A 57,671-nucleotide genomic window follows, 5' to 3' on the forward strand; every position below is an offset into this window, starting at 1 on the left:
TATGTTAGTAAATATTGAATATGTAATCAATTCCGCAAAAATAATATTTTTAAGAAGAATTTAACGGCTTTAACAAAAGGTAAAATGTCATATGTGTTTAATTTGTAACTATTCTAAATAACTGCATTTGCTGGTTTTTTTTATTTATTATAAATTTGCTGAAACAAGTTTAAATGAGAAATTTCATCAAAATATTTTCGACATTATCTTTTTTTGGTTTTTATACAATTGAAGCACAGCAGGTTGTAAAGAAAGATACACTTTCCGGCACAGAACTTACGATTACCATGGATTCTCGTGTAAGTGATGCTTTGGACGCAGTTGAAGACCGGTGTGCAAAAGTTGCTTCCAACAAAATTTCTACAGGAACTGATGACGATGTTCCTTCAAAACCTACAAAAATTTATGTTCCGAGCAGAGAATTAACGAATGCCGAAATCTGTAGAAAAAACCCAAAGATTCTGGGTTATAAAATTCAGATTACGACTGTAAAAAGTAATGATGAAGCTAATGAAGTGAAGGCTTACTTCAGAAAAAGATTTCCAAATCTGAAGGTTGAAGTGGATGCTTCGTTGAGACCAAATTATAAAATATTAGCAGGAAGTTATTTCTCAAAACAAAGTGCTGCTGGAGATTTGGCGCGTGTAAAAGAATATTTTAAGTCCGCTTTGCCGGTTCAGTACAGAGTATTCTGTGTAGAGGCAAAATGATATTATTTAAATAAAAAATTAAAGGCTGAGAAAATTAATTCTCAGCCTTTTTTATCTGTAATATTGGTTAACAAAATCATAAAACTCCCACATTCTGACGTAATTGTTAAAGAGTAGAAAAATGAACATGATTCCCATCAAAACTGTCATAAATGACATCATCTTCGGCGAATTTCTGTACGAAAAAAACAGCCATCCCAACATAAGCGGAAATACAAAAACAAAGTGACCGCCGTAAATATATGAAGTGTGAAGTCCAAACCTGAAAACACAGTGGATTAAAACATCAACAAGCATAGAAAGCATTAAAACCTGAACAAGTTTATTTTTAAAATTTTTAAAATAACTCCAAAGTACTAAAGTCAGTAATAATCCAATAAAAATATACGGAGCTAGAGAAGTATAGACATCCATGAAGAGGGCTTTATAATAAAAACCTTTCATGTTGTGCTTTTCACGGATAAAAAAGCTTGGAAAAAGAATGCTTCCGCCAAAAAAATAGGAGTAGATCATATCCCATGTCGGAGTTGATTTTACATTAGAGAACTTTTCATATTGTTCTCCTGATTTAGACAGGATATTGGTGTATTTAAAATCAATCCGGTAAAGATATAGACCAATAAATGTTGCACACATAATTAAAACTCTGAAAACGGCATTTCCGAATTTTTTCCAGCTTTTAAAAAGACCTTTCTCAAATGCAATAGGGATGAAAACTTTTACAATATTGGTAACCGTTAATCCACCAATAGTGACTCCTGCTAAAACCAAAGCTGAGCCTGCAATTTTTTTATCTTTTTTCAATTTTATTGCAGTATAATAATTAAATAAAACCAGTAAAAATAGAGTGTAGGTGTAAGTTTCCGGAGTAAAAGAAAGCAAAATATTGGTTGAGAAAATACTGAAAAAAGCAACAATCAAAATATTTAAGCCAATAGGAAGCTGGATGATATTTTTTAAATATTTATAGATCTGAATTAAACTTAAACTGATTGTAATATTACTCAGCCACGCTAAGGTAAGTCTGAAATTACTTCCGGTTTTCCCACCAGAAATATAAAATGCCAGTTCGCGAATCCAATTAAAAAAATAATAAGAAAGTGGGTGTCTTTCAAAACTTCCGCCGCTCATGACGATGGCTTTGTTATCAAAACTGAAATATCCGTCCCAGGGAATTCTTGCATCAAAAATAATACGGTAATGCTGAGCCAAATAAGTTCCGAAAACTCCGTAAGCAATTAGAAAGAATATGAATATGCCTAATTCTGCCCATGAAGACGGAAAAATAATTTTAAAAAAGTTTAAAAATTTAGATTTGAATGACACGAATTATATTTTTTGCAAAAGTAAAATAAAAAACCCATCTGAAAAGATGGGTTTTTGACAATATTAAAAATGATTATTTAATCTTTTATGATTTTTTCGGTTTTTGTGCTACCGTCAGTAAATTCTATTTGTAATAAATAGGTTCCTTTTGTAACTGAATTTAAATTAACTTTTTCTGAATTTCCTCTTGAAATTACTTTTCCTGAAAGATCTAGAACTGATGTTGATTTTATTTTCTTATCGGTTTTGATGTTAATTTCTCCTTTTGTTGGATTAGGGAAAACACTTGTTTTTGATTTTGAAACTTCGCTTGTAGATAGATTAGCTGCTAAAACCTCAATATCATCAATTGAAATAGCATCTGCATCATCTGCTACATATGAAAATCTAATTTTTACATTTGACTGACCAATATATGTGCTTAAGCTTTTTTCAACAGATACTGTATTGTATAAATCTGTATCGGGGTTTCCATCACCATCGTCTGTAAAACCGGGTTCGGTATCTTCGTCCCAAAGAGTTACCCATGTAGAACCTCCGTCTGTAGAGATTTGTGCAAGTAAATCGCCATAATCATCATCTATCATGTAAGACCATCCGACTTTTACTTTGAATTTTAGTACGGGATTAGACGCTCCTACTAAAGTAAATGATGGGCTAACAAGATTAGCCGTATTTGATTGTGCAATGTAATCTACACCTGCTGATTTTGTACCTGAAATAAGAAAACCTGATGTGCTGGTTGGAAAACTATTAGTTAATTGCCAAGGTCTAGATGAAACTGTTGATGATATTGTCCACCCATTTGGTGGAAATGTTGCTCCTTCAAAATTTTCAGAGATTAAGGTTTGTGCATTTCCAAAAAAAGCTGATGTTAGTGCTAAAGAAAGTAGAATTTTTTTCATGTAATTTTTTTCTAAATATAGTGATTTTTTTTGATGTTTTGAATTTATTTTATAGAAATTGATTTATGAACTACAAGACAACATCGAGCATCCCGAAACATCATCATAACCAGAAGGTCTTTTCACTGAAAATTCAGGAAAGACTTCTTTATACGGATTTTCTAAAGCTTGGGTAAGTTTTTCGAGCATCTCGGTTTTTCCGTTGTTGATTTCTTCAATACATTCATAAAGAAGGTAATTTCTAAGAATAAACTTAGGGTTTGTCTCTCTCATTAAATTTAATGATTCTTCTTTCGAAACGGTATTTTCTTTTAATCTTAACTGATATGATAAAAGAAAGTGTTCAAGTTTTTTAACTTTTGAATCCTCTAAAAATCCGTACGAAACTGTTGAGAAAAGAGTTTTGAAATCTGAATTTTCATCGAGCTTCTCCAATTGATTAAAGAATAAAGTATAATCAAATTGTAATTCCTGCATTAAAGCCTGCCAATTGGTGAAAAATTCCTCATCATCCTTTTTAAAATCATCAAAACCAAATTTCCGACAAAGCATTTGATCATGTGTTTCCCAAAAATAATTTCCGTAATTATTTAACGTATCTTCAAGAAATTTTTCATCTTTTATTATCGGGAAAAGGGCATTGGCCAGTTGCCACAGATTCCATTGTGAGATTTGTCCCTGTTTACCAAAAGCATATCTTCTTCCGGGAAGATCGGTGGTATTTGGGGTAAAATTTAGATCATATTCATCCATCATTGAATATGGTCCGTAATCAATTGTTAAACCTAAAACCGACATATTATCGGTATTCATTACGCCGTGTACAAATCCGACTCTGAACCATTCCACCATTAAATCGGCTGTTCTTTTGCAAACTTCAGTGAAAAACTCTTTGTATTTTTGTTCGCCTTCAGATTTAATATCTTTAAAATAATTTTCAATAGTGAAATCAGCAAGATCAATCAGTGTGTTAATTTCTTTTTGGGCAGACATCAATTCAAAATGTCCAAAGCGGAGAAAACTTTCAGCCGTTCTGATAATCACTGCCCCTTTTTCCTCCTGAGGATTTCCGCTATACATCATATCACGAACTACATTTTCTCCTGTAAATGATAAGCTAAGAGCTCTGGTGGTAGGAATTCCTAAATGATGCATTGCTTCACTCATCAGATATTCCCGAACAGAGGATCTTAGAACGGCTCTTCCATCTGCATGACGGGAGTAAGGTGTTGCTCCTGCTCCTTTCCATTGAATTTCATTTTTTTCTCCGGCTTCATTAGTGATTTCCCCGGCAAGAATTGCTCGTCCGTCGCCTAACTGACCCGCCCAGTTACCGAACTGGTGTCCTGCGTAGGCTGTTGCGTAAGTTTTTATATTTTCCGGTAGATTGGTTGCCGTTAGAAAATTAATGTCAACTTCATTAAATTTTCCCAAACCTATTTCTTCTGAAAGTTTTTCATTAAAAACAATTAATTCAGGATTATTAAAACCGACCGGATTAACTGTTGAAAAAAGAACTTTGGGCGTATTTCTCTGCATTGGGTTTCCTGAGAAGTCTCCAGGAAAAACATCAATGAAAGGTTGAGTAATTTTATCAATATTCATATTTCAAAGATATTAAACTGAAAACAAAAAAAGACCTCTCAATAATTGAAAGGTCTTATAATTATCATAAAGAATTTTATTTGTTAAAGTCAATGTCTTCACCGGTATTAAGATGGTCATTAACGTTGTCTTCTTTTTTGCCTGGATTTTTCGGACCGCTTGGTTCTGCGGGACGAGGATTTTTTAAGTCATCAATAGTCTGAAGTCCACCATCGTCACCATATCCGCCTCCAAGCCCCTGAAGATTACTGCATCCGTCTTTCCAGTCAAGGGGTTTTACGAATTTATCGTCAGGTGATATTTTCAAACTTTTATCGGCCCAGACTTTTTTCATGAAAATTGCCCAGATCGGAAGCGCCATTTTCGCACCCTGACCTTCACCGGTTCCGTAGAAGTGAGTTGCTCTGTCTTCCCAACCAACCCATGCTCCGGTTGCTAATTTTGGAGTAATTCCCATAAACCAACCGTCTGAGTTGTTTTGAGTTGTTCCTGTTTTGCCGGCAATTTCTACCGCTTTTGAAATTCCTCTTCTTCCTAATTCCCCAGATGCGGTTCCAAATTCAGCAACACCTTTCATTAGTTCAATCATGGTGTAGGCGTAATTAGGATTCATTACTTCTTTAGGTTCAGAAATGACTTCTTTGATTACTCTTCCGTTCACATCTTCAATTCTCCAGATCATTTCAGGTTTGTTGTAATTTCCGTAATTGGCAAACGTACTGTAAGCTCCCAACATCTCATAAATTGTGATATCTGATGAACCAAGTGCCATTGGTAAACTGGTAGAAATTTCTTCAGTAACTCCTAGATCTCGTGCAGTTTGTATTACACTCTGAGTTCCTACCATTTCTGCTAATCTTACCGCAACAGGGTTTTTTGAATGAGCTAATGCATTTTTTAAAGTTAAAGATCCTCCAGATCCCACAACATTCCAACTTCCTTTTCGATAAGAAGCATTCGATATGGTAGAGCAAGGTGTTAAGCCTAATTTCATAATCGCAGTTGCATAAACGAAAGGTTTGAAGGTTGAACCAACCTGTCTTTTCCCTTGTTTGATGTGGTCGTACTGGAAATGTTGCCAATCGATTCCGCCAACCCAGGCTTTAATTTCACCTGTTCCCGGAACCATAGACATTAAACCAGCCTGTGCAATCTGTTTGTGATATCTGATCGAATCCCACGGACTCATTTCTACTTCTTCTTCTCCCGCCCAAGTAAACCTTGACATTTTAATAGGCTTTTTGAATTCCATCATGATAGAGTCTTCAGAAATTCCGGCTCTGCTCAACTGTTTGTAACGACCAGTTCTCTTTACAGCCTGCATCATCACATCATTGACCTGCTTATCGTTCAGATAGTAAAATGGTCTGTTTTTTCTGCCTCTTTGCTCGGCATCAAATCTTTTCTGAAGATCTGTTAAATGTTCTTTGATTGATTCTTCTGCATATTTCTGCATTTTAGAATCAAGAGTTACATAAATTTTTAAACCGTCTTTAAATAGATTTAAAGGTTTTCCTGTTTCTTTTTCGTAATCTTTAAGATATGTATCTATTTCTTTTTTTAAATAAAACTTATAATAAGCAGAATAATCATCAGTAATGTTTTTAATAGGATGATAATCTGTTGTTATTGGAGTTGCTACAGCTTTGTCATAAGTTGCCTGGTCAATATATCCTGTTTCAAGCATCTGAGATAATACAACATCTCTTCTTCTTTTTGCACGGTCAGGGTTTCTTAATGGATTATTTGCTATCGGCGCTTCCAGCATGGATACAAAAACCGCTGCTTCAGGAAGAGTTAACTGAGAAGTAGATTTATTAAAATAAATTTTAGACGCCATTTCAACTCCGTTGGCATTGTATGTGAAATCGAACTTGTTAAAATATAACGTAATGATTTCCTCTTTGGTGTATCTCTTTTCTAAGCTTACTGCCACAACCCATTCTTTAAGCTTTTGAATTGCTCTTTTTACCGGGTTTCTTGACGGTTCTTTTGTAAATAAAAGTTTTGCCAGCTGTTGGGTAATGGTAGAACCTCCACCACGATCACCTTGATATCGGATAGCTCTTAAAATTGATTTCAAATCAATACCGGAGTGTTCTTTAAAGCGTTCATCCTCTTTTGCCTGAAGAGCATAAATCAAATAAGGAGGCAGATCTTTATAGGTAACCGGTTGAGTTTTTTCTTTTTCAAACTTACCTAAAAGAACTCCGTCTGAAGAATAAATTTCAGAAGCAACATAAATGTCGGGGTTTTCAAGTTCTTTTACATCGGGCATTTCGCCAAGAAAACCCTGGGAAACGGCAAAGAAAAGTCCTGAAATTCCTAAAACCACTGCAATCAAACCAATCCAGATGAATTTCACCCACCTTTTCCAGGCTGTGTTTTTTTGGTTCTTTTTAGGAGGAAGCGGGAAGGTTTTTCCCTTGTTTCCTGTATTTTGCTTATTTTGTTCCATTTGTACTTACGGTTTTTGCCGTTTCTACTTTTATTCCTAAATCTTCTATTCCCGGAAGGTTGTCGTTTCTCATTGCCTGAGCAACAGCAATTTCATAATTACCTTTTTCCGGGAATTTGTAATTCAGTTTATACTGAAATAAAGTCTCTTTCACTTCTCCAAATCCTGTTCCCAGCCATTCTCCGTTTGGTTTTGCCAAAACATAATTCAGTGTGTCAGTTTGTCTGGCTTTGGTTTTAGGATCGGTAAGATTTACAATGAACCTTATATTGCTGTAAGGATATTCGTTGTTGTTTCTTACAACAAATATAAGATTTTTAGGATTTTGCGGATCCGAAATTTCAAGATTAAATTTTTGTTCGGTCTTCTTATCCCATTTATTATCAACATTGTTCATAATAACGTTTTCTTCGGAAGCATTGCAGCTTACCAAAAAAGTAAGGAGAAAAAATCCTGAGATTTTATGCATTATTATCTTTTTTTGGAGGGAATTTCTTTTTGAACTTCTTTTTGGGTGGTTGATTCTGAGGCCTTTTTTCAGCATCATTGTTTAAAGCCTCTACTTTTTCCAGTTGCGGTTTTGGCTGCTGGTTTTTTTGAGGTTTCTGATTGTTGTTCTGAACAGGCTTTTGTGATTTTTCAGATCTTACAGGCCTCTCTTGTCTTTCGCCTTTGTCTGTTCTCTCCGGTCTGTCATTTCTTTCCGGCCTGTTCTTTTTTTGTCCCTGATTTTGATTATTGTTAGGTCTGTTTTGATTCTGATTTCTATTCTTATTAAAACCTTTTTTCTTTTCAAATCGGTCAACACTGTTCTCCTGAATTAAATCTACGGTTGGCAGAGACAGTTCAGGCTGCTTCAGTTCTTCGAGAGGTAACGTTTTTTCACCTCTCTTATTTTTTGAAATCATTTTTTTAACCAAATCGACATCAAAATCATACCAGGCCATAGAGTTTTCAACGTATGCAAACCACATTTTCTTTTTGAAAACATCGATTTTTATGCAAAAAGCCCTGCCTTTTTCGGTATCAAGAACGGTAGAAGAAGAAGGGAAGTGGCTCAAAGCATCAAGGTAGCTGTCTAATTCATAGTTCAGACAGCATTTCAGTTTTCCGCACTGTCCTGCCAATTTTTGAGGATTGATGCTTAATTGCTGGTATCTTGCAACGTTGGTATTGACCGATCTGAAATCGGTAAGCCATGTTGAGCAGCAAAGTTCCCTTCCGCAAGAGCCGATACCGCCAACTTTTGCAGCTTCCTGCCTGAAACCGATCTGCTTCATATCGATTTTCGTGCGAAAAGCTCCGGCATATTCTTTAATCAACATTCTGAAATCCACGCGATTATCGGCTGTGTAATAGAATGTTACTTTAGAAGCGTCACCTTGATATTCCACATCGGTGATCTTCATTTCCAGACCCAGTCGGTGCGAAATTTTTCGGGCTTCTATTTTTACGTTTTCCTCTTTCTTTCTTGCTTCCTGCCAAACCTCAATATCTTTCTGGTTGGCCAATCTATATATTTTTAGGGCATTTTCTTCTGAAGATCTTTTTTTCTTCATCTGAATTTTTACCAATTCTCCTGTAAGGCTTACTACGCCCACATCATGTCCCGGACTCGATTCTACTGTTACTACGCTACCTATATGCAAAGGAATGTTATTCACATTCTTAAAAAACGATTTTCTGTCATTTTTAAATCTAACTTCTACAAAATCACACCTCGTTTGCGCAGGATTTTGTACGTTAGACAGCCAATCGAAAACACTTAATTTATAACTATTACCGCAGGTATTTACACTTTCACAGCCATTCGCAGATTTAGTTCCGCAAGAATGTGCAGAATCGCCGGATGTTTTACATCCACAACTCATATTATAATTTGTTTAATCTTGCAAATTTATTGATTTTTATCTTTATACAATTCCAAATGTACTAAATATTAATTTTTCAAATTGTTTAATATTAAACAGAATCATTAATGTGTGATTTTTAGATATTTAATTGTTTGTAATTCAAAAAGATATTGTATTTTATGTGTTAAATATTATTTTAAACATAGTTTTCTTTTAGCTGTCAGTTTAAAATATTAAGATTTATTAACAGGTGTATCTAAAATAATTTTATATTTGGGTATATAATAATAGTCTATGAAAAAAATATTAGTATCAACTGCTTTATTGGCTGGAGTTTTGTCTTACGCAGGAGGCTTTAGAGTTTCTTTGCAGGGGGTAAAGCAATTAGCAATGGCGCACACCAGTGCTCATGCTGAAGATGCGAGTGTTGCGTTCTTTAATCCGGCAGGTATGTCATTCATTCCTTCTAAACTAAGTGTTGTTGCAGGAGGTTTCGGAGCAAGTAATAAAGTTACTTTTCAGAATTTGAACACTTTAAACAGTACAGAAACAGATAACCCTCTTGGTACACCAATTTATGCGGCGATTGCTTATAAGCCAATTGATAAATTATCGATTGGTTTCAGTTTTTCTACGCCTTTCGGAAGTACAATTCAATATCCGTATGATTGGGAAGGGAGAGAAATGGTGCAGAAGCTTGAGCTGAAAAGTTTTTACTTCCAGCCGATGATTTCTGTGAAAATGGCAGATTGGGTGTCTTTCGGAGCAAGTTATATCTATGCAAGAGGAAAAGTAGACTGGGATAAAGCGGTAACTCAGTTTGGCGGAACCGTTAATATTAATGACGATAAAGCAACTGGACATGGCTACGGATTTGGTTTCTATTTCAGACCTGATCCTAAATTTGATCTGAGTATTGCATATCGTTCGCCGGTTGATATGAAGGCTAAAAAAGGAACAGCAACTTTCAGGGTTCCTGCCCAGAATACGGTAAACGGACTTTTAGGGTTAAATGCAAACGGACAGGACGCTTTCACGGCAACATTACCTTTGGTGGAAGAATACACAATTGGTATGACCTACAAGGTAACTCCGAAATGGTTGATTTCTGCAGATTTCAACTATCATGGTTGGGAAAGATACAGTCAGCTGACTTTGGATTTTGCTAATGCTCCTATCGGAAATCAGGCAGATACTACAATTTTAGTTGCACCGAAGAATTTCAAAAATTCAAAAACAGTAAGATTGGGAACTCAGTATGCTTTCAGTAATATGATTTTTGGTCGTTTGGGAGCTTATTATGATGAATCTCCATATTCTGACGAAAACTTTATTCCTGAAACACCTTCTTTCGATTCTTTTGTTTTAACGGGAGGTTTAGGCTTTAAGTTTAATAAATTCGGAGTGGATGTTGCAGGTGGTTATGTAATGCCGCAAAGCAGAGATGTAAAGAACGACTATTTAGGTTTCTACGGTCAGGCAAAAGCAAGAGCATTCTATTTTGGTCTGGGTTTATCGTATAATGCTTTTTAAATTTAAATTATGAAAAAAATAATAATATCTACAATTGCTGTTTCTGCACTTCTTTTTACAACAAGCTGCGAAACAGATTTTGATACTGATGTAAAAGATATCGCTGTAACTAAAGGTGAAGCAGACTTCTCAAAGTTTATTTCGTTGGGTAATTCTCTTACTTCAGGATACAGAGACGGAGCACTTTATTCAGGCGGACAAAATGAGTCGTTTCCAAGTATGATCGCTATGCAGATGAAACTTGCGGGCGGTGGAGAATTTAAGCAGCCGTTAATGCCAAATAATGTTGGTGGGTTTATCGGTTTGTCGGGATTTCCAGGAAAACTTGAGTTAAAAATGGTCAATGGAGCATTGAGTCCCGTTGCAAATGCACCTGCCGCAGCTTTGGATAATATTGCTTCGGGTGGGGCTTATCAGAACATGGGGGTACCCGGAGCTAAGGTTTCTCATTTGCTTGCATCCGGATACGGTAATCCTGCAGGTCTTTCTTTAGGACTTGCAAACCCTTATTTTGTGAGATTCGCTTCTTCAACTACAGCTTCAGTTGTTGGTGATGCCTTAGCTCAGAATCCTACTTTTGTATCTGTGTGGATAGGGAATAATGATGTGTTGGGTTATGCAACAACAGGTGGAGATGGTTCTAACCCTATTACTCCGGTTGACGGAGCAGTGGGAGTAGGTTTTACTAATACTTATACGGCTTTAATCAGTGCAGTTTTCCCGTCTGGGACTACCAGAAAAGGAGTCGTTGCAAATATTCCTAATGTAACTAGTGTACCGTTTTTTACAAGAGTTCCGGCAATGCCGCTTACAAATCTTACGGATGCGCAGGTTACTCAGCTGAATGGAGGCTATGCGGCTTACAACGCGGGATTGGCTCAGGCTAAATCTTTAGGAGCAATTAATGATGCAGAATATCAGAAAAGACTAATCAAATTTACAGCCGGAGCTGTAGCAAACGGAGCCGTTATTGTAGATAAAGACCTGTCAACTGTTCCGGGATTACCAAAATACAGACAGACAACGGCAAAAGATTATATCTTGTTAACAGCAAGTGCAGTGCTTACTCCTCAAGCTGGTGGAGGTACTTCGGTTCCTTTGGAAGATAAACTGGTACTAACGGAAGCAGAAGCCGCAAAAGTAATAACAGCTACCACAGCTTATAATGCTACCATTAAAAGCTTGGCGGAATCAAAAGGGCTTGCTTTTGTTGACATGAATGCTAAAATGACAGAATTAAATTCTAAGTCAGGAATTTCCTGGAATGGTGTGAGATATACAGCTACTTTCGTAACGGGAGGAACATTCTCTTTAGACGGAGTTCACCTTACAGGTAGAGGTTATGCTATTGTTGCCAATGAATTTATAAAGTCGATTAATGCTAAGTACAAATCTACTTTACCGCAAGTTGACCCCAATAAATATTCAGGCGTTACATTCCCTTAATATTCAGGAAAAATAAAAACTTAAAAACCACAGGATTGATTCTTGTGGTTTTTTTTTAAATTTGCAAATCTTTAAAAAGTAAAAATGGCCGATCAGTTAAGTTATCTGTTTTCTACAAGAACGAGTAAGGATCTTGCGGAAAAAATTGCCCAGTATTATGGGAAAGAATTAGGGAAAATCAACTTTCAGGAATTCAGCGACGGAGAGTTTGAACCCGTTTTAGACGAATCTGTAAGAGGAGGAAGAGTTTTCCTTATCGGGTCGACATTCCCGCCTGCAGACAATCTTTTGGAATTACTTCTGATGATTGATGCAGCAAAAAGAGCATCTGCAAAAAGTATTACCGTTGTACTTCCATATTTCGGTTTGGCAAGACAGGATAGAAAAGACAAACCAAGAGCACCAATCGGAGCTAAATTGGTGGCAAATCTTTTAACGGCTGCAGGTGCAACAAGAGTAATGACGATGGATTTGCACGCGGATCAAATTCAGGGATTCTTTGAAATTCCAGTGGATCACTTATATGCATCAACTATTTTTGTTGATTACATCAAAAATCTTAACCTTGATAATCTTACGATTGCTTCTCCGGATATGGGAGGTGCAAAAAGAGCAAAAAATTACGCAGGTCACATCGGAGCTGATGTTGTAATTGCTTACAAAGAAAGGAAAAAAGCAAACGTTGTAGAAGAAATGTTCCTTATTGGTGATGTAGAAGGTAAAAACGTTATTCTTATTGATGATATGATTGATACTGCGGGAACACTTTGCAAAGCTGCAGATATTTTAATAGAAAAAGGAGCAAAATCTGTAAGAGCAATGGCTACTCACGGAGTGCTTTCTGGAAAGGCTTACGACAATATTGAAAACTCAAAATTATTGGAAGTTATTGTAACTGACTCAATTCCTGTAAAAACTAATTTGTCATCTAAAATAAAAGTGCTATCTTGCGCCCCGTTATTTGCAGATGTGATGAAGATGGTGCACGAGCATCAATCGATCAGTAGTAAATTTGTTATCTAATTGATAATTAATAATTTACAAATTAAATTGAAAACAATTTTTTAAATTTTTTATAAATGAAATCTATTACAATTCAAGGTACAAAAAGAGAAAGCGTGGGCAAAAAGTCTACAAAAGCTTTACGTGATGCTGAATTAGTTCCTTGTGTTGTTTACGGAGGTGGTGAGCCATTGAACTTCTCTGCAGAAGAGAAAGCGTTCAAAGGTTTAGTATATACTCCTGAAGCACACACGGTATCTATTGAGGTTGACGGACAAACAATCCCGGCTGTTCTTCAGGATATTCAGTTCCACCCGATTACAGACAAAATTATTCACGCAGACTTCTACAGATTATCAGATGATAAGCCTGTAATTATGGAAGTTCCTGTAAGAATTACTGGTCGTTCTAAAGGTGTTGTAGCTGGTGGTGTTCTACGTCAGTCTTTCAGAAAATTAAAAGTAAAAGCAATCCCTGCAAACTTACCGGATGAGGTAGTTGTAGATGTTACTCCATTAAGAATTGGTAACAAAATCTATGTAGGAGGTATTAAAGCTGAAGGATATTCTTTCATGCACCCAGACAACGCAGTTGTTGTAGCAGTTAAGATGTCTAGAAATGCAATGAAAGGTGGTGCAGCAATGCAGGATGATGAGGATGAAGAAGAAGTTGCAACTGAGGAAGGAGCGGCTCCAGAAGCAGCAGAAGCTTCAGCAGAATAAGAATTTCTTATTTAAAAATAATAGAACCTGTCAATTTTTGGCAGGTTTTTTATGTTAAAAATCCAAAGATAATTCAGTCGAAACCTTTATAATCTTTTATATATCAAAGGGCTCTGTGAAACTTATGTGATAAAATAGTTGAAAGCTTAGTGGGCTTAGTATCCAAACAATAATTTTGTAATTACAATTAAATTTAAATTAATTTCACTGCTGTCATTCGCTGAGTGCAACGCCTTTGCGAACGAAAATATTCACAATTAAATAAACTATTCTTAGCGAGCCTATGCGTTGAAAGCATAAAAGCATATATCACATCGACTCTTTCTATCAACCAACAACAATCAACTCTAAACTACAATCCGAAAAAAAGCCGTAAATTTGAAGAGTTCTAAATAAAGAACGTTTTAATTAAAATTTTAATAAATGTTTGACATTCAGGAAATCAGAAGTCAGTTTTCTATATTAAATCAAAAAGTGAACGGTAAGCCATTGGTTTACTTAGATAATGCAGCGACATCCCAAAAACCGAACTCTGTTTTGGAAGTTTGGAATCAATATTATACCGAGCTTAATGCAAATGTGCATCGCGGAATTCATACTTTAAGTCAGTTGGCGACCGAAGAAATGGAACTTTCAAGAAGAAAAATCCAAAAGTTCATCAATGCTAAACACGATTTTGAGGTTATTTTTACCAAAGGAACTACGGAAGGCCTAAACCTCATCTCTTATATTTTAACTTCAAGATTAAAAAAGGATGATGAGATTATCATTTCTTATTTAGAGCATCATTCGAACATTGTTCCTTGGCAATTGCTTTGTGAAAGAACCGGTGCAAAATTAAGAGTGATTCCGATGGATGAAAACGGAATTCTTCAGCTGGACTATTTAGACCAGTTTTTAAGTGAAAAAACGAAAGTGGTTTCTGTCAATCAGGTTTCCAATGCTTTGGGAATTGTAAATCCTGTTGAAGAAATTATTGCGAAGACAAGAGCGAATTCAGATGCTTACATTGTGATTGACGGTGCACAATCTGCTCCGCATTTTACTATTGATGTTCAGAAGTTAGATTGTGATTTCTTTGTGTTTTCAGGACATAAAATGTACGCTCCGATGGGAACCGGTATTTTATATGGAAAACAGGAAGTCCTTGAAGAATTGCCACCCTTCCACGGTGGTGGTGAAATGATTGCGGTTTGTTCGTTTGACGGGACAACGTACGCAGGCTTACCTTTTAAATATGAAGCCGGAACTCCAAATGTTGGCGGAAATATTGCTCTTGGAGCAGCGGTTGATTTCATTAATAAAGTTGGGCAACAAAATATTCAGAATCATGAAAATGCTTTGTTGGAATATGCTCAAAAACAATTATTAGAAATTGAAGGTTTAAAAGTATATGGCGAGAAAGCGCACAGAACGGGTGTTGTTTCGTTTAATCTAGAAGGAATCGGTATTTCTTCGGATGTGGGAATGATTCTCGATAAAATGGGCATCGCCGTAAGAACCGGACATCACTGTACACAACCGATTATGGACTTCTTTAGTATTGCAGGAACGGTTCGCGCAAGTTTTGCCGTTTACAATACTTTCAATGAAATTGATTTATTGGTAGAAGGAGTGAAAAAAGCGCAAAGAATGTTAGCGTAACCTTAAAAACGATTAAAAATACAAGTCCCTTTCAATTATTTTTTGAAAGGGATTTTTTTATTTGCAAATTTTAAATATCGGAAAATTAAAACTGAACACTTGGTTTCCAGTCCACCACTGCTCTGATAAATGCTTCCGCATTTTCTACAGGAATATTAGGTAAAATACCGTGTCCCAGATTTACAATATATTGATCTTTCCCGAAGCGGTTAATCATTTCATGAACCATTTTTCTGATGGTTTCCGGAGTCGAGTGTAATCTTGAAGGGTCAAAATTTCCCTGTAAAGTCACAGAATTGCCGGTAAATTGTCTCGCTAATTCCGGAGTGATTGTCCAGTCTACCCCAAGCGCAGATGCTTTAGATTTTGTCATTTCTTCCAATGCAAACCAACATCCTTTTCCGAACACCACAACGTGAGTAAGGGGAGCCAAAGCTTCAACAATTTGATTGATATATTTCCACGAAAATTCCTGATAGTCTGCCGGAGAAAGCATTCCGCCCCAAGAATCAAAAACCTGAACCGCAGAAACTCCTTTTTCAACTTTTCTTTTTAAATAAGCAATCGTTGTATCGGTGATTTTCTGTAATAATTTGTGTGCTGCCTCAGTCTGTAAAAAACAGAAAGATTTGGCAATATTGAAATCTTTAGAACCTCTTCCTTCAATGCAGTAGCATAAAATCGTCCATGGAGAACCGGCAAAACCAATAAGCGGAATTTCATTGTCCAATTTCTCTAACGTCATTTCTATGGCATCAAAAACATAACCTAAAGTATCATTCACATCAGGAACAACGATATTGTCAACCTGTTCTGCTGTTCTGATGGGTTCTTCCAACCAAGGTCCAACAGACTCTTTCATCTTGAAATCAATTCCCATGGCTTGAGGAACCACCAAAATATCAGAAAATAAAATAGCTGCATCCAAGGGGAATCTTCTGATGGGCTGTACCGTAATTTCAGAAGCCAGTTCCGGAGTTTGACATCTTGTAAAAAAATCGTATTTGTCACGAAGTGCGATAAATTCAGGTAAATATCTTCCCGCCTGTCTCATCATCCAAACCGGTGGTCTTTCTACAGTTTCTCCGCGAAGTGCTTTTAAATATAGGTCGTTTTTAATCATAACTTTTTAGTTGATGGTTATTGGTTTTTAGGTGATAGCTTTAAGATTTAAATTTCATTAAAGTTTCATTTATTACCGACAATAAGTTTAAAAGAGTATTTTCATGGCTTGTGAAAATCTCAGATTTTGTATATTTCCTAAGCTCTTTGGAAGTCGTTTCCCCGATTGAAAAAAGGATTACATTTTCCAAAGAATTATTTTTCGCAAAACTACGAACTCCGCTTGGGCTAAAAAAAACTATTGCATGATATTTTTCATGTATTGTGGGATTTAATGCCTCTGTTTCATACATGGTGATTTTTTCATACTGAATGTTTTGAAGCGGTAGTTCATTATCCAGAACATCAAGTGCGAGATTCCCGCAAAAATGAATGAATTTTTCGTGAACGCAGTTTTCAATAATAAACTGGGAAAGCGTTTCGGCATTTTTCAGAACTTTGAATGTTCCGAAACCATTTTTGCGGAGTTCCCGCTTGGTTTTTTCGCCAACACAGTAAATCTTATTATAGTTTTTGGCGGTAAAATCTTCATTGGGCTTAAAGCCATTCTCAAAGAACGATTTCACTCCATTTAAACTTGTGAAAATCAAAGATTTGTTCTTTAAATCAAAGCTTTTTACAGGGATTGACTTTGTTTTTATTACCTCAATGCATTTAACCGAAACATCATTTCCTAATTTTTCGGAGATGTATTTTGGGTCTAAGTTTTTGGTGAATAAAATGTTCATTGTTTTTTAGCAGTTTATTTGTCATTCCGAAGGAATCTAAACAATTTACGTTAAATTTTTTGCTGAGATTCCTGCGGAATGCCAAAGTGGTCGTTGACTTTGTTATTTAATGGTAATTAAAAAAACTAATTAGCTGGCTTATCTTTTAATTTTAAATCAGAAACCTGCTGTCTTACTTTGGTCATGAAATCATTTCCTGGGTCTTCTTTTCCGGTAAAATATTTCGGATCAGATTCTTTCCATAATTTCGAATTTCTGAAAACTCCGTATTCGGAATGCCCGATGAGGTATTCAATCTTATATTTCTGAGATAAATATCTTACCAATTGTGCGTTGGCTTCAACCTGTTTTTCAGTCAGTGGCTGTTTTTTGCTTCCGATATTTTCAACGCCAATGGCGCAATAATTTAAGCCAATCGTATGTCTTGCAAATTGATTGGGCTCCATCAATTGATAAATCGTTCCGTCACGATCAATGATGAATTGCGAAGAAACATTTAACGTGCTTTGTTTTTTTAAAGTATTTCTTGCGCTTTCAAGATGTGTTTTATTGAAATATTTAAAGTTGCTTTCAACCGTTCCTCCTGCGGTGTAATGCAGAACAATCATCTTAGGAACAATAGTCGGATTTTTTTGAACTAAGCCGTGATGGTCTTTCAGGTATTCTAAACTTAAAGCAATACGTTCTGCGGAATAATTAATCGGTTTTTCGATAATTTTTAAACCTGAATTTTGTGCAAAACTAAAATTTAAAATCAACAAAAAAAGAGCGAAAATGATCTTCTTCATTATTAATTATTTTGAATATTGATAATGTCCGGTAATTTCAAATTTAAAAAGGCAGTCTTCCAAAACTTGTCCGGCTCCGATATTATGAACGATTAAATATCTTTTTCCGTCCGCCGATTTTTTATTCACAACAATTCCGATATGTGTTAAATTTCCTGGAAGAAGCCAAGTCACAATATCTCCGGGAATATAAGAAGCAGGGTTTTGATCTGTTGGTTTTGATTTACCGAATTTCGCAAAAAAAACTTGCAAATTGGGAACTCGTCTATGATCGATATTGGTATCAGGTTTTTTCAAACCAAATTTTTTAGGATATTTAGAAAAATTCTTCTTCATATCTTCATGTACTTCTTTTTGTAAATCAATACCTAATTTTCTGTAAGCTCTGATGATCACATCGGTACAAACACCTTTGTCTGCGGCTACATCACCATTAGGATATTTAATCGAAACATATGCGGGATCGTAAGTGACTTTATCTTTCGTTAAACTTAAAGCAGCATCAGATAGCTTTTGTGCAAACTGATTCTGAGCATTCGCTGTAAAAACAAAAAACAGGAAAATAAATATTGAAAAGTACTTCGTCATCTGCTTAAAATTTAGAATTGAAAAACGTTTTGTAAAGTTCAAAAATTAATTTTAAACAGACCGACACTTTAAACATAAAGAAATGTTAAGATTCAGAGAAACCTTAATTTTACCTAAACCTAAACCTAAACCTAAACCTAAACCTAAACCTAAACCTAAACCTAAACCTAAACCTTAAATCTGACTTTTAATCTCTCTCATCAATTCCTTTCCTCCATTTTCCAAAACAATATTCGCAAACTTCTCCCCGAAATTCTCCTCTTCATTATATTTAAAACTTTCATCGGTTGCGATATAATTTTTTCCGTCTAACGAACAAAGTCCGGCTTTAAACCTGATCTGATTTTCAATAATTTCAGCATAAGCTCCAATGGGGGCAGTACATCCGCCTTCCAGAGTGCTCAGGAAGTTTCTTTCCATTTCTACACAGATTTGAGTCTCTTTATGTGAAATTTGTTTTAGAATATCGTTGATTTCTTTTTTATCAGAGTATCCCGCAACGGCAACGACACCTTGAGACGGTGCAGGAATCATAAACGGAATAAATTCGTAGTCGATTTCCATTTTCATCCGTTTAATTCCGGCAAGAGATAAAATTGTTGCATCAAAATCCTGCTCTTCGAGTTTTTGAAGCCGGGTTTGAATATTTCCTCTGATGTCAAAAAACTCAGTATCAGGATAATGCTTTTTCCAGAAAGCTCTTCTTCTTAAACTGCTGGTCGCTAATTTAAGCTCGTGAAACTCTTTATTGGCTGCCGATTTTCTTTTGATCAGAACATCTTGCGGATGATCTCTTTCAAGATAGGCAACGATTTCTATATTTTCCGGAAGTTTTGTAGGAACGTCTTTAAGGGAATGTACGGCAATGTCAATTTCGTCGTTGAGCAAAGCGATATCTAAATCTCTTGTGAAAACCCCAGTAATTCCCAATGAATACAATGGCTGATTAAGATTTTTATCGCCTGAAGAAACAATCGGGACAATTTCGGTAAGATAGTTCAGGTTCTGCAAATGTCTTGCAACTTCTCTTGCCTGCCAAAGTGCAAGTGCTGAATTTCGGGTTCCTATTCTAATGCTTTTCATTGAATTCGTTATTGGGTTGTTCAACTAAAATTTCGTGCATTAATTTACTAATTTCTTCGGCTTTCAAAGGGTTGTCGATGATATATTTTGCAAAACGGTTGGTGATTTTCTGAATCATCTTATCAGAAAGCTCCATGTCGTTGATATTGATGTACTTATTTTTTCGGTAGAAATTATGCATTTCGTTTCGCTCCATGTTTTTCAGAACAGCTTTGAAATGATGAATGTTTGGAGCCAATTTTCTTTTTTTCTCCCATTCAAGAAAGTCTTTGGTCATTTCTTTAATGATGACTTCGGCTTTCGGGATTTCTTTTTCTCTCTGCTGAATGGTTTGCTGAATTTGTTTTGAAAGCTCGTCAACATCAATTAAAGTTACGTTTTCAACTTCAGAAACATTTTTATCAACATTATGCGGAATCGAAAGATCAATAATTAAAATTTCTTTTCCGTTTTTTAAATGAGATTTATTGATGATTGGCGTTTTTGCTCCGGTGGCAACAATAAGAATGTCTGTATTTTCTAATTCCTTTTCAAAATCATTATAGTCGATATTCGGGATATTATATTTTTCAGAAATCTTCGCTGCTTTTTCCTGGGTTCGGTTCGCAATCTTTATTTTCGGCTGATAAACGTGTTTTACCAAATTTTCAACCGTATTTTGTCCGATTTCCCCAACTCCGAGAAGAAGAATGTTTTTCTCGGTAATTCTTTTCTGATTGTTTAGAATATAATGAACAGCTGCATAAGAAACGGATGCTGCGCCGTTTGAAATTCCGGTTTCATTTTTTATCCTTTTCGAAATCTGAATCGCAGAATTAATAGATCTTTCTAAAAAAGGGTTCGAATTCTGTCTCTCTTTTTTAAAACGGGCGTAGGCTTTTTTAATCTGTCCGATAATCTCAAAATCACCGATAATCTGGCTTTCCAGACCGGCTGCAACGCGGAATAAGTGATTTAAAGCTTCCTCTTTTGTTAAAATATTGGCAAACTGCAGAAAATCTGAAAGATTTACTCCGATGGTCTTGCAATACTCTTCAGCTACGAAAAGATAGTTTGAAGTCGTGGTATAGATCTCCGTTCTGTTGCAGGTAGAGACCACAAAAGCATCCCCTAAATTTTCATCATGAATTCGGGTGACAAAGTTTTTAATATTTTCATCAAAAAATGCGAACTTACCTCTTGTCTCTACATCGGCCTTCTCATAGCTGATCGACAATACGGCGAAATTCGTTGTCTGATGAATATTGGAATACTGTATCATAAGCAGGGGCAAATTTACGGAAATTTTACGGATGGTGCTTGTGATAGTCTGTATGATAATTATCGTAAAAAGCTATGAAAATCCATTTTAAGCCTAATTAGAATGGGTAAAAATAGAAACAGTTAGGGTTGTGTACTTTGTAAATTTTAATAAAAATTTAACCAAATTATCTGTGGCTAATTATTTTTTACTCCTGTGAATTTTATATCTTTGTAAACTTAAATCAAGGAGAAAATTATGAGTTTATTCGATATGTTTACGCAGGAAATTGCGATAGACCTTGGAACTGCCAACACGCTTATCATCCATAATAATAAGATTGTTATAGACCAGCCTTCAATTGTTGCAATTGAACGTTCTACCGGCAGACCTATTGCGGTCGGTGAGCAGGCAAAGCATATGCAGGGTAAAACTCATGAAGATATCAAAACAATTCGCCCGTTGAAAGATGGAGTAATTGCAGATTTTCATGCTTCTGAGCACATGATTAAAGAATTTATCAAAAAAATTCCGGGAATTAAAGGTAAATTCATTCAGCCTGCTTTAAGAATTGTAATCTGTATTCCTTCCGGAATTACAGAAGTTGAAAAAAGAGCAGTAAGAGATTCTGCTCAGAAAGTAAATGCGAAAGAAGTCCGCTTGATTTATGAACCAATGGCAGCTGCAATAGGAGTTGGTATTGATGTTCAGAAGCCTGAAGGGAATATGATTATCGATATAGGTGGTGGTACTACCGAAATCGCTGTGGTTGCTTTGGGAGGTATCGTTTGTGATAAATCTGTGAAAATTGCAGGTGATGTATTCACCAATGATATTGCTTATTTTTTAAGAACACACCACAATTTATATATCGGAGAAAGAACAGCTGAAAGAGTGAAAATCGAAGTAGGTTCTGCTGTTGAAGATCTTGATGTAGATATCGATGATATTCCGGTACAAGGACGTGATTTGATTACAGGTAAACCAAAAGAAATTATGGTTGGTTATAAAGAAATTGCAAGAGCTTTAGATAAATCAATCATCAGAATTGAAGACTCTGTAATGGAAACACTTTCTCTTACGCCGCCGGAATTGGCTGCAGATATTTACAAAACAGGTATTTATCTTGCAGGTGGAGGTGCTTTATTGAGAGGTCTTGCAGACAGATTGCACAAAAAGACAGGTCTTCCTGTATTCGTGGCAGAGGATCCTTTGAGAGCTGTTGTTCGCGGAACGGGTATTGCCCTTAAGAATATGGATAAATTCAATTTCTTAATTAAATAATTCTAACTTTTTACGACTTTTTATCTGAATGGGATTTTTGCTGAGATTATTTTCGAAGAATGCTCTTTTCGTATTCTTTATTTTCCTGCAAATTATTGCTCTCATTTTGATATTCTCTAAAAATGCCATGCAGCAATCGTGGCTTGCAGGGCAAACTGCGGCTTTCAATTCGTGGGTTTCCGGAGGAATTGATGAAGGAGTTTCTTACCTTAAACTAAAACAGGTAAACGAAGATCTTGTTGCTCAAAACAAATCTTTAATGGTACAGCTTTACGGTAAACAGGGGGCTGCAAATCCGCAATTCAGAAAAGTTCATGATACTTTGGGTGGCGGACAAATCTATACTTTTGTTGACGGTGAAATTGTTTTTAACAGCATCAACAGGAGAAACAATTATTTTACAATAAATCGCGGAACTAGAGACGGTGTTTATCCTCAAATGGGGGTAATGGCTCCAAAAGGAATTGCCGGAATTGTCATTAATTCTACAGACAGTTACGCTTTGGTGCAGTCGGTTTTGAGTGTCAATAAAATCAGGATTAATGCTGCATTAAAAAATTCAGGATATTTCGGAACTTTGACATGGAGAGGAGATAATTCCCGTGTGATGCATTTGGCAGATGTGCCAAAATATGTTTCGCTTAAAATTGGTGACACCATTGAAACCGACGGCAAATCAGCGATTTTTCCTAAAGGCGTAATGATCGGAACCATTGCTGGTTATTCCGTGGACAATAAAACAGGATTCTGGGATATTTCAGTTGAATTGAGCGAAAAAATGGGAGCTTTGAACAAAGTTTTTGTCGTTAAAAACCTTAAAAAAGCTGAGGTTCAGAAAATTCAAGACACCATGCAGGCTGTAATAAAAAAAGAAAATGATTAGCAGAACGGTATTTACAGATCTTTTGATCATGGCTTTTTTGGTGGCTCTACAAATTTTTGTACTGAACAGAATCACGCTGTTCGGTAAATTCACGCCGGTTTTGTATCCGGTCTTTGTGATGTTTTACCCGTTTTTCAGAAATAAATTTCAGTTTTTAGCTTTAAGCTTTCTAATTGGCCTTTCAGTAGATGGTTTTCTTGGTACATGGGGAATCAATGCGATGGCTACGACTGTAATTGCTTATTTCCGTACGTTGATTTTCCGTACGTCTACAGATACTTCTACAGACTTTTTTTCATTCCAGTCTTTGCAATGGACGCAGTTTTTGCTGTTTTTGTTTTCAAGTATCTTCCTGCATCAGCTTTTGGTGCAATATATCGAGTTTTTTAAATTCAGCAGAATTTTTGAAATCTTACTTAATGTGTTGGTAACTAGTGGAATTTCCTTTATATTTATCATTATTTACGCATTAATCTTTAAAATCAAACAGAAAGTTTGAACGCACGCCATATAAAAATCTTAACCGTTCTCATTGCCATTGCTCTTATTTTTATAGCAAGGCTTTCCTATTTACAGCTGTTCACAGACCGGTATGCCCTGAATGCTGCCAATACATCCATTAAAACTGAATATGTAATTCCGCAGCGTGGTGTTATTTTCGACAGAAACGGTAAAATTTTAGTAGGAAATCAGCCTGCGTATGAAATATCTTTCACTCAGGCTTTGATGAAGCCTGATTTCGATACAGTGGCTTTCTGCAATTTAATGAAGATTTCAAAACCTGAATTCATCAATAAGATTAAGCTCATTAAAAAAGAAAAATACTATTCCAAGCTTACCCCGATGACTTTTCTTAAAGATTTGAGCAGGGAAGAGATTGCAAGAGTTCAGGAAATTATATTTAAATATCCAGCATTCAGTATTGTTCAGCGTCCGCAGAGACAGTATGAAGTTTCTACATCCGGAAATCTTTTAGGCTATACGAGTGAAGTAAACGACAGAGAAATTAAGAAAGATTCTACGTATTATCTTCCGGGCGACCTCATCGGTAAAACAGGGGTAGAAAAGGCCTACGAAAAAGAACTTCGCGGTATAAAAGGGGTAAAATATATCCAGAAAGACATTAAGCTTAGGAATGTTGGTCCTTATAAAAATGGCTCGTTAGACAAAGACGTAATCACAGGAAAAGATATTACTCTGACGATTGATTATGATCTTCAGAGAATGGCTGAAGAAATGCTGGTGAATAAGCACGGTGCTGTTGTAGCTTTAGATCCGAATAATGGTGAAGTTCTGGTTGCAGCGACCGGACCGGATATTGATCCGAATCTTTTTACCGGACCCTATAAATCAAAAAATTTATATGCTTTATCAAAAGACACGATTTATGAGAATAAACCGACTTTCGACCGTTCTTTGCAGGCGGGTTATCCTCCAGGATCAACCTTCAAATTGCTGACTGCTTTGGCGGCAATGCAGATGGGCGTGATGGATGAAAATACAATTTTCCCTTGTGGCGGTGGTTTTTATTATAAAGGAAAAAGAATCAAAGGTCACGGTGGAGCAGATCCGTTGATTCCTTCGATTCAGGTTTCCAGCAACTGTTTCTTTACGTATGCTTTTATTGCTATTATTAAAAAATATCCGGGAAATCCGTCAAGGGGTGTCGATGAATGGAAAAAAATCATGAGCAGCTTCGGCGTAGGTGAGTTCCTGAATAATGATTTTGCAGTAGGGGCAAAAGGCAGAATTCCTTCGGGAGATTTTTACGAAAGAAGATTTAAGGCAATTATTAAAGCAAGCGGTTCAAAAAGAACAGATTTCAAGAATTGGGACGAAATGTCAACCGGAGCTATTTATAACGGAATGGGGCAGGGTGACGTTTTGGTGACGCCTATTCAGTTGGCAAATTATGTTGGAGCGATCGCAAACCGCGGTTGGTATTACACTCCTCATATCGTAAAAGCCATTGACGGAAAACCAAATCCCGACCCAAGATTTAAAGTTAAACATAAAACGTTGGTTGACCCAAAACATTTTGGTCCGGTCTTAAAAGGGATGGAAGCTGTAGTTTTAAGAGGTACTGCGAGAGGTTTGATGTCTAAAGATTTTACTCAGTTAGCTAAAACGGGAACGGCACAGGTTCCTCAAGGAAAAGATAATTCTATTTTTGTACTCATTGCTCCTGCAGATAAACCAAAAATTGTAGTGGTTGCCGTCATGGAACACGCCGGTTTTGGAGCAACCTGGGCAGGACCGGCTTGTACTGTGATTGCTGAAAAATATATCACAGGAGACTTAAAACGTGAACATCTGTATAAAAAGATGATTACATCCAGTTTTATGCCTGAATACAAAAGACAGTGGATTGCTGATTTAAAAAGAAAAGGTTTATACAAAGAACCGAAACCAGATTCACTGAAGCTTAAACGAATTCAGGACAGCTTAAACCTTATCAAGAAAAAGAAAGATGCCCTGCAAAAGAAAATTAATTCTGAACCCCAAAAACCTAAAAAACCATGAAATGGACAGAAGGAATAGATAAGCTTGGGCTTGGATTATACTTTTTGCTTTGCGTTTTCGCCATTGCCAACATTTACAGTGTTGATGAATCTTTAGGTAAGAAGCAGCTTATTTTCTTTGGAATTTCTTTGTTTGTCGGCATTATTATTTTCGTCAGCAGAAGTAAGTTTTTCGAAAATATGGCAGGAATCATTTATATCGGTGGGGTTTTAATGCTGGCCGGGCTTCATGTTTTCGGGACAGAAATTTTAGGCCAGAAAAACTGGTATAAATTCGGGAGTTTTACCATGCAGCCGGTAGAATTTTCAAAAATTGGAACGGCTTTAATGCTGGCAAGTTATGTGTCGAGAACCGAATTTAATCTAAAAGATACAAGATCCTTACTCACGGCATTAGCAATAATCGGAATTCCTGCAGTGGTTGTATTATCAATTCCGGATGTAGGCTCATTGCTTGTATTTACGGCTTTTTTCATTGCTTTATACAGAGAAGGTCTTTCCGGAAAACTTTTTTTGGTCGGAGGGCTTTTTGGAGCGGTATTTTTAATTGCCAATTATCTGAATGACCCATTGCAATGGAGTTTGTGGTATTTTACTGTGTTTATTATTGTTATCGGAGGCTTATGGTTTGCATTTAATGCGGCTTTTCTTCGTAAAAATGTTTACACACTTTTGCCTGGAGTAGGAATTGTTCTTCTTTTAGCTGCTTTATCATTCATTTCACCTGTCATTTTTGAGAAACTGCCTAAGCACCAACAAGAGCGCGTAGAAGTTTTATATAAAGGAGAAAAAGAATTCCGGGATACTTCGGGATATAACTTATTGTATTCAAAGACGGCAATCGGTTCCGGTGGAATGTTTGGAAAAGGATTCCGTGAAGGTTCCGTTACCCAGGGTAAATTTGTTCCTGAGCAGGAAACCGACTATATCTTCTGTACGGTAGGTGAAGAGTGGGGATTTGTTGGGAGCGCCGTCTTAGTGTTATGTTATATGATTTACATTGGGAGAATTTATTACTTGGCAGAAAAGCAGAAATCGGTATTTAACAGGGTTTTTGGGTATTGCTTTGCTTCGATTCTTTTGATGCACTTTTCAATCAATTTAGGGATGGTTATGGGGCTTTTCCCGACAGTTGGTATCCCTTTGCCTTATTTCAGTTACGGAGGAAGTTCTTTACTTGCCTTTTCAATCCTGACTTTTATTTTCTTTAAACTCAATCATGCTGACAAAAACAGTTTGGTGTAAAAAGCAGGAAGAGAGAAGCTGGGTGATGGAAGTTTACAGTTATTCTTTAAATCTTTTCTTCTAAATCTGCGCAATCTGCAAAATCGGCGAGAGATATAAAAATTTAAGGGGCCCAACCTTTAAAATCAAAAAACTATGAGAGAAGTATATATCATTGACGAAAATTTTGAAAATATTGATTTTACTCAAAAACTTTTAGATTTAGGTGAATACGAGAATTGTACTTTCCGAAATTGCAATTTTGAATATGTAAATCTATCTGAATTTAAATTTACAGACTGTGAGTTTATAGAATGTAATTTAAGCATGACCAAACTGCTTGGAACTGCTTTCAGGGACGTTGTTTTTAAAGATTGCAAAATGTTTGGAATGGCTTTCAATGACTGCAACGAATTTGGAATGTCATTTAAATTTGATGGTTGCGCTTTAAACAATTCGGTTTTCTATAAATCTACCATAAAGAAAACACTTTTTAAAAATTCAAAATTAATTGAAGTTGATTTTTCCGAAGCAGACCTTTCTCAATCTATCTTTTCAAACTGTGATTTAAGTGGGACAGTTTTCGATAGAACCAATTTAGAAAAAGCAGATTTAAGAACGTCTTTCAATTATACCATAAACCCTTCTTTAAATAAGCTTAAAAAGACCAAATTTTCACTTTCTGAAGTTTATGGTCTCTTACGTCAGCTCGATATAGAAATCGATAAAAACAGTTAGCTTTTGATTAAGTTGTAAGCAAAAATTAAAGCCATCGATCTGATGGCTTTAATTTTAATATAAATCAATTATTTAAGACTAATTTACGGATGCTAAATTGTTGTAATTTTCTCCGTTCTCGTTGATGACTCTTTTTGCGAATCTGTATTTAGGTCCCCAATACGAGTCGTTCAGTGATGAGACCATAACTCCTTTCGATGTGGCTGCGTGAATGAACTTAACCTCTCCTTCTTCTGTAACATCTTCTACAATTCCTACGTGAGAGATTCTTCTTCCATGTGAAAAGAAAATCAAATCCCCTTTCTGAAGGTTTTCTTTTTCAACACTTTCTCCTTCCTGAGACTGAGATGCTGCAACTCTTGGTAATGTAAGACCTGCTGCTGCACCGAAAACCGATAATACAAATGCTGAGCAGTCAATTCCATTTCTTGTCGTACCTCCGTATCTGTAAGGCGTTCCAAGATAGGTTGCTGCTTCTGTTAAAATGTTATCGATGGTCTTGCTATGCTTGATCGCTTTTGCGATTTCAGAATTTTTTAAAGAATTTTTTGCGTTAGATAGCGCAACTGCTTTTTCCGATACAAAAGAGCTGATTAGCAATTTCTTATCTTTCTCTAATTGAGGGTCAATGGCAGCAAGTTTGGCATCTGTTTTGTATTCTTTAGTATAAGTTGCCGGTTTTGAAACTACGTAATTGGTTACGCATGATTGTAGTGATATTGTAGAAACGAAAGCAACTAAATAAAACAAAACTCTTTTCTTCATATAAATTTGATTATCCGTGTTAAAAAGGTATATTTATTTCTCTAAAGCATTACAAAAGTAGATATTCCGACCAAGACAGCCTCGATATGATTATTATCAGGTTCTTGATTTAACACATTTTAACATAATATTTAATTATGTTAAAGAAAAACAAACCGCAAGCTCCCTTTTTTGGTGAATGAGCGGTTTTTTTTATTAAGATTTTTTAACAAAATATTCCCGCTTTCCTTTATCCATCACATTTCTGCATTTTTGGAATTCTTAAAAATGATAGTAACAAATTATAAAAAAAGTTCCCCGAAAACCGGGGAACCTTCACTAATATGGAACTTTACAGATGTTATCTTGTAAATAACATTTCTCTATATTTAGTCATTGGCCAAAGCTCGTCATCCACCATCATTTCAAGATCATCAGAAGCGTCTCTGATTACATCAAATAAAGGCTTCACTTTGTTGCAGTAATCCTCTGCCTGCGTCTGACTGTTTGTTACAGCTTTCGCTGCCTCTCTTGCTGCAATAAGATCTTCAACGCCAACTTTAATTGTCGAAACATTTTCAGAAATGTTTGCGATTAAACTCATTTGCTCTTTCGCTAAAGTTTTGAATTCTTTATCTCCGAAGATTTCTTTAAGACCTTTTACGTTTTCAATTAATCTGTTCTGATATTTTAAAGCAGAAGGAATAATGTGGTTTCTTGCGATATCACTCAAAACTCTTGCTTCGATATCGATAACGGTAGAATATTTCTCTAATTTGATCTCGTTTCTAGCTTCAACTTCTCTATGCGTGAAAACGCCGATTTCTTCATAAAGATCTAAAAATTTCTGATCCATTTCCTGCTTAAGGGCTTCCGGAGTAGTTTTTAAATTGTTTAAACCTCTCTTTTCGGCTTCTTTTGCCCAGTCATCAGAATATCCGTCACCTTCAAACATGATGTTTTTACACTGCTTGATGTATTCTCTCAATACATTGAAGATCGCTTCGTCTTTTTTAAGACCTGTTTCAATTAAAGCATCAACTTCTTTCTTGAAATCGTTTAATTGTTTTGCAGCAATCGTGTTCATTACTGTCATAGACTCAGCACAGTTTGCAGCAGAACCTACCGCTCTGATTTCGAATTTGTTTCCTGTAAATGCGAATGGAGAAGTCCTGTTTCTGTCAGTGTTATCTAACAAGATTTCAGGTATTTTCCCAACTACATTTAATTTTAAGTCTGTTTTTTCGTCCGGTGAAAGTTTTCCTTCCGTTACTTTTTCAAGCTCTTCCAAAACTCTGAACAACTGGCTTCCGATAAATACGGAAATAATTGCAGGTGGAGCTTCGTTTGCACCTAATCTGTGATCGTTACTTGCAGAAGCGATACTTGCTCTTAAAAGGTCTGCGTATTCGTGAACTGCTTTAATGGTATTAACGAAGAATGTTAAGAACTGTAAGTTTTTCTTAGGATTTTTTCCCGGGCTTAGTAGGTTTTCACCTGTATCAGTTGCTAAAGACCAGTTGTTGTGCTTTCCGCTTCCGTTTACTCCTGCGAATGGTTTTTCGTGGAATAAAATGTGGAAATGATGTCTGTGAGCGATTCTTGCCATTACGTCCATCAACAAAGAGTTGTGGTCAACAGCGACGTTTACTTCTTCAAACATTGGAGCCAGCTCAAATTGATTTGGAGCCACCTCGTTGTGTCTTGTCGTTACAGGAATACCCAATTTCATACATTCGATTTCCAACTCTTTCATGAAGTTCATTACTCTTGTAGGAATAGAACCGAAATAGTGGTCATCCAATTGCTGTCCTTTTGCAGGAGAATGTCCTAGTAAAGTTTTACCTGTTAGTACAAGGTCCGGACGAGATTGATACAATGCTGAATCTACCAGGAAATATTCTTGCTCCCAACCTAAAGTAGGCGTTACTTTTGTTACATTTTTGTCGAAATACTGCATTACGTTTGTTGCAGCTTCATCTACCGCGTTCAATGCTCTTAAAAGAGGTGCTTTATAATCTAAAGTTTCTCCGGTATAAGAGATGAAAATTGAAGGAATACAAAGAGTGGTTCCCATAATGAATGCAGGAGAAGTAGGATCCCAAGCTGTATAACCTCTCGCTTCGAAAGTGTTTCTGATCCCTCCATTCGGGAAAGAAGATGCATCCGGTTCCTGCTGGATTAATAAGTTTCCGCTGAATCTTTCGATTGCTCTGCCTCCTTCGATGGGAGTGAAGAAAGAATCGTGCTTTTCTGCAGTAGATCCTGTCAAAGGTTGAAACCAGTGGGTATAGTGTGTTACACCTTTGCTCATTGCCCAGTCTTTCATTGCTACCGCAACTTGGTCTGCAATGTGCCTTTGGATTTGAGTTCCTTTTTTCATCGCATCCAAAATAGATTGGAATGCTTCTTTTGTTAAATATTCTCTCATTGTTTCTTCTGAGAAAACATTCTGACAGAATAATTCTGACAATTTCACAGGAATTTCGATAGAATTATCTTTTCTAAAGTCCTTAAATGGTAAAGTTTCTAACGCTTTGAATCTTAAAGTCGACATATTGGGTTTGATTTTACAGGGCAAATTTACGAAAAAATTAAAACCAAAATCCAATACCCCTATATTTTTTGCGATAATTTATGAATAAATCTAATTTTAAATACAAAACACCCTCTTGTTTTGATGGGTGTTTTTGGGTTCAGTTTGATTTTTGCTTTAATAAATGCGTTTTTAATAAAGCTAAAGATTTCTTACTTTTGAATAAATCCAAAATGTATGATTAAAAAATCTGTATTTATTATTTCTTTTCTTCTGTTTAAAATATTGTTTTCTCAAAAATCCGAACCCATTTATTATGATAAAGATTGGAAAGTGACTTCAAAATCTAATGCTTCTTATTATAGACTAATGCCAATAAAAGAATTAGGCGAATTGATGCTGCTTCAGGATTTTTATATCAACGGAACGCCACAGTTTGAAGGCTACGCATTAAAGAAAAACGAAAATGGTTACGTGGGAGATATTATATGGTATGACGAAAACGGGAATGATGAGAATTTTCGTCAATATCGGAATGATACAAAAAATTTCACCTTATTATATTATCACCCTAATGGACAAGTCCGAAAGAAAGTTCAGTATAAAAATGGGATAAAAGATGGTGAAACTGTTATTTACAGTACAGATGGAGCTGTTTTAATGAAAGGAACTTATGTAATAGGAAAACCTGATAGCGGAAGTTTTGAAAGGGTAAAAAATAATGAGGACTATGATTATAATGAAAAGATTGAGCAAATTTCTGTATCAGAGACAGGAAGTCGTCATAGTGATGAAGGTGTTGAAGTTCCGCCACCGCCTCCGGTTCCTTTAAAAACAACTGAAGTGGCTCCACAAACGCTAGAGCTTTTGGAACCGATGGATGAAGAAAATGTTTCAAAAAAAATAAAAAACAGAAAAACAGTTACTGAAAAAATATTTTGGGCAAATTCAAAACAAATCGCTCAGGAAAAAGTTTTTGCCATTGATCGAGGTTATTTTAAATCTATTGAACAGAAAAATTACGACAAGTCGGGAAAATTAATTCAATCTTTGAATGAAGCCAACTTTTACGAATATGGAAGTGATATTAAAAATGGGCTGGATTATGAGTATTATCTCCAAAATAATTTTGCAACGGAAGTTAAGTCGATTATAAAATATGCTGGTAAATTAAGATCAGGGAAGAATTTGTCATATTTCCCAAACGGAAAAATCTCAACGGAAACTTTATATAAAGAAGGTTGGAGAGAGGGAGAAGAAATTGTTTATACTGAAGATGGAAAACTGAAAAGCAAAAGGGTGTATAAAAAGGATGAGCCTTTTCACGGGAATTTTGATGAAAAGATAGCGGAGTTTAATGTGAATTTAAATTATGTAAATGGTTTAAAAGAGGGTGAAGCAATTGCAGTAAACGAAGAAAAACAAATCGTTGCCCAAGGAATTTATAAAAATGGAAAGCCTTTTAACGGAACTTTTATTGAGCAACTTAATGACCGTTCCGATGATTACGAATTGATCAATGTTGAAGATTTCAAAAAAACAGGATTGCAGAAAGTATTTGGTTATCGATTGGAAAATCTGGAAAAAACTTACCATGTTAAAGATGGAAAGTTGGATGGTATGACAACTTTTTATGATGATGGTAAAATTACAGGAACTTTAGAGTATAAAAATGACCAGCCTTACAGTGGAACTTTAGTGCAAAACGGAGGAACTTCTATTTTTAAAGATGGAAAAATTGTTGAAGAGACTTTTTATGAAGGTCGTTATAATAAAGACAAAGTTCGAAAGCGAAAAATTTATGAAAACGGAATTTTGGCAAAAATTAAAGATTATACGTACACGATTTCAGAAAAGCCGCAGGAATTCTATGAAGGGATTTTTAAAAACGAAAAACCTTTTTCAGGATACTTTGAAACCGAAGATAGCCGTGAGTTTAAACAGGTTGACTATTTTGAAAACGGAGCCCGGAAGTTTCAGTATTCAAATGATTATTTGAAAAACATGGACAATTACACGCATCAATTATATGACATTAAATCTACTTACAAAGACCGAAAAATTTTTGATGGTGTGGAATATAAGCTGAATGAAAAGCAATTTATTTCAAGATATTGGAAGAGTGGAGTCTTGAAAAGTTTCGACTGGGATTTATTTGCGATGCATTATTTTAACAGAATTCATTTTGAGATAAAAAGTAATGCGATTGAAGTTTCTGATATGCAGGCCAATAGAAAAGCTGAAATTAAAATTGAGCAGTCAGGAAATACTTTTAATAAACAACTTTCAATCGACGGAAAGCTTGTTGATTCTACTCGGAAGGAATATCTGGAATCAAAATATAAAGAAGAGATTATTCTATATTATGAGCAAAATGGAAAAATAATTTCCAAAAAAATGAAAGCGTTTGATGAGTCTATCCAGCCAAGTGAAGGAACAGAATTGTTTTACAAAGTTTATATAGCTGTTCTGGAATCAGGAAATATTCAGGAGAGTTTTAATGATTTATCGGAAAAAATCGTTTCAGATAAGTTCATGGAAGAAACTGATGAAAATCGTATTATCACTGGAGTTCAAACGGATTCTGAAGGTAAGCCAAAAGATGGAATTTTCATCACGGCGACTCAAAATAACACCTACACTTTACAACTCTATATGAATCGAAAATTGATGAAAACTGTAGAAAAAGTTAGTTTCGATAAAATAAAGGACGAAATAAAGAAACTGGAGCGGTTAGATTAAATATGAATAAAAATTATTCTGAAATTCTTCTTACATATCCTGATAAGTGGTAATTTTAAAAATCATTTAATTTATTAACTAGGTTTTTAGGTTGATTTGCAAGTTGTTGAAAATAAGCAAATTGAAGTATTAAAAATATTTTTCGTAACTTGCGAGACTTTTTATAAAAATTTTAATATATGACAAATTCTAGAGCAAGAGAAACCACCGAGGCAATTGAAAGACTATACATATCTATGAGGCATTTGTTTTATAGAGGTTTTTTCAAGCCAAGCGGAGTTTCGGGAGAAAGCATTAGAAGTTTGTTGAAGACGATCAATCCGGAAATTTACGGTACCATGAGTGTTCCAAGCAAGTTGGAATTGGATGGTTTGATGTATGTTTTAGACAGACTTCCAGAAGGTATTGAAGAATGTGCTTTCATTCATCTTACATCGGATGAAGGTTTTGATAAAGGAAGTTTTGAGCCGATCGTTCCTAAAAAGAGAAGAAGAAACTGTTACAGAATCGATGAACATCAGATGAATATTGAAGTTCTTTTGGGTCGTTCAGAAATCTACGATATTCTTACCCACCTTACCTTCTTATTTATTGAAGCAGATAAAATCAGAAATCTTGCATTTATCCAGGATGAAAACTGGAAGCCGACAAGAGCTTTCAAAATCATCGAAGAAGTAGTGAAAGGCGAGAAAAAATTCAGCAGAAAAGAAAAAGAAGTGGCATTGATTCATTTATCTTCTTTAATCGGAAGAACGTTTGATGAAACTTTAAATGCTTATAACACGTTTGGCGATGACGAAAACCCGGACAGATTGTTTAAAATCATCTATCATTTAGGCAAAGTAAGTCTGGAAGATGCAAAGCAGAGCCGTGAAAGAGAAATTCATTTCAGTGCAATCCTGAAGGAGAGAGTAGGGCATCACTATTTCGGAGAAAAATGGGCAAATAAGGTGAAAGAAGTTTTATTTGAAAACGATCTTCACATGCGACCGTTGCACATTATTTCTGCCAACATGCACTCAGTGAAAAATATGCTGTATGCCAATGATGCGCTGAAAAAGAAGCAGACTAAGGAGGTGGATTATAAACTGTATGAAGAAATCTCAAACAAAAAAGATTTGAGAGATAAAGTTCTAAAATACGCTAAGGAAGAAGGATTGATTCACATTCATGATAAAAGCGGAAGTAACATAGATGTTCAGATTATCGATTTAAGTAAAGTTGATCTAAAAAATACGCCGTTCAATAATGCTAAATTTAATGGCGACGATGTTGTTCTGGTCTTTGATTACGCTTTTGGAGAGCAGGCTTTTGAGGTAATGGACGAACTTTTAAGACCATTCGAGCAGAAAGGTGAGGTATATATGATGAAAGTAAAATCGGTTTCTATCATGGGTAAAGCAGGAATTCTTGCCGGCGGAAAAGGTGATATTATGATTCCTACATCTCATATTTTTGAAGGAACAGCCGATAATTATCCGTTTGAAAACGCTTTGAAAAAAGAAGATTTCGTAGATGACGAGTTGCAGGTTTTCGAAGGACCAATGATTACCGTTTTGGGAACATCACTTCAAAACAGAGATATTCTTCAGTATTTTATGAACACTTCCTGGAAAGCAATCGGACTGGAAATGGAAGGCGCGCATTACCAGAAAGCAATTCAGGTGGCTTCTAAAATCAGACACCACATTTCTCCGGATTTATTTGTGATGTATGCGTATTACGCATCAGATAACCCGTTGGAAACAGGTTCTACGCTTTCTTCTGGAGGTTTAGGATTAACCGGAGTAAAACCAACCTATCTGATTACGTTAAGAATTTTAGAAAAAATCTTACAAAGCGGAGTAAAAGAAACTTCTGCTAAGAAATAGATTTTAACTAAACCTATAATTTAATCCTTCAAGACTTCAAAAACCTTGAAGGATTTTTTTGTTCTGCTACGAATGTACGAATTTCATGATGATGTAAATGAACGTGTCAAGGCATTAAACCTTCATACGGTTTGGTATTTCCCGTATACTATTATTTAATAATAAGAAAAATAAAACATAATCATCTGCGAAAATCTGCGGGAAACCAAAATTAATTATCTTTAAAAAAATAAAAAACAAATGAGCACAACATCACAATTAGCCAAAAGATTCAGAGAAGTTTTACTGGATGGAAAATGGATTGCCAATACCAATTTTAAAGATCAGCTTTCGGATGTAACTTGGGAACAGGCAACAATGAAGATTGACTCTTTAAATACTATTGCAATGCTTACTTTTCATATTGATTATTATGTTGCAGGTTTAATCAATGTTTTTGAAGGAGGAGATTTGGAAATCAGAGATCAATACAGTTTTGATCTTCCGCCGATTGAAAATGAAGAACAGTGGGAAACACTTAAAAATAAATTATGGAGGGATGCCGAAAAGTTTGCCTTATTATTAGAACAAATTCCCGATGCTAAAATGAATGAAGTTTTTGTTGATGAAAAATATGATACCTATTTAAGAAATATTGACGGAATGATTGAGCATTGTTATTATCATTTGGGACAGATTACTTTGATTAAAAAAATGATTTTGTCTAAACACGAATAACACAAAGTAATAGTATTTCATTTGTGTCTTTCATTTGTGAAATTCGTGTTTAAATATTTATGCAGGTCTATGCGCAATCATCTGCGAAAATCTGTGAAATCTGCGGGAATTTTATTTAACCATAATATAAAATCCGCATCTAAATCTCAACGAAAAACCTCATCAAAACTCCATCTTTGAGGCTTTTTCAAAAATTACCTACCTTTAGACAAATAAAATTTATCAATGAAATCGCCATGATTTGCTAAAGCAAACACTTATGAATATACCGCGATTCCATATGACCTTTAAAAAAACAATAAACAACGACATATGAAAAAATCGTTAATCATCCTTTTTGCGTTTGTCATTTCGCAGTTTCAGGCTCAGCAAAAAGCCTATTATCAGCAGGCTGCACAATATAAAATGGATATCAACGTCAATGCAGAAGAATTTACTTATCAGGGAACTCAGACCTTAAAATACCAAAACAATTCGCCCGACGAACTCAATGTGGTGTATTTCCATTTATACTGGAATGCTTTTAAACCAAACTCCATGATGGATCAGAGAGTGGCAAGTCAGGGAAAAAACGGAGATTCCAGATTACAGAAAGACGGGATTTCAAGACTGGCTTCCATTCCTAACAATGAGGAAGGTGTTCAAAATATTCACTGGATTAAACAAAATGGCAAAAACCTGAAATTCGAAATTCAGGAAACTGTGATGAAAGTGTACTTGGATAAACCGATTAAAGCTCGTTCAAAAACAACTTTCACAATGGAGTGGGATGCAGTGATTCCTCAGCAAATAAGACGTAGCGGAAGAAATAATAAAGAGGGTGTCGATATGACGATGACGCAATGGTATCCTAAAATTGCAGAATACGATTATGACGGATGGGCAACTTTCGATTATGTGGGAAGAGAATTTCATGCGCCGTTTGCTGATTTTGATGTGACGATTAAAATCAACAAAGATTATGTTGTAGGAGCAGGAGGAACACTTTTAAATCCTACGGAAGTAAAAGGTTATGATGCTTCAGCACAGATTAAAACCGACCAAAATAAAACTACCTGGAAATGGAAAGCTAAAAATATGCTCGACTTTGCATGGGCTGCAGACCGGGATTATTCGGTAGAAAGTTTTGATGTTCCGCAAGGGCCAAAAGTATATTTTGTGTATCAGAAAAACGATAAGACTAAATATTGGGGTGAAGCAAAACCTTATGTAACCAGATATTTCCAGATTATGAATTCTAAATTTGGGAAATACGCTTATCCTTCTTATGCATTTATTCAGGGTGGTGACGGAGGAATGGAATACGGAATGTGTACCATGATTTTAGGTGAAGCAAAAAGTCTGGAAGATTTAATGGGATTAATGATTCACGAAGGATCTCACTCCTGGTATCAGCAAATGTTGGCAACCAACGAACCGACAAGACCATGGATGGATGAAGGTTTTACAAGTTATGCTGAAAGTTACGTGATGCATCAGCTGTTTCCGCCGAAAGATAACAGACCGAATGCTTTCGTTGAAAAACTTGATGCATACAGAAAGTTTATCAAAAAAGGAATTGAAGAACCTGCAGTTTGGTTGGGTGATCATCATGACAACGGAACGGCATATTCCTACGCAAGTTATGTGAAAGGAGAATTATACTTGGTGCAGTTGGGGTACATTGTCGGAGAGGAAAATTTATCCAAAATCATGACTGAGTATTTCAAAGAATGGAGCATGAAACATCCAACAGACCGAGATTTCCTACATATTGCACAGAAGATTTCGGGAATGGATTTGAAGTGGTTTCATCATTATTGGATTAATACTACAAAAACCATCGATTACGGAATTAAAGATGTACAGTACGGCGATAAATCAACTACAGTTACTTTGATTAATAATGGACAGGTTCCGATGCCGATTGATTTCTCTGTAATTACTGCGGATAAAAAAATCGTGAATTACCAAATTCCGTTAAATATGACGCATACCTGGAAAACCAAAGATGCTTTCGGAGAATTCACTACTTTAAAGTATTGGCCGTGGACTCAAAAAGAATATACGTTTACCATTCCTTACAACAAATCTCAATTGAGCGCTTTGGGGATAGATCCTAGTGATCGATTAGCTGATGTAAACCCTGAAGATAATTTTGTGGAAGTGAAGTAATGACTTTTAAATAAATCGAATCCCCGAAGAGTTTTTTCTTCGGGGATTTTTGTTTTAATGATAATTTTTAATGCTAAAAATTATTGATTTTGTATGTTATTGAATTATTTTAATGTTAAATAATCATTGTTTTGTTTCAAACAAATTGCGGGGAACAAAACTGCTTTTACTTTAGTCTCCCACAATTTGTTTGAAACCTCCGGCGATTCTGTTTTATTACCAACAGTTTGTTTAAAACAAAAGTAAAAGTCATTTGGTTACAAACATTTAGTTGTTGACTTTTGCGAAAGTTGTGCAGGGTGAAACAAATGTTGTACGTTTTTAAGTTTCTTGCATATTAGTATATTTGAAAACTCTATTTAAAAACAATAATGCAAATATTTCCTTCAGGTATTTACCAATTCACGCTTAATAACAGCAAAGAAGAAACTTTAGAAAGATTAAAAAGAAGAACTGAGATTTCAGAAAGACTTATAGCGAAAAATACAGATAAAACGTTTGTAGGACAAATTAATCAAAATAGATTTCAACTTCTTCCTTCGAGTTTTACAGCTGGGTCGTTTTGTGAATTAACGGGTATCATAAATAATTCTAATGGAGAGGTATTAATAGAAATCAACCGAAGATTTAGATTTCTGTTGAACATTTTTTATTTCCTTCCGATTTTGGGTTTGATTGTTGAGCTAATTTCAAATCCCAAAGGCTTTTCTTTTGTGCTGTTATTAGTTTTACCTTTCCATATCTTAGTGATAAGATTTTTGTTCATCGGTATCTTTTTTAAAAGAGCATCCAAACAAACTTTAGCAAGACTTTCAGATGTTTTGGATACAGCTTCTATGAATAAAAAGTAGAAATATATTTTAAATAATCTCTCGGAAAATATAAAGTCTCCATTATTCCCATATTCAGTGACAAATTCTGTAACATTTAAACCATTATCTTTACTAATGATTAAAAAGTAATAAACTATGTTTAAAAGATTTTTGAAGCTGGAGTGGAAAAGTTTTTTTAGAGGATCTTCGGTCGGGATTAATCTGGCGATGAAGATTTTCAGAATTATCGGGATTGGTTTCTTTATTTTGTGGCTCGCCATGATGTCTTTCATTGCGTACTACTATGTACAGGAAGAAATGAAGGAAGATCCTTTGATAATGATCTCTCGGTTTATGATCATCGGCTGGCTGATCGACCTGATTTTCAAATATATGCTTCAGCAGATTCCGACACAGAATATCAAGCCTTTTCTTACTTTAAATATTCCTAAAAAAGTCGTTGTTAATTATACCTTAATCAAAACCTTTCTTACTCCGCTTAGCTGGCTTAATTCTATATTTGTTATCACATTTTGCGGAATTTTAGCTTTTAATGGTTATGGCTTTCTCGGAATTTTCACATGGTTTATAGGAGTTTCTTGTCTTTTTTATCTGAATAATTTTCTTAATCTTTTATTCAACGATAAAGAAAATGTAGCGATTGGTGTAGGGATTTTAATTGCTGTTTTTGCTGCTTTAAATTATTATGAAATCGTTCCTGTTTTATCGTACTCTGAAAAGTTTTTCCATAGTCTGTATGAGCTGCCGTATTTTGCAGTAGTTCCTTTAATACTTTTCTCGGGGCTTTGGAAAGTTACCTTCAATTATATCCGAAAAAGCTTTTATCTGGATGAAGGTCTTGAAGCCAAAAAAGAAATCGGAAAAACCGAAAATATCGCTTTCCTTAATAAATACGGAGCTATCGGAACGTTCATCAACAACGATATCAAAATGTTGAAACGTAATAAAGTAACAAAAGGTGTTTTGATTGGAAGTTTTATGTTTCTGTTTTACGGTTTGCTGATGTTTACCAATGATATTTACAGCGGCCCGGCTTGGATGATGTTTATGGGGCTTTTTGTAACCGGAGGTTTTCAATTCACTTTTGGGCAGAGAGTTCCGGCTTTCGACAGCGCTTATTATCCGTTGATGATGACCCAAAATGTTCCCTACAAAGAATATCTTAAAGCAAAATGGTGGCTGATGAATATTGTTACAGCGGTTTCTATTGTTTTAGCTTTATTTTATGTCTATTTCGGATGGAATATCTACTTTGCTTTTTTTGCTGCAGGATTATACAATATTGGTGTAAATTCCCAGTTGACGCTCTTGTCCGGAGCTTACAATAAGAATTTTATTGATCTCAATTCAAAAGAAAAAAGGATTGGACAAAAAAACACGATTACCCTTAAAGCATTTATTTTGATGGTTCCTAAAATGCTTTTACCTATGGCAGTTTATTACGCAATGAATTATTTTTTCGGAATTTCTGCTGCCGTTATTTCTATCGGAATCTTAGGACTTATCGGGTTTATCTTTCGTGAAAAAATCTTCGATATTATTATTAAAAAATATAAAACCGAGAAATACAGCACGATTGAAGCTTTCAAAAATAATTAGAAATTAAAGAACCAAGATAAAAGTAAAAAGAACCAAGTCTGTTAAAGAAAACTTAGGCGACCCGAAAGGGTCAAACAACAATAGCCGTGGGTGAAATCGATTAAAGAGATTCGGCGAAGCCAAACCCATGGAAACTGAAACGTAAATTTATTATTTAACATCCATCACCCAACATCAAACACCCAACAATAAGAACATGATAACAATACAAAATTTAAAGAAAACATACGGTACAGCAACCGTTCTTAATATAGAAAACCTAGAAATTACAAAAGGTGAAACGTTCGGCTTGGTCGGAAACAACGGAGCCGGAAAAACAACACTTTTCAGTTTAATGCTTGATTTAATTCAGCCGACAACAGGTTTTGTAAGTGTCGATAATATTAAAGTCAACGAATCTGAAGCCTGGAAAAACAAAGTTTCCGCATTCATTGACGAAACTTTTCTGATTGGATATTTAACGCCTGAAGAATATTTCTATTTCATCGGCGAATTGAGAGGTCAGAATAAAGCTTCGGTCGATGAGTTTTTGAAGCAGTTTCATGATTTGTTTAATGGTGAAATCGTAAACGCAGGAAAATACGTTCGTGACCTTTCAAAAGGAAACCAAAAAAAGGTCGGAATTGTAGGTGCATTGATTGGTAAACCGGATATTATTATTCTGGATGAACCATTCGCAAATCTAGATCCTTCCACTCAAATCAAATTAAAAAATATGATCCGTGATTTTGCTAAAGAAAACGGAGTTACCTTTTTAATTTCCAGCCACGATCTTTCGCACACAACAGAAGTTTGCAACAGAATTGTGGTCGTAAACAAAGGTGTTGTTGTTCGTGATATTCAGACCAATCCGGAAACACTACGAGAACTTGAAAAGTATTTCGAAGATCAGGTAAATTCAGGAAAACAAGAAATTGTTTCTGAAGAAAAATCGATCTAATCATCATTAAGTTTTTTAACCGCAAAAGAAACAAAAGATGAGGTTGAAAACAAGTAAATCAAAAGTCTGCAAAATGTAGACTTTTTTCATTTGGTTTTGCTCTCTTTTGAACTCTCTCACAGCGAATCATTCTTTTGATTCTTTTGCGGTAGAAAATTATCTAATTAAATAATTTGATTTTTTTTGTATTCATTTTCAGCAGGTTACATTAATTTAAATAAAAAATAAAATTTTCTGTAACCATTTTAAACTTTCACTGTCTTTACTATAGAAATCGAAGATTATCTCCTTTTAGTCGATGAATGTTATTTCGACGAAGTCAAACAGAATAAACCATGAAGCTTTTGTTTAATAATAAAAAAGAAGATTTGCTGAGCCGCCTAAAGAGGCAAGATCCGGCTGCGCAGAAAATCTTTTATGATCAGAGTGTAAAAAAATTCCTGAGTGTGGCAAAAAGCTATGTCAGCGATTTGTATCAGGCAGAAGATTGTGTGATTAAAGCATTCTGTAAGATTTTTAAACATATCGAAAGCTTTCGTGGCGAAGGGAACTTCGAAGGTTGGGCGAGAAAGATTGTGGTAAACGAATGCCTCAATTTTATTAAAAGCCGAAAAACGGTTTTTTATCTCGACGATGTTCATGCTTCTGTTTTAGAAGATTTACAGGAAGAGCAGATTGATTTTGATTTTAATGCACAGGAACTTTTAGATCAGCTTCCAGATGCATATAGAATGGTTTTCAACCTGTATGTGATTGAAGATTATTCGCATCAGGAAATTGCAGATACGCTGAATATTTCTTTGGCAGTAAGCAAAACACAACTCTTCAGAGCAAAAGAAAAATTGAGAAAGATTTACTTTCAACAACAAAAAAAACTGAAAAATGAAAACGTTTAAAGATAATTTTGAATTCCAGATAAAAAAACAGATTGAGGAAAGAGAAGTAACTCCTTCAAGAGATTTGTGGGCAGAAATTCAGGCTCAGACTGAAAATTCAGGCTCAAAGAAATCTAGTGTAAACTGGGTTTTATTGGCTGCCTGTTTTGTTTTATTATTCGGATTAGGAACTGTTTTGTTTTTTAATAATGATTCTGAAACAACAGTTCAAATGGCTGAAACTGAAAAAAAACCTTCTTTCAAAGAAGAAAATACAACGATACAGCCAGAGAAAACAAATTCTCAGGAAGTCATTGTAAGACAGGAGCAGGAAAAATTTACGCAAACTAAAAACATTCTTTCTGAATCAAAAATAGAAAAAGAAGTTCCTCTTAAAAATGAACTTCCGTTGATTAAAGAAAATCCTTCTGAAATTGCTTCTCAGATTATCATTCAGAATCAGCCGACGAAAATCATGGCAAAATCAGATTCTGTAAAGGTTCAGAAGAAAAAAAGATATGTGGATCCTTCAACGCTGCTTTTTTCGGTAGAACATAAAGAAGTCATCGAAAAATCTAAGGATGGAAGCAATGTTGCGACCATCGACCTGAATACAAAATAACCCAATTTTAAATTAAAAAAAATAAATATCATGATTAAGAAATTTATCATCACAGGAATGTTGTGCCTTGTTGCGACCTCAATAAATGCACAAAGAAAAGCATTAAGCTTAAACCTTCAGCCAAAAGAAGATACTACGGTAAGCCCGATTGTGAAGGAGAAAGTTGAAGAATATGCTACGAAAATCAATACCATTATCCAGGAAGAAAAAGCACAGATGGAGGCTGAGCTTAAAAGTCTTCAGGCAAAGAACCTGGATAAAACTGAATTTGACAAGCAGAAAGCTCAAATTGCTGATACTTATTCCCAAAAAATCGATACGAGAATTGAAGCTTTGGGATTCGATTTAGACCAGGTGATTCAGAAGCAGGTAAGATATTCTCTGTTGAATACTGATGTCACCTCAAATGAAGAACTAAAAGAAAAGCTGCTTAAAAAGTTTCAGCCTAAAAAAAGCTTTGACGGATATATTTCTTACGGAGTTATGACGTTGACGAATGATAAACCGGATAATGATTTAGATAAAAACTTAGGCTATGCCAATAATCTTGAATTTGGTTTAAAGTTTAATTATCAGTTCAGCAGAACCAGTCCGTGGGGATTAATTTCAGGTTTGGGCTTCTCTTGGAGAACGGTTCGTACCGATAATAATATGGTTTTTGCGAAACAAGACGGAGAAGTTTTTCTGACGAAATATGAAGGGAGTCTGGATAAATCAAAATTAAGAACGGGTTATCTGATGATTCCGCTTGGTTTTCAGTACAATTTTTCTAAACTGAAAAGCGCAGGAATGGATGTGCAGTACAGACCTTATTCAGACGGATTCAAAGTGGGAGCCAATGTGTATGGCGGAATTAAAATGTCGACCAATAATATTGTGAAAGGCGATAGCCAGGGTTTCAGAGACCGTTCAAATTATCAGGTAAATCCTTTTGTTTACGGAGCGCAGGTTACGCTTTCTTATGACAATATCTCGCTATTTGTGAAAAAAGATTTCAGCAATTTCTTCAAAGATTCTTATTTCGAGAATGATAAAGCTTTGGTTTTCGGCGTTGCTTTGGGATGGTAAAATTAATGGGCATAAATAATTGATAAAAAAATATGATAAATCAACGTAAAAACTCATTTTGGTACAATAATTGAGTTATACAAATCAACATTCACATTAACAAACAAAACACTCCGCAGAATTTTCTACGGAGTGTTTTGTTTGTTAATGTCGTGGAATGTTATTTCAAACTTCCCACCATATCTTCAGGTTTTACCCACTCATCAAATTGCTCAGCAGTTAAAAGTCCGAGATTGATAGCTTCTTCTTTTAAAGTTGTTCCGTTTTTATGAGCGGTTTTTGCAATTTTTGCTGCATTTTCATAGCCGATATGCGTGTTCAAAGCGGTTACCAACATCAGTGATTTATCAACCAATTCTTTGATTCTCTCATGATTCGGCTCAATTCCCACCGCGCAATGATCATTAAATGAAATACATGCATCAGCAATTAACTGTGCAGATTGCAAGAAATTGTAAGCCATCACCGGTTTGAAAACATTCAGCTCATAATTTCCCTGAGTTCCCGCAAAAGAAATTGTGGTGTCATTCCCTAAAACCTGGGCGCAAACCATCGTCATCGCTTCATTTTGAGTAGGATTTACTTTTCCCGGCATAATAGAAGAGCCCGGCTCATTTTCAGGAATATGAATTTCCCCGATTCCCGAACGAGGGCCAGAAGCTAATAATCTTATATCCTGAGCAATTTTATATAAAGAAACCGCCAATTGCTTTAGAGCTCCGTGAGATTCTACAATGGCATCGTGCGCAGCCAATGCTTCGAATTTATTTTCAGCGGTTACAAAGGGAAGATTCGTGAATTTTGCAATATATTCTGCTACTTTTACGTCATAACCTTGAGGTGTATTTAAACCTGTCCCCACTGCTGTTCCTCCCAAAGCCAGCTCAGAAAGATGAGGTAATGTGTTTTTTAATGCTTTAATTCCGTAATTCAACTGGGCAACATATCCTGAAAATTCCTGACCTAAAGTTAAAGGTGTTGCATCCATCAAATGCGTTCTTCCGATTTTTACAATGTCTTTAAAAGCTTCTGCTTTTTCGTTCAACGTATTTTTTAGTTTCTCAACCGCAGGAATGGTTACCTCAACCACTTTTTTGTAAGCTGCGATGTGCATTGCCGTTGGATAAGTATCGTTTGACGACTGAGATTTATTCACATCGTCATTCGGATGAACTTCTGTTTTGTCTCCGAGATTTCCTCCGGCATTTACGTGCGAACGATTGGCAATGACTTCATTTACGTTCATGTTCGATTGAGTTCCCGAACCGGTTTGCCAGATCACCAAAGGAAACTGATCGTTTAATTTTCCTTCTAAGATTTCATCGCATACTTTACCGATCATATCTCTTTTTTCTTCAGAAAGAACTCCCAAATCGGTGTTGGTAAATGCGGCTGCTTTTTTTAAATAAGCAAATGCCTCAATAATCTCCTGTGGCATAGAACCTTCTGGGCCGATTTTGAAATTGTTTCTTGAACGTTCTGTCTGTGCACCCCAAAATTTATCAGCAGGAACCTGCACTTCACCCATGGTGTCTTTTTCTATTCTGTAATTCATTGTAAAATTGTTTTGTTAAGGTTTAGGCTGAGGTTTGGGATAAGATTAGTCTCAACCTCAACCTCATTCTCAATTGATAAAGTTAAACAATGCTTTAAACTCATGCAATTTATAATCATTATAAATATTAATCTAAATCACTGATTTTGCTCATGTTTTTTTCTGTAAGCCGTATTTTTGCACCGTAAAAATTGAAAGTAGAATGGATTTTAAATATCAGGATCCGTATCCGATTCTTAAGGATGATACGGTGTATAAGAAGCTTACTTCAGAGTATGTAAAAGTTGAAAAACTAGGAGACAGAGAAATTTTGACTGTCGATCCGAAGGGGCTTGAGCTTCTCGCGGAGGAAGCAATGGCAGATGTTTCCTTTATGCTTCGTTCTTCGCATCTTGAAAGTTTGAGAAGAATTATCGACGATCCTGAAGCGACTGATAACGACAGATTCGTTGCGTATAATTTGTTGCAAAACGCAGCAGTGGCTGTAGAAGGCGCTTTGCCTTCTTGTCAGGATACAGGAACGGCAATTGTGATGGGTAAAAAAGGTGAAAATGTTTACACAGGCGTTGATGACGGTGAATATTTAAGCAAAGGAATTTTTAATACCTACCAAAAAAGAAACTTAAGATATTCTCAGGTGGTTCCTTTAACGATGTTTGATGAGAAAAATTCAGGATCCAATCTTCCCGCGCAGATTGATATTTATGCTAAAAAAGGAGATTATTATGAATTTCTATTTTTAACAAAAGGAGGTGGTTCTGCAAACAAAACATTCTTATACCAAAAAACAAAATCTTTACTAAACGAAAAGTCTCTTGAAGAATTTATTAAAGAGAAAATTTCGGATTTGGGAACGGCTGCTTGTCCGCCTTATCATTTGGCTTTGGTGATCGGAGGAACTTCTGCTGAAGCGAATTTGGCTGCTGTGAAAAAAGCATCTGCAAAATATTATGATAATCTTCCGACAGAAGGAAACGAAGCTGGACAGGCTTTCAGAGATCTGGAATGGGAAGCGAAAGTTCAGAAAATCTGCCAGGAAAGTGCGATTGGAGCTCAGTTTGGCGGGAAATATTTAACTCACGACGTTAGGGTAATCAGATTGCCTCGTCATGCGGCTTCTTGTCCGGTTGGTATGGGAGTTTCCTGTTCGGCAGATAGAAATATTAAAGGGAAAATTACGAAAGAAGGTATTTTCTTAGAGCAATTGGAACAGGATCCTAAGAGATTTTTGCCTGCAACACCACCACATTTGGAAGAAGCGGTTGAAATCAATCTAAATCAGCCGATGTCTGATATTTTAGCGGAACTTTCAAAATATCCTATCAAAACAAGATTAAAATTAAACGGAACTTTAATTGTTGCGAGAGATATCGCTCACGCAAAGATTAAAGAATTGTTGGATGCGGGACAGCCAATGCCGGAATATTTCAAAAACCACCCGATCTATTACGCAGGTCCTGCGAAAACTCCGGAAGGAATGGCTTCAGGAAGTTTTGGGCCTACTACGGCAGGAAGAATGGACGTTTATGTTGATGAATTCCAAAGCCACGGCGGAAGTATGGTGATGTTGGCAAAAGGGAACAGGACGAAAGACGTTACCAATGCCTGCAAAAAATATGGAGGTTTCTACATCGGATCAATCGGAGGTCCGGCTGCAATTTTGGCAAAGGACAACATTTTGTCTGTTGAGGTGGTTGATTTCCCTGAATTAGGAATGGAAGCGGTAAGAAAAATCGAAGTGAAGGATTTCCCGGCGTTTATCATTACCGATGATAAAGGAAATGACTTCTTTGCTGATCTAGCGCATTAAGAATTGATGGTTTTTAGCATGAAATTCTTAGAATTATAACCTTATAATTGTAAGCATAATTTCTAAAATCTAACTTCTAACATCTATTTAATTAGTTTAAATTTAAAATAAATAGCAAAAATCAGCTTCTATCTTTTGTCTGAAAAAGAAAAATGTTTTATTTTTGCCCTAATCTTTAAGAAAAAAAAATGATTTTATCAGCATTTTGGCCGTTTTACCAGTTCCTTTGGACAATCTATTTCGTTACAATGTTCCTTGTAGGTTTCTGGTGTATCTTTATGTTTTTCGGATTGGTAATTCCAATGTGGTTGACAGAAGGTTTAAAAGAGTACTTTGGTAAAGTTAAACCTTTCGATCCTGAGCAAATCAGAAGCAAGCTTTTGACAGAGCAGGAAGGTGTTGAGGTTATTTACAGTGCGCCAAAAGGACATGGGCCTTTCTTGCACGATGGTCATGGACACGATCACGGACATCATTAATTGATTGTCATTGCTTTCTCACATGAATTCCGGGAAAGTAATATCAAAGCAAAACAACATATATTAAGCCACTAAAAGCAATTTTAGTGGCTTTTCTTTTATCCTAATCTCAGTTTTTCCGGCGAAACCCCAAACTTTTTCTTAAAGGCTCTCGTGAAATTCTGTACATATTCGTAGCCGCATTCTATGGCAATTTCTTTTATCATTACTTTATTATTGATAATCATTTTTTTTGCTTTCAACATTCTGAGCTCCAAGATATAATCAACAATTGTTGTGTGATAATGTTCTTTAAATTCTCTTCTGAGTTTATTTTGATTGATTCCTATAATTCTGGATATTTCTTCAATCTTTAAATTCCGGTGATAATTTTCATCCAAAAACTTCTTGATGGTTTCAGGGGTTTTAGACAAATCTTCGGCAATGTTTTTTTCATTAAACTGCTCAAAAATCAGGATGAGAAGTTTGATGATTTTAGCTTCGATAAAAAGTTTTTGCATAACGCCTTTCTTAGAATAACCTTTAATTTCCTTTAAAATCATATGCATTTCTACGGTCATCGATGGCGGAGTTTCTTTATGAAGAAAAATGAAATTATTGTTTTTCATGTTTTCAAGAATTTCTGCGCTTTCCGGATTTGATTGAGGCTCTATTAAATCAAATATATATTGATAATGTACCTGAATCTGAAAATATTCTAAAACTTCCTGATTTTCTGCCCACAATTCTGCGCGGTTTTCTGATGACGAGTAGTGAAGAATGTATTGATTTTTTTTAAACATAAAGTTTGTACCACAATCCGAAGCCTGTAAATTGATATTTGGGCTAAGAAGAAACAAAAGATTAAAACTTGATTCTCCTTCAATAAAATTTGATTTCAGAGTTTTTTCCGCTATGGTGTCTTCATAGTAGATTACTTTAATATCTTCAGATTCAAAGAGTAAGCTTCTTTTTGGTTTGGTCATCTTTTTACTCGATTTTGTTCATAATATTCCAGTAAAAAAGTCAACATCCGATAAATGAAAGTTTGAAAATGATAAGTGAGGAATTATCGGGCAGACTAATTTTACGCAAAATTAAATTAAATTTAGAATAAATAAAAATAATTATATGTTTATTAATCTACAATCTAAAGTAAAAAATATAGGAGTAGGGATTGGCGTTCTTACGATTACAATGACTTCGCTTCATGCGCAGCAATGGGTTGATGTAGGCACTGCAGGAAATATTTCTGCGGGAACGAGCAGCTATAATAATCTGGCCATCGATACCCAAGGAAATTATTATGTTTCTTATTATGATGTTTCGGTTCAAAAAGGTTCTGTACATAAATTTAACGGAAATTCTTGGTCTTATGTTGGCGGAAATGCCGGAATTACCACAGGAACAGCAACATTTAATTCATTATCAACAGATTATGCAGGAAATGTTTTCTACACTAATCAGGACGGTTATCCCAATTCCGGAATGGAAGTAAGAAAGTTTGATGGAAATGGATGGGTTTCATATACAAAACCATTTACTACAACCATAAATTATCAGGCTTCGGCAGTTTCACCAAATAATACGCTTTATGTGTATTCAAACGCAGAATCGGGTTCTGTAAAACGATATGTAAACAATGCATGGGAACAGGTTGGAGCAACAGGTTTTGGTACGCCTACTTTTTCGGAAATGATCGTTGGAGCCAATGGTAAAGTTTATGTTTGCGGAATTTCTTCAGGGGTAAAAGTATTTGAAAACTCTGCAACGGCAAACTCATCAGATCAATGGTCATTGGTTGGGGGAACAACAGTAGGGAGTACTTTTATTGAAGGTGTAAATTCTACCGTGGACTTTGCTTTAGGAGCTGATCATACAATTTATGTTGTTTATTCTTCTTCTGCATCCAACAACAGAAGATTGAACGTGAAAAAATTCGATGGTACAAACTGGGTACAGGTTGGTAATGCAGATTTCGGAATTTCTAATGATTTATATAATGTTTCCATCGCAGTAACGCCTTCCGGAAAATTGTATGCTGTAGCGAGTGGATGGCTTATAAACGGCGGAAAAAATACGGTTTATCAATATAACTCAAACAACAATACCTGGGAAACTTTCGGAGGAGACTTTGTTTCTGACGGAACAGCTACTTACAATGATTTGCAATATGATGCAGTAAATAATACTCTGGTTCTTACGTATTCTCAAAACGGAGTGAGGGTGAAAAAGATTCAGCTAACCAATACAAATCCTGTGTGCAATAATGCTGATCCTGGAACCAATCCGGGAGATACGGGCTGCGTAACTTTTACTTATAAAGGGCAACAGGTAACTTACACAACGGTAAGAGGTGCAGATGGTAAAGTTTGGCTTCAACAAAATCTTGGCAGCTCACAAGTCGCAACTTCTATTACAGATGCCAATTCTTATGGAGATCTCTTCCAGTGGGGAAGATGGGATGATGGCCATCAATACAGAAACTCTGCAACCTCTAATGAGCCTTCACCAAACACTCCGGTTGGCTTGAATAATTCGGCTTCTTTTGTTTTAGGATCATGGTGGGGAGGAAATGATCTCAATGATCAATGGACGGCAAACTCTAATTCTATTACCTCAACCAACGGAGCTGATCCTTGTAAAGCGGTAGGGCAGGATTGGAAGATGCCTTCTCAGGCAGACTGGACAGCCACGAAAAATGCTGAAGGAATAAACAACCCTGCAACTGCTTATGCAAGTAAACTTAAACTTCCAGCCGGAGGTAACCGATCTTTCACAGACGGTAGTTTTGAATTTGTAGGACAGAGGGGTTATTTCTGGAGTTCAACCACTACAGGGTTGGGAGCTAAATATTTATATATAGGCACTACTATTGGAAATCCATCAGCGGGAGCACCGAGAGGGCAGGGTTCTTCTGTGAGATGTATGAAAGAAACAACTGCAGGTTTAGGAACTTCCGATCTCAAAAAAATCTCATTAGGTATTTATCCAAATCCAACCAACGGAATTTTAAATATAAAAACGGATTCTACAGTAGAAAAAGTAAATGTTACCAATATGGTTGGTCAGAGAATGAATGTACAGTTTTCTGAAAATCAAATCAATATGCAATCTCTTCAAAAAGGAATTTACATTGTTGAATTGCAACTGAAAGACGGACAAAAAATCTCTAAGAAAGTGATTAAAAACTAATGCAGCAGTATTAAACTGATAACCATTTCGTAAATAATTGATTCATATTACTAATTTTTTACACTCAAAAGCTCATGTATTTCGCATGAGCTTTTGTTTTTAGTTTAATACAAATAAAATCAGGGACATAAAGTAATGAAAATGAGCTTTTGTTCTTCGTTGCCAATTCCGTATCTTTGCCAACTAAATTTTTAATATGTCTAAGTCATTAATTCCAAAATTAGAAGCGATAAAACAGAGATATAATGAGGTTGCTGATCTTATTATTCAGCCTGATGTCATTTCAGACCAGAAAAGATATTCTTCTTTAAACAAAGAATATAGTGATTTGGGAAAAATTGTAAGAGTTTACGATCTATATAAAGGTGCTTTGGATACCATCGAAGAATCCGACGAAATCATTGCAGACGGTTCTGATAAAGATTTTGTTGAATTGGCAAAAATCGAAAAAAATGAAGCTTTAGAAAAAATTCCCGGCCTGGAAGATGAGCTTAAAGTACTTCTGATTCCTAAAGATCCTGCCGATGATAAAAACGTTATTGTAGAACTTCGTGCCGGAACAGGTGGTGACGAAGCGGCGATTTTCGTGGAAGATGTTTACAGAATGTACACCATGTATTTCAAAACGAAAGGTTGGAGACATGAAGTAACCGATTCAAACGAAGCGGCAAAAGGCTACAAAGAACTCATCATGAAAGTGGAAGGAGAAGGTGTTTACGGAATTATGAAGTTCGAATCGGGAGTTCACCGTGTACAGCGTGTTCCCGAAACAGAATCTCAGGGCAGAGTTCATACCTCAGCGATTACAATTGCCGTTCTTCCGGAAGCTGAAGAAGTGGATTTTGAATTAAATCCTGCCGATATCGAAATGCAGACATCGCGTTCAGGTGGAGCAGGAGGTCAGAACGTAAACAAGGTTGAAACCAAAGTACAGTTGACGCACAAACCTACAGGAATGGTGGTTGTTTGTCAGCAGGCTCGTTCTCAGCTGGCAAACCGTGAATTGGCGATGGAAATGTTGAGAACAAAACTTTACGACATCGAATTGCAAAAAGTTCAGGGAGATATTGCTGCGCAACGTAAATCGATGGTTTCTACAGGGGATCGTTCCGCGAAGATTAAAACCTACAATTATCCGCAAGGAAGAGTTACTGATCACAGAATCAACAAGTCGATGTACAATCTTGATGCCTACATGAACGGTGATATTTCAGAGATGATTGATGCCGTAATTATGGCTGAAAACGCTGAAAAAATGAAAGGAGAAGAGGATAATTATTAATTTTCTTCCTATTGAATACAAAAGCTTCTGATAATTCGGAAGCTTTTTTATTACTTAAACACATACTTTATGAGTATTAATAATGAGCCACAACAGATGGAAATTTCCTTAAGTAAAATAAAAAATAACATTATTGTGTTTGGGGGCTTTGTTATTTGTCGCTTTAGGATTGTTGCTAATCATTTACGAACCAGAATCAATTGATTATTCTCATAGACGCTCTTGGATAATGAGACCAATTCCTCGTGTGTTGTCAGGTATTCTATTTGTTATTTTCTTTGGTTTTTTGGCTGTCATTTTATTTGTCAGATTGTTTAATAATAATCCGGGATTAATCATTAATGAAAAAGGTATTATTGATAATACAAGTATTTTCGGTTTAGGATTTATCCCATGGAAAGACATAAGAGATATCAAAACTGTAAAAATTAATAATGGAAATTTTATTCTTGTTTTGCTTAAAAATCCATCTTATTATATTAATTCAACAACTCATTGGTTAAAACGAAAATCACTTAAAACTAATTTTAAATATCATAATACACCACTTTGTATGTCTGCTAATTTTTTAGCAATAAACTTTGACGAGCTTTATCAGTTGCTTGTAAATAACATGAAAAAATTTAAAAAGTAATGTTTTTCAGTTAAAAGAGGTCAGAATTTAATTAGTGGATTTAATATCCTCTCGCATAAGATTTTCCCTCTTCCAGATACTCCGATTTATCTCCGTGTCCGGTTTTGAAAAGTGTTTTTACCGTAACTCTATTTTTATCTGCGGTTGCACTCGGAAGGAATGTTACAAAATGCAAATGCGGTCCACTGCTCCACCCTGTATTTCCGCTCCATGCGATGGGCTGACTTTTCGTTACGGTATCTCCGATTTTTACTTTTGCGCCATTTTGCTGTAAATGAAAATATTCTGCAATGGTTCCGTCAGAGTGCAGAATCGAAATGTAATTTCCATAAGGAGCACAATTTCTGGTGGGGCAGCTTTGATTATTGTTCTGTACAACATCGATGACTAAACCTTCTCTTGCAGCCAAAACTTCAGTTCCTTCAGGCATGATAAAATCTAAAGAATTTTCATTCTGATGCGAAAAACTGCCATTGTAGCCTTGGTGAATCCAAAGGGCTTTTCCTTTACGAAAAGGCAGATCGTAAACATAATTTTTGTCGTAATTTTTTATGGTGATATCACCAATGTAGCTTTTATAGCTTGGCATTTTCTTTAGTTTCCAGCCTTTTTTCTGATCATTTACGACAAAATAAGTAACCTTGTATTTTGTTGCTTTTGCAGGAATTATCTGTGTTGTTTTAAAGAGCTCCATCTTTTTTAAATTCTCGACTTCCGGTTGACCATTAAAAACTATTGAAACAGGATAAATTTCCTGGTTGTCTGCATAATACGTGAGTGTGTCACCTTTTCTTTCAGGGTACATTTTTATGCTTTTCTGTGAGAATACAAATATAGACTGAATGATAAGAAGAAATACAAGAATTTTTTTCATATTTGTTTGATAAATAAACCTGTTACAAGTATAAACCATTTTCATTGATATTGAAATAATATTTTTAAAGAAAAGTATTATTTTTACCTCTGAAAAATTTAATAGGATATTCATCTTTAGTTTCCGAATTGCGATGAGTTTCCGGCTGAAAAATATGTCAATGAATTCTATCGTAATCAATGTTGGAAACAGCAATATCAGGTTTGGTCTTTTTGATGATGATAACTGTGATATTTCGTGGATCATCAATACGAAACCTTACCGTACTGCAGATGAATTGCATGGTCAGATGCTGATTCTGTATCAGACTTATAAAATTAATCCTGAAGATATTAAAAAGGTAATTGTCGGTTCTGTGGTTCCGCAATTAACGAGAGAAATAACTTCTGCCATCAGAAAAATTCATGGGATTTCTCCCGTTATTGTAGACCGAACTACGCCTTCTGAAGTGGTTGCAAAATCAAAACAGATGGGAACTGATATTTACGCCAATCTGGTTGCGGCCCATAATCTGTATCCCGGAAGAAAGAAGATTATTTTAGATTTCGGGACTGCTCTTACGGCAAGTTGTGTTGCTGAAGATGGCGAAACCATGGGTGTCATAATTGCTCCGGGAATCATTACTTCTTTAAATTCACTGATCAGTCAGACCGCCCAGCTTCCTGAAATAGAATTGGTAAAGCCAAAATCTGTTTTAGGTTTAGATACAGTCACCTGTATGCAGAGCGGGATGGTTTACGGATTTCTCGGAATGGTGGAAGGTTTTATTGATCGTATTAACGATGAAGTAAATGACGACTGTTTTGTCATTGCAACCGGCGGAGTTTCTCATGTTTACAAGCCTTTAACCGAAAAAATTCATATCACAGACCGACTTCATACCTTGAAAGGGCTTTATTTTCTTGGGAAAGATTATAAATTAGATTGAGGCTAAGATTAAGGTTAATGAAAATCTTATTGCATATTTTAGTTTCAACCTCAGCCTTAGTCTCAACTATCTCTTAGATTTAAAAAATTCTTTTACAATCGATGAGCATTCATTTTCCATAATTCCGGTAACGATTTCTGTTTTGGGATGAAGGGAAAGGTTTTTATTGATAAATCCTCGCTGCTCGTCTCTTGCTCCGATGACAACCTTTGAAATCTGCGCCCAGGAAAGTGCTCCGGAACACATGACACAAGGCTCTAAAGTCACGTACAAAGTACAGTTGATCAGATATTTTCCGCCTAAATAATTAGCAGCAGAAGTTATAGCCTGCATTTCCGCATGTGCCGTAACATCGTTTAACGTTTCAGTAAGGTTGTGCGATCTTGCAATCACACGGTTATTTGAAACCACAACACAGCCAATAGGAACCTCATCTTTTTCTAAGGCTATTTCGGCTTCCTGCAAAGCCATTTTCATAAAATATTCGTCCGTAAACATAAAAATAAAAGCTTAGTGCAAAACTAAGCTTTTCATTAAATATATTTTGGAGTTAATTTAAATATAAATCATTCAAAATTCAGGGCCAAAGGTAGTCTGAATCTGTATCTTACAGGAGTTCCGTTGGTATAAGCGGGCGAAAATTTCTCGGAAATAGAGTAGACTGCTATTTCAGCTTGTCTGTTAAAGGTAAAATTATCACCTTCTGCTTTTACATTGCTTACGGTGCCATCTTTTTCAACGATAAAACCAACATTGGTTTTTGCGCTTCCGGTTTCAGAATAAACGCCTTCTCCGTAAAAAAGCTGGGCAACTTCTTTTCTTAAAGCATTGATTCCGCCGGGATAATCGGCTGTTTTATCAATCGTTTTAGAAAATTCAGCGTTTTGAAGAGTATTTTTCTCAGGATTCAGCCTTTTGATATCCTCAAGATTTTTTACTTTCAATAGGGCGGCGATGAGGGCAACATTTTCAATACTGTCCATCTTTTTCATGAAAAACAGAAAATCATTCTTCACAGCCGATTTGTAGAGCGGATTGCTTTCTGCATCGAATTTTTTCTTAAACTCATTATTGAGTAAAGTTCTGTGTTGATTATAGTAATGCTTCACCATTCTGAATTCCTCGGTCTGTTGGGAGAAACAAAATGTTGAAACAAAGATTAAAAACAGGTATAACGATTTCAATGGATTCTAATTATACGTAAATGTAATCAAAAAAGATGCAAAAACAGATTTGATTTTAATTTTCAAAATAATTATTCAGCGATTCCTGCAAATGTTTTTTAATGTCTTCAACTAAACTTACCGGTTCTAAAACTCTTACTTCTTTTCCGTATGATAAAATTTCCTGCATAAAATCGTAAGTTGGGTGTAAGAAAAACTCAAAATAGATCTCTTCAGGTGTCTCTTTTGTTTCTTTCTGTGACTGGTGCAATGGGAAACTTCTGATGTATTCTCCCTGATGACGGCTGCATTTCAGAACAATCTTCTGCGGATTCTGCTCGGTAAGATTCATGACTCCAAAAGCATTTTTAAAATGCTCCCTGAAATTGTATTTATATTTTTCTCTGAATTTCTGAGAAGTTACATCCAGATAATTGATCCGGTCTAAGCCAAAAGATTTTAATGATTTGTCTTTCGTGTCAATCGCAATAAGATACCATCGGTCTTTGGATTCTTTCAAGGCTAAAGGATGAACTTTTCGGGAAGTCATCAGTTTATTTTTAAAATTGTAATGCTCAAACAAAACAATTCTTTTGTTGCGAATGGCGAAAAAAAGATCATAAAAATTTTCGGCTCCGCTTGGTTTTCGGCTCTCAAAAAAGATATGATTGGCAAAATCGGGATGATTGTTTAAAGCGTTGCTTACCTGAAAAGACTCGAGCAACTTTTGGTTATACTCATCGACTTCCATCATCGGACGGCTTTCGATGTAATAACGATTATCACCTTTTTTTTTGTTGTGAATGGAAAGATTAAAAAGATTGGAAATCTCTCGGATATCTCTTTGCAACGTTCGAATGGAGTAGCTTTTGATATCTGCATCCTGAAACTCAAAAGAGTTCAAAAGATAATCTTCCAGTTGGGAATACGTTGCGGGAGCACTTTCTAATTTCTTGATGATTAAGGCATATCTTGTAAGGTAAAAGTCTTTTTTCATTGCTTTAAGTTTCTATTACAAATATATACGCTTACTACGACAAATCTTGTCGTGTTTTATTTTTATAGATAAATTTTAAGCTAAAATATTCTGAATTTGTCATTTTGTCATGAAGCTATCGCTGTATTATCGCTATATGGTCGCTGTATGCTTTTTGTATTTAGAATAAAATTTAAAATTATCTTTATGTCAAAATGGCAGAGGCTTTTTTAGATTTATTTTGAAATTGAATTTTACTGTTGAGTTATATTGTTAATTTTTCTAAAAGAATTTTTGGTATTGTTCTCGGATAAAATATATCCAGCCAACCTACAACTGCAAAACTTATGAAGCATAATCCTTTTGGATTATGAAATTTGTAATTTCTAATTTCTACTCATCATTATATGTTTTTATAAAAGTGAAAAATAATACATTCTTAGAGAATGTAGACTTAAAAGAAAAAGCCACACGATACAATCGTGCGGCAGCGGGGGGTATAGTTTCTAAAACAAATATATGTGACAAATGCGACAAATAATGTCGTGTTTTATTTTTTCTTGAAAAGTTTTTGGAATTTGTTTTTAAATGGGTTGGTTGAAATTAAAAAAGCCACACGAAGGGATTCGTGCGGTAGCGGGGGGCAGCGGGGGGAGCATTTCTTGGTCTGTTAACATAATATTCTATTTTT

48 protein-coding genes are annotated in these 57,671 nt (G+C 35.5%); 28 read left to right on the forward strand and 20 right to left on the reverse strand.

Annotated features, from left to right (window positions below; all coding sequences use genetic code 11):
* The first annotated feature begins 173 nt into the window (after positions 1-173).
* A complete protein-coding gene (locus ACR1PN_RS08180) occupies positions 174-710 on the forward strand; it encodes an SPOR domain-containing protein (protein ID WP_433979634.1) in 537 nt (178 codons plus the stop codon).
* 51 nt (positions 711-761) lie between these two features.
* On the opposite strand, the gene ACR1PN_RS08185 is transcribed toward ACR1PN_RS08180, so the two are convergent.
* The 6 genes from ACR1PN_RS08185 to ACR1PN_RS08210 all read right to left on the reverse strand — a co-directional run bounded on the left by ACR1PN_RS08185 (position 762) and on the right by ACR1PN_RS08210 (position 8,875).
* Positions 762-2,036: a DUF6080 domain-containing protein gene (locus ACR1PN_RS08185; protein WP_433979635.1), complete on the reverse strand. Its 1,275-nt coding sequence runs from the start codon at positions 2,034-2,036 to the stop codon at positions 762-764.
* A gap of 77 nt (positions 2,037-2,113) precedes the next feature.
* Complete coding sequence (locus ACR1PN_RS08190; protein ID WP_433979636.1) at positions 2,114-2,941, reverse strand: T9SS type A sorting domain-containing protein; 828 nt, start codon at positions 2,939-2,941, stop codon at positions 2,114-2,116.
* Positions 2,942-3,004: 63 nt separating this feature from the next.
* A complete protein-coding gene (locus ACR1PN_RS08195) occupies positions 3,005-4,546 on the reverse strand; it encodes a protein adenylyltransferase SelO (RefSeq protein ID WP_433979637.1) in 1,542 nt (513 codons plus the stop codon).
* Between the two features lie 76 nt (positions 4,547-4,622).
* Positions 4,623-7,004, reverse strand: a complete 2,382-nt coding sequence (locus tag ACR1PN_RS08200) for a penicillin-binding protein 1A (protein WP_378176044.1) — start codon at positions 7,002-7,004, stop codon at positions 4,623-4,625.
* Positions 6,991-7,473, reverse strand: a complete 483-nt coding sequence (locus ACR1PN_RS08205; RefSeq protein WP_378176048.1) for a gliding motility lipoprotein GldH — start codon at positions 7,471-7,473, stop codon at positions 6,991-6,993. The genes ACR1PN_RS08200 and ACR1PN_RS08205 overlap by 14 nt, the downstream gene beginning before the upstream one ends.
* Entirely contained in the window at positions 7,466-8,875 is a 1,410-nt protein-coding gene (locus ACR1PN_RS08210) for a PSP1 domain-containing protein (protein ID WP_433979638.1), read from the reverse strand. Before ACR1PN_RS08210 ends, ACR1PN_RS08205 begins: the two co-directional genes overlap by 8 nt.
* 276 nt (positions 8,876-9,151) lie before the next feature.
* Here ACR1PN_RS08210 and ACR1PN_RS08215 point away from each other — a divergent pair, with 276 nt between their 5' ends.
* The 5 genes from ACR1PN_RS08215 (at position 9,152) to ACR1PN_RS08235 (ending at position 15,204) form a co-directional block, all read left to right on the forward strand.
* The gene (locus ACR1PN_RS08215; RefSeq protein ID WP_433979639.1) at positions 9,152-10,390 is read left to right on the forward strand and encodes an OmpP1/FadL family transporter; all 1,239 of its coding nucleotides are present in this window, start codon (positions 9,152-9,154) and stop codon (positions 10,388-10,390) included.
* Between the two features lie 9 nt (positions 10,391-10,399).
* Positions 10,400-11,836: a G-D-S-L family lipolytic protein gene (locus ACR1PN_RS08220; protein ID WP_433979640.1), complete on the forward strand. Its 1,437-nt coding sequence runs from the start codon at positions 10,400-10,402 to the stop codon at positions 11,834-11,836.
* A gap of 84 nt (positions 11,837-11,920) precedes the next feature.
* Complete coding sequence (locus tag ACR1PN_RS08225; protein WP_378176061.1) at positions 11,921-12,859, forward strand: ribose-phosphate pyrophosphokinase; 939 nt, start codon at positions 11,921-11,923, stop codon at positions 12,857-12,859.
* A gap of 56 nt (positions 12,860-12,915) precedes the next feature.
* Positions 12,916-13,560 (forward strand): 50S ribosomal protein L25/general stress protein Ctc, encoded by a 645-nt coding sequence (locus ACR1PN_RS08230; RefSeq protein WP_378176064.1) that lies wholly within the window; start codon positions 12,916-12,918, stop codon positions 13,558-13,560.
* 423 nt (positions 13,561-13,983) lie between these two features.
* On the forward strand, positions 13,984-15,204 hold the full coding sequence (locus ACR1PN_RS08235) for an aminotransferase class V-fold PLP-dependent enzyme (protein ID WP_433979641.1): 1,221 nt from the start codon (positions 13,984-13,986) through the stop codon (positions 15,202-15,204).
* An 85-nt stretch (positions 15,205-15,289) separates the two neighbouring features.
* Here ACR1PN_RS08235 and hemE read toward each other — a convergent pair whose 3' ends face one another.
* From hemE to hemA, 6 genes are all read right to left on the reverse strand, one after another.
* Entirely contained in the window at positions 15,290-16,327 is a 1,038-nt protein-coding gene (gene hemE / locus ACR1PN_RS08240; protein ID WP_378176072.1) for a uroporphyrinogen decarboxylase, read from the reverse strand.
* 40 nt (positions 16,328-16,367) lie between these two features.
* Positions 16,368-17,054, reverse strand: coding sequence for a uroporphyrinogen-III synthase (locus ACR1PN_RS08245; protein WP_433979642.1), 687 nt, complete (start codon positions 17,052-17,054; stop codon positions 16,368-16,370).
* Between the two features lie 125 nt (positions 17,055-17,179).
* Positions 17,180-17,842 (reverse strand): peptidoglycan recognition protein family protein, encoded by a 663-nt coding sequence (locus ACR1PN_RS08250; protein ID WP_378176079.1) that lies wholly within the window; start codon positions 17,840-17,842, stop codon positions 17,180-17,182.
* Positions 17,843-17,848: 6 nt separating this feature from the next.
* Positions 17,849-18,430 (reverse strand): DUF1287 domain-containing protein, encoded by a 582-nt coding sequence (locus tag ACR1PN_RS08255; RefSeq protein ID WP_433979643.1) that lies wholly within the window; start codon positions 18,428-18,430, stop codon positions 17,849-17,851.
* 174 nt (positions 18,431-18,604) lie between these two features.
* A complete protein-coding gene (gene hemC / locus ACR1PN_RS08260; protein ID WP_433979644.1) occupies positions 18,605-19,513 on the reverse strand; it encodes a hydroxymethylbilane synthase in 909 nt (302 codons plus the stop codon).
* Positions 19,500-20,774, reverse strand: a complete 1,275-nt coding sequence (hemA, locus tag ACR1PN_RS08265) for a glutamyl-tRNA reductase (protein WP_433979645.1) — start codon at positions 20,772-20,774, stop codon at positions 19,500-19,502. The genes hemC and hemA overlap by 14 nt, the downstream gene beginning before the upstream one ends.
* Before the next feature lie 237 nt (positions 20,775-21,011).
* On the opposite strand from hemA, the gene ACR1PN_RS08270 reads away from it, so the two are divergent.
* The 6 genes from ACR1PN_RS08270 (at position 21,012) to ACR1PN_RS08295 (ending at position 27,404) form a co-directional block, all read left to right on the forward strand.
* Positions 21,012-22,037 carry a rod shape-determining protein gene (locus tag ACR1PN_RS08270; RefSeq protein WP_034677772.1) on the forward strand — a complete coding sequence of 342 codons (1,026 nt, stop codon included), beginning with the start codon at positions 21,012-21,014 and terminating at the stop codon, positions 22,035-22,037.
* 28 nt (positions 22,038-22,065) lie between these two features.
* Positions 22,066-22,920, forward strand: a complete 855-nt coding sequence (gene mreC, locus ACR1PN_RS08275) for a rod shape-determining protein MreC (RefSeq protein WP_433979646.1) — start codon at positions 22,066-22,068, stop codon at positions 22,918-22,920.
* Complete coding sequence (locus ACR1PN_RS08280) at positions 22,913-23,419, forward strand: rod shape-determining protein MreD (RefSeq protein WP_378176095.1); 507 nt, start codon at positions 22,913-22,915, stop codon at positions 23,417-23,419. Before mreC ends, ACR1PN_RS08280 begins: the two co-directional genes overlap by 8 nt.
* On the forward strand, positions 23,416-25,443 hold the full coding sequence (locus ACR1PN_RS08285; RefSeq protein WP_433979647.1) for a penicillin-binding transpeptidase domain-containing protein: 2,028 nt from the start codon (positions 23,416-23,418) through the stop codon (positions 25,441-25,443). Before ACR1PN_RS08280 ends, ACR1PN_RS08285 begins: the two co-directional genes overlap by 4 nt.
* On the forward strand, positions 25,440-26,687 hold the full coding sequence (rodA, locus tag ACR1PN_RS08290; RefSeq protein ID WP_433979648.1) for a rod shape-determining protein RodA: 1,248 nt from the start codon (positions 25,440-25,442) through the stop codon (positions 26,685-26,687). The genes ACR1PN_RS08285 and rodA overlap by 4 nt, the downstream gene beginning before the upstream one ends.
* Before the next feature lie 135 nt (positions 26,688-26,822).
* Complete coding sequence (locus tag ACR1PN_RS08295; RefSeq protein WP_433979649.1) at positions 26,823-27,404, forward strand: pentapeptide repeat-containing protein; 582 nt, start codon at positions 26,823-26,825, stop codon at positions 27,402-27,404.
* Positions 27,405-27,482: 78 nt separating this feature from the next.
* Here ACR1PN_RS08295 and ACR1PN_RS08300 read toward each other — a convergent pair whose 3' ends face one another.
* Entirely contained in the window at positions 27,483-28,169 is a 687-nt protein-coding gene (locus ACR1PN_RS08300; protein ID WP_433979650.1) for a C40 family peptidase, read from the reverse strand.
* Between the two features lie 340 nt (positions 28,170-28,509).
* The gene (locus ACR1PN_RS08305; RefSeq protein WP_433979651.1) at positions 28,510-30,705 is read right to left on the reverse strand and encodes a glutamine synthetase III; all 2,196 of its coding nucleotides are present in this window, start codon (positions 30,703-30,705) and stop codon (positions 28,510-28,512) included.
* 216 nt (positions 30,706-30,921) lie between these two features.
* On the opposite strand from ACR1PN_RS08305, the gene ACR1PN_RS08310 reads away from it, so the two are divergent.
* The 10 genes from ACR1PN_RS08310 to ACR1PN_RS08355 all read left to right on the forward strand — a co-directional run bounded on the left by ACR1PN_RS08310 (position 30,922) and on the right by ACR1PN_RS08355 (position 44,105).
* Positions 30,922-33,426, forward strand: coding sequence for a hypothetical protein (locus ACR1PN_RS08310; protein WP_433979652.1), 2,505 nt, complete (start codon positions 30,922-30,924; stop codon positions 33,424-33,426).
* 179 nt (positions 33,427-33,605) lie between these two features.
* The gene (locus ACR1PN_RS08315; RefSeq protein WP_433979653.1) at positions 33,606-35,297 is read left to right on the forward strand and encodes a DUF6909 family protein; all 1,692 of its coding nucleotides are present in this window, start codon (positions 33,606-33,608) and stop codon (positions 35,295-35,297) included.
* Positions 35,298-35,537: 240 nt separating this feature from the next.
* Complete coding sequence (locus tag ACR1PN_RS08320; RefSeq protein ID WP_433979654.1) at positions 35,538-36,014, forward strand: DUF1572 domain-containing protein; 477 nt, start codon at positions 35,538-35,540, stop codon at positions 36,012-36,014.
* 312 nt (positions 36,015-36,326) lie between these two features.
* Positions 36,327-38,168, forward strand: a complete 1,842-nt coding sequence (locus ACR1PN_RS08325) for a M1 family metallopeptidase (RefSeq protein ID WP_433979655.1) — start codon at positions 36,327-36,329, stop codon at positions 38,166-38,168.
* A gap of 371 nt (positions 38,169-38,539) precedes the next feature.
* A complete protein-coding gene (locus tag ACR1PN_RS08330; protein ID WP_433979656.1) occupies positions 38,540-39,019 on the forward strand; it encodes a hypothetical protein in 480 nt (159 codons plus the stop codon).
* A gap of 117 nt (positions 39,020-39,136) precedes the next feature.
* The gene (locus tag ACR1PN_RS08335) at positions 39,137-40,600 is read left to right on the forward strand and encodes a DUF5687 family protein (protein WP_433979657.1); all 1,464 of its coding nucleotides are present in this window, start codon (positions 39,137-39,139) and stop codon (positions 40,598-40,600) included.
* A gap of 196 nt (positions 40,601-40,796) precedes the next feature.
* Positions 40,797-41,540 (forward strand): ABC transporter ATP-binding protein, encoded by a 744-nt coding sequence (locus ACR1PN_RS08340; protein ID WP_433979658.1) that lies wholly within the window; start codon positions 40,797-40,799, stop codon positions 41,538-41,540.
* 335 nt (positions 41,541-41,875) lie between these two features.
* On the forward strand, positions 41,876-42,436 hold the full coding sequence (locus ACR1PN_RS08345) for an RNA polymerase sigma factor (protein ID WP_433979659.1): 561 nt from the start codon (positions 41,876-41,878) through the stop codon (positions 42,434-42,436).
* On the forward strand, positions 42,423-43,037 hold the full coding sequence (locus ACR1PN_RS08350; protein ID WP_433979660.1) for a hypothetical protein: 615 nt from the start codon (positions 42,423-42,425) through the stop codon (positions 43,035-43,037). The genes ACR1PN_RS08345 and ACR1PN_RS08350 overlap by 14 nt, the downstream gene beginning before the upstream one ends.
* 30 nt (positions 43,038-43,067) lie before the next feature.
* Positions 43,068-44,105 (forward strand): porin family protein, encoded by a 1,038-nt coding sequence (locus ACR1PN_RS08355; protein ID WP_433979661.1) that lies wholly within the window; start codon positions 43,068-43,070, stop codon positions 44,103-44,105.
* Positions 44,106-44,265: 160 nt separating this feature from the next.
* Here ACR1PN_RS08355 and fumC read toward each other — a convergent pair whose 3' ends face one another.
* Complete coding sequence (fumC, locus tag ACR1PN_RS08360; RefSeq protein ID WP_433979662.1) at positions 44,266-45,660, reverse strand: class II fumarate hydratase; 1,395 nt, start codon at positions 45,658-45,660, stop codon at positions 44,266-44,268.
* A gap of 202 nt (positions 45,661-45,862) precedes the next feature.
* Between fumC and ACR1PN_RS08365 the strand changes: the two genes are divergently transcribed.
* Together ACR1PN_RS08365 and ACR1PN_RS08370 are read left to right on the forward strand one after the other, a co-directional pair.
* Entirely contained in the window at positions 45,863-47,470 is a 1,608-nt protein-coding gene (locus ACR1PN_RS08365; RefSeq protein ID WP_433979663.1) for a fumarate hydratase, read from the forward strand.
* A gap of 188 nt (positions 47,471-47,658) precedes the next feature.
* A complete protein-coding gene (locus ACR1PN_RS08370) occupies positions 47,659-47,949 on the forward strand; it encodes a hypothetical protein (protein WP_433979664.1) in 291 nt (96 codons plus the stop codon).
* Between the two features lie 98 nt (positions 47,950-48,047).
* On the opposite strand, the gene ACR1PN_RS08375 is transcribed toward ACR1PN_RS08370, so the two are convergent.
* Positions 48,048-48,914, reverse strand: coding sequence for a helix-turn-helix domain-containing protein (locus ACR1PN_RS08375; protein ID WP_433979665.1), 867 nt, complete (start codon positions 48,912-48,914; stop codon positions 48,048-48,050).
* Positions 48,915-49,059: 145 nt separating this feature from the next.
* Between ACR1PN_RS08375 and ACR1PN_RS08380 the strand changes: the two genes are divergently transcribed.
* The 3 genes from ACR1PN_RS08380 (at position 49,060) to ACR1PN_RS08390 (ending at position 53,039) form a co-directional block, all read left to right on the forward strand.
* On the forward strand, positions 49,060-51,123 hold the full coding sequence (locus ACR1PN_RS08380; RefSeq protein ID WP_433979666.1) for a T9SS type A sorting domain-containing protein: 2,064 nt from the start codon (positions 49,060-49,062) through the stop codon (positions 51,121-51,123).
* 196 nt (positions 51,124-51,319) lie between these two features.
* A complete protein-coding gene (gene prfA / locus ACR1PN_RS08385; RefSeq protein WP_378176168.1) occupies positions 51,320-52,405 on the forward strand; it encodes a peptide chain release factor 1 in 1,086 nt (361 codons plus the stop codon).
* Between the two features lie 133 nt (positions 52,406-52,538).
* A complete protein-coding gene (locus tag ACR1PN_RS08390) occupies positions 52,539-53,039 on the forward strand; it encodes an STM3941 family protein (protein WP_433979667.1) in 501 nt (166 codons plus the stop codon).
* 40 nt (positions 53,040-53,079) lie between these two features.
* Here the strand turns inward: ACR1PN_RS08390 and ACR1PN_RS08395 are convergent, their stop codons facing one another.
* Complete coding sequence (locus ACR1PN_RS08395; protein WP_433979668.1) at positions 53,080-53,913, reverse strand: M23 family metallopeptidase; 834 nt, start codon at positions 53,911-53,913, stop codon at positions 53,080-53,082.
* A gap of 160 nt (positions 53,914-54,073) precedes the next feature.
* On the opposite strand from ACR1PN_RS08395, the gene ACR1PN_RS08400 reads away from it, so the two are divergent.
* On the forward strand, positions 54,074-54,841 hold the full coding sequence (locus tag ACR1PN_RS08400; RefSeq protein ID WP_433979669.1) for a type III pantothenate kinase: 768 nt from the start codon (positions 54,074-54,076) through the stop codon (positions 54,839-54,841).
* Between the two features lie 66 nt (positions 54,842-54,907).
* Here ACR1PN_RS08400 and ACR1PN_RS08405 read toward each other — a convergent pair whose 3' ends face one another.
* The 3 genes from ACR1PN_RS08405 to ACR1PN_RS08415 form a co-directional block, all read right to left on the reverse strand.
* Positions 54,908-55,339 carry a nucleoside deaminase gene (locus tag ACR1PN_RS08405; RefSeq protein ID WP_433979670.1) on the reverse strand — a complete coding sequence of 144 codons (432 nt, stop codon included), beginning with the start codon at positions 55,337-55,339 and terminating at the stop codon, positions 54,908-54,910.
* 68 nt (positions 55,340-55,407) lie between these two features.
* A complete protein-coding gene (locus ACR1PN_RS08410; protein WP_433979671.1) occupies positions 55,408-56,025 on the reverse strand; it encodes an energy transducer TonB in 618 nt (205 codons plus the stop codon).
* Positions 56,026-56,080: 55 nt separating this feature from the next.
* Entirely contained in the window at positions 56,081-57,001 is a 921-nt protein-coding gene (locus tag ACR1PN_RS08415) for a helix-turn-helix transcriptional regulator (RefSeq protein ID WP_433979672.1), read from the reverse strand.
* Positions 57,002-57,671 lie beyond the last annotated feature (670 nt).

Origin of the sequence: Chryseobacterium sp. RLHN22 (genome assembly GCF_051011795.1) — a bacterium.
Classification (GTDB): Bacteria; Bacteroidota; Bacteroidia; order Flavobacteriales; family Weeksellaceae; genus Chryseobacterium; species Chryseobacterium zhengzhouense.

What these genes read in the sequence shown, in the direction of transcription:
- ACR1PN_RS08320 (WP_433979654.1), top strand. Translation starts at nt 35,538, where the DNA reads ATGAGCACAACATCACAATTAGCCAAAAGATTCAGAGAAGTTTTACTG.
- ACR1PN_RS08200 (WP_378176044.1), bottom strand. Translation starts at nt 7,004, where the DNA reads ATGGAACAAAATAAGCAAAATACAGGAAACAAGGGAAAAACCTTCCCG.
- hemE (WP_378176072.1), bottom strand. Translation starts at nt 16,327, where the DNA reads ATGATTAAAAACGACCTATATTTAAAAGCACTTCGCGGAGAAACTGTA.
- ACR1PN_RS08270 (WP_034677772.1), top strand. Translation starts at nt 21,012, where the DNA reads ATGAGTTTATTCGATATGTTTACGCAGGAAATTGCGATAGACCTTGGA.
- ACR1PN_RS08325 (WP_433979655.1), top strand. Translation starts at nt 36,327, where the DNA reads ATGAAAAAATCGTTAATCATCCTTTTTGCGTTTGTCATTTCGCAGTTT.
- ACR1PN_RS08205 (WP_378176048.1), bottom strand. Translation starts at nt 7,473, where the DNA reads ATGCATAAAATCTCAGGATTTTTTCTCCTTACTTTTTTGGTAAGCTGC.
- ACR1PN_RS08365 (WP_433979663.1), top strand. Translation starts at nt 45,863, where the DNA reads ATGGATTTTAAATATCAGGATCCGTATCCGATTCTTAAGGATGATACG.
- ACR1PN_RS08295 (WP_433979649.1), top strand. Translation starts at nt 26,823, where the DNA reads ATGAGAGAAGTATATATCATTGACGAAAATTTTGAAAATATTGATTTT.
- ACR1PN_RS08335 (WP_433979657.1), top strand. Translation starts at nt 39,137, where the DNA reads ATGTTTAAAAGATTTTTGAAGCTGGAGTGGAAAAGTTTTTTTAGAGGA.
- ACR1PN_RS08400 (WP_433979669.1), top strand. Translation starts at nt 54,074, where the DNA reads ATGAATTCTATCGTAATCAATGTTGGAAACAGCAATATCAGGTTTGGT.
- ACR1PN_RS08345 (WP_433979659.1), top strand. Translation starts at nt 41,876, where the DNA reads ATGAAGCTTTTGTTTAATAATAAAAAAGAAGATTTGCTGAGCCGCCTA.
- ACR1PN_RS08190 (WP_433979636.1), bottom strand. Translation starts at nt 2,941, where the DNA reads ATGAAAAAAATTCTACTTTCTTTAGCACTAACATCAGCTTTTTTTGGA.
- ACR1PN_RS08235 (WP_433979641.1), top strand. Translation starts at nt 13,984, where the DNA reads ATGTTTGACATTCAGGAAATCAGAAGTCAGTTTTCTATATTAAATCAA.
- ACR1PN_RS08300 (WP_433979650.1), bottom strand. Translation starts at nt 28,169, where the DNA reads ATGAAGAAAAGAGTTTTGTTTTATTTAGTTGCTTTCGTTTCTACAATA.
- ACR1PN_RS08230 (WP_378176064.1), top strand. Translation starts at nt 12,916, where the DNA reads ATGAAATCTATTACAATTCAAGGTACAAAAAGAGAAAGCGTGGGCAAA.
- hemA (WP_433979645.1), bottom strand. Translation starts at nt 20,774, where the DNA reads ATGATACAGTATTCCAATATTCATCAGACAACGAATTTCGCCGTATTG.
- ACR1PN_RS08180 (WP_433979634.1), top strand. Translation starts at nt 174, where the DNA reads ATGAGAAATTTCATCAAAATATTTTCGACATTATCTTTTTTTGGTTTT.
- ACR1PN_RS08250 (WP_378176079.1), bottom strand. Translation starts at nt 17,842, where the DNA reads ATGAAGAAGATCATTTTCGCTCTTTTTTTGTTGATTTTAAATTTTAGT.
- ACR1PN_RS08350 (WP_433979660.1), top strand. Translation starts at nt 42,423, where the DNA reads ATGAAAACGTTTAAAGATAATTTTGAATTCCAGATAAAAAAACAGATT.
- ACR1PN_RS08245 (WP_433979642.1), bottom strand. Translation starts at nt 17,054, where the DNA reads ATGAACATTTTATTCACCAAAAACTTAGACCCAAAATACATCTCCGAA.
- ACR1PN_RS08280 (WP_378176095.1), top strand. Translation starts at nt 22,913, where the DNA reads ATGATTAGCAGAACGGTATTTACAGATCTTTTGATCATGGCTTTTTTG.
- mreC (WP_433979646.1), top strand. Translation starts at nt 22,066, where the DNA reads ATGGGATTTTTGCTGAGATTATTTTCGAAGAATGCTCTTTTCGTATTC.
- ACR1PN_RS08210 (WP_433979638.1), bottom strand. Translation starts at nt 8,875, where the DNA reads ATGAGTTGTGGATGTAAAACATCCGGCGATTCTGCACATTCTTGCGGA.
- ACR1PN_RS08255 (WP_433979643.1), bottom strand. Translation starts at nt 18,430, where the DNA reads ATGACGAAGTACTTTTCAATATTTATTTTCCTGTTTTTTGTTTTTACA.
- ACR1PN_RS08220 (WP_433979640.1), top strand. Translation starts at nt 10,400, where the DNA reads ATGAAAAAAATAATAATATCTACAATTGCTGTTTCTGCACTTCTTTTT.
- ACR1PN_RS08355 (WP_433979661.1), top strand. Translation starts at nt 43,068, where the DNA reads ATGATTAAGAAATTTATCATCACAGGAATGTTGTGCCTTGTTGCGACC.
- ACR1PN_RS08375 (WP_433979665.1), bottom strand. Translation starts at nt 48,914, where the DNA reads ATGACCAAACCAAAAAGAAGCTTACTCTTTGAATCTGAAGATATTAAA.
- ACR1PN_RS08380 (WP_433979666.1), top strand. Translation starts at nt 49,060, where the DNA reads ATGTTTATTAATCTACAATCTAAAGTAAAAAATATAGGAGTAGGGATT.
- ACR1PN_RS08330 (WP_433979656.1), top strand. Translation starts at nt 38,540, where the DNA reads ATGCAAATATTTCCTTCAGGTATTTACCAATTCACGCTTAATAACAGC.
- ACR1PN_RS08215 (WP_433979639.1), top strand. Translation starts at nt 9,152, where the DNA reads ATGAAAAAAATATTAGTATCAACTGCTTTATTGGCTGGAGTTTTGTCT.
- ACR1PN_RS08315 (WP_433979653.1), top strand. Translation starts at nt 33,606, where the DNA reads ATGACAAATTCTAGAGCAAGAGAAACCACCGAGGCAATTGAAAGACTA.
- fumC (WP_433979662.1), bottom strand. Translation starts at nt 45,660, where the DNA reads ATGAATTACAGAATAGAAAAAGACACCATGGGTGAAGTGCAGGTTCCT.
- rodA (WP_433979648.1), top strand. Translation starts at nt 25,440, where the DNA reads ATGAAATGGACAGAAGGAATAGATAAGCTTGGGCTTGGATTATACTTT.
- hemC (WP_433979644.1), bottom strand. Translation starts at nt 19,513, where the DNA reads ATGAAAAGCATTAGAATAGGAACCCGAAATTCAGCACTTGCACTTTGG.
- ACR1PN_RS08340 (WP_433979658.1), top strand. Translation starts at nt 40,797, where the DNA reads ATGATAACAATACAAAATTTAAAGAAAACATACGGTACAGCAACCGTT.
- ACR1PN_RS08405 (WP_433979670.1), bottom strand. Translation starts at nt 55,339, where the DNA reads ATGTTTACGGACGAATATTTTATGAAAATGGCTTTGCAGGAAGCCGAA.
- ACR1PN_RS08310 (WP_433979652.1), top strand. Translation starts at nt 30,922, where the DNA reads ATGATTAAAAAATCTGTATTTATTATTTCTTTTCTTCTGTTTAAAATA.
- ACR1PN_RS08195 (WP_433979637.1), bottom strand. Translation starts at nt 4,546, where the DNA reads ATGAATATTGATAAAATTACTCAACCTTTCATTGATGTTTTTCCTGGA.
- ACR1PN_RS08370 (WP_433979664.1), top strand. Translation starts at nt 47,659, where the DNA reads ATGATTTTATCAGCATTTTGGCCGTTTTACCAGTTCCTTTGGACAATC.
- prfA (WP_378176168.1), top strand. Translation starts at nt 51,320, where the DNA reads ATGTCTAAGTCATTAATTCCAAAATTAGAAGCGATAAAACAGAGATAT.
- ACR1PN_RS08395 (WP_433979668.1), bottom strand. Translation starts at nt 53,913, where the DNA reads ATGAAAAAAATTCTTGTATTTCTTCTTATCATTCAGTCTATATTTGTA.
- ACR1PN_RS08225 (WP_378176061.1), top strand. Translation starts at nt 11,921, where the DNA reads ATGGCCGATCAGTTAAGTTATCTGTTTTCTACAAGAACGAGTAAGGAT.
- ACR1PN_RS08415 (WP_433979672.1), bottom strand. Translation starts at nt 57,001, where the DNA reads ATGAAAAAAGACTTTTACCTTACAAGATATGCCTTAATCATCAAGAAA.
- ACR1PN_RS08305 (WP_433979651.1), bottom strand. Translation starts at nt 30,705, where the DNA reads ATGTCGACTTTAAGATTCAAAGCGTTAGAAACTTTACCATTTAAGGAC.